General features: G+C 71.8%; 33 protein-coding genes (1 of these 33 only partly in view). 10 read left to right on the top strand and 23 right to left on the bottom strand.

Features of this window, described 5'->3' with window-relative positions:
• Positions 1-172: 172 nt before the first annotated feature.
• The 7 genes from ACFXKG_RS28130 to ACFXKG_RS28100 form a co-directional block, all read right to left on the bottom strand.
• A complete protein-coding gene (locus tag ACFXKG_RS28130) occupies positions 173-643 on the bottom strand; it encodes a cytidine deaminase (RefSeq protein ID WP_384844819.1) in 471 nt (156 codons plus the stop codon).
• Positions 640-1,911 (bottom strand): ABC transporter permease, encoded by a 1,272-nt coding sequence (locus ACFXKG_RS28125; RefSeq protein WP_384844816.1) that lies wholly within the window; start codon positions 1,909-1,911, stop codon positions 640-642. The genes ACFXKG_RS28130 and ACFXKG_RS28125 overlap by 4 nt, the downstream gene beginning before the upstream one ends.
• Positions 1,908-3,104, bottom strand: a complete 1,197-nt coding sequence (locus tag ACFXKG_RS28120; RefSeq protein WP_384844812.1) for an ABC transporter permease — start codon at positions 3,102-3,104, stop codon at positions 1,908-1,910. The genes ACFXKG_RS28125 and ACFXKG_RS28120 overlap by 4 nt, the downstream gene beginning before the upstream one ends.
• A complete protein-coding gene (locus ACFXKG_RS28115; RefSeq protein WP_384844809.1) occupies positions 3,101-4,672 on the bottom strand; it encodes an ABC transporter ATP-binding protein in 1,572 nt (523 codons plus the stop codon). The genes ACFXKG_RS28120 and ACFXKG_RS28115 overlap by 4 nt, the downstream gene beginning before the upstream one ends.
• A 315-nt stretch (positions 4,673-4,987) precedes the next feature.
• Positions 4,988-6,037, bottom strand: a complete 1,050-nt coding sequence (locus ACFXKG_RS28110) for a BMP family protein (RefSeq protein WP_384844806.1) — start codon at positions 6,035-6,037, stop codon at positions 4,988-4,990.
• 163 nt (positions 6,038-6,200) lie between these two features.
• Positions 6,201-7,433 carry an amidohydrolase gene (locus ACFXKG_RS28105; protein ID WP_384844920.1) on the bottom strand — a complete coding sequence of 411 codons (1,233 nt, stop codon included), beginning with the start codon at positions 7,431-7,433 and terminating at the stop codon, positions 6,201-6,203.
• 243 nt (positions 7,434-7,676) lie between these two features.
• Positions 7,677-11,033, bottom strand: coding sequence for an ALF repeat-containing protein (locus ACFXKG_RS28100; protein WP_384844803.1), 3,357 nt, complete (start codon positions 11,031-11,033; stop codon positions 7,677-7,679).
• A 587-nt stretch (positions 11,034-11,620) separates the two neighbouring features.
• Between ACFXKG_RS28100 and ACFXKG_RS28095 the strand changes: the two genes are divergently transcribed.
• From ACFXKG_RS28095 to ACFXKG_RS28080, 4 genes are all read left to right on the top strand, one after another.
• Positions 11,621-12,169, top strand: a complete 549-nt coding sequence (locus ACFXKG_RS28095) for a hypothetical protein (protein ID WP_384844800.1) — start codon at positions 11,621-11,623, stop codon at positions 12,167-12,169.
• A gap of 68 nt (positions 12,170-12,237) precedes the next feature.
• On the top strand, positions 12,238-14,451 hold the full coding sequence (locus tag ACFXKG_RS28090) for a trypsin-like serine protease (protein ID WP_384844797.1): 2,214 nt from the start codon (positions 12,238-12,240) through the stop codon (positions 14,449-14,451).
• A 198-nt stretch (positions 14,452-14,649) separates the two neighbouring features.
• Positions 14,650-16,599 carry a DNA/RNA non-specific endonuclease gene (locus ACFXKG_RS28085; protein WP_384844794.1) on the top strand — a complete coding sequence of 650 codons (1,950 nt, stop codon included), beginning with the start codon at positions 14,650-14,652 and terminating at the stop codon, positions 16,597-16,599.
• Positions 16,600-16,630: 31 nt separating this feature from the next.
• The gene (locus ACFXKG_RS28080) at positions 16,631-17,674 is read left to right on the top strand and encodes a hypothetical protein (protein WP_384844791.1); all 1,044 of its coding nucleotides are present in this window, start codon (positions 16,631-16,633) and stop codon (positions 17,672-17,674) included.
• Between the two features lie 120 nt (positions 17,675-17,794).
• On the opposite strand, the gene ACFXKG_RS28075 is transcribed toward ACFXKG_RS28080, so the two are convergent.
• Positions 17,795-18,679, bottom strand: a complete 885-nt coding sequence (locus ACFXKG_RS28075; protein WP_384844917.1) for a helix-turn-helix transcriptional regulator — start codon at positions 18,677-18,679, stop codon at positions 17,795-17,797.
• Between the two features lie 41 nt (positions 18,680-18,720).
• Positions 18,721-19,542, bottom strand: coding sequence for an SDR family oxidoreductase (locus tag ACFXKG_RS28070; protein WP_384844914.1), 822 nt, complete (start codon positions 19,540-19,542; stop codon positions 18,721-18,723).
• Positions 19,543-19,924: 382 nt separating this feature from the next.
• Here ACFXKG_RS28070 and ACFXKG_RS28065 point away from each other — a divergent pair, with 382 nt between their 5' ends.
• On the top strand, positions 19,925-20,527 hold the full coding sequence (locus ACFXKG_RS28065) for a YdcF family protein (RefSeq protein ID WP_384844788.1): 603 nt from the start codon (positions 19,925-19,927) through the stop codon (positions 20,525-20,527).
• Between the two features lie 355 nt (positions 20,528-20,882).
• On the top strand, positions 20,883-21,896 hold the full coding sequence (locus tag ACFXKG_RS28060) for an SGNH/GDSL hydrolase family protein (protein WP_384844785.1): 1,014 nt from the start codon (positions 20,883-20,885) through the stop codon (positions 21,894-21,896).
• A 132-nt stretch (positions 21,897-22,028) separates the two neighbouring features.
• Here ACFXKG_RS28060 and ACFXKG_RS28055 read toward each other — a convergent pair whose 3' ends face one another.
• From ACFXKG_RS28055 to ACFXKG_RS28040, 4 genes are all read right to left on the bottom strand, one after another.
• Positions 22,029-23,162: a hypothetical protein gene (locus ACFXKG_RS28055; protein ID WP_384844782.1), complete on the bottom strand. Its 1,134-nt coding sequence runs from the start codon at positions 23,160-23,162 to the stop codon at positions 22,029-22,031.
• A gap of 4 nt (positions 23,163-23,166) precedes the next feature.
• Positions 23,167-24,093: an N-acetylneuraminate synthase family protein gene (locus ACFXKG_RS28050; protein WP_384844779.1), complete on the bottom strand. Its 927-nt coding sequence runs from the start codon at positions 24,091-24,093 to the stop codon at positions 23,167-23,169.
• 12 nt (positions 24,094-24,105) lie between these two features.
• Entirely contained in the window at positions 24,106-25,416 is a 1,311-nt protein-coding gene (locus ACFXKG_RS28045; protein ID WP_384844776.1) for a cytidylyltransferase domain-containing protein, read from the bottom strand.
• Positions 25,417-25,504: 88 nt separating this feature from the next.
• A complete protein-coding gene (locus ACFXKG_RS28040) occupies positions 25,505-26,839 on the bottom strand; it encodes a DUF6716 putative glycosyltransferase (protein WP_384844773.1) in 1,335 nt (444 codons plus the stop codon).
• Between the two features lie 240 nt (positions 26,840-27,079).
• On the opposite strand from ACFXKG_RS28040, the gene ACFXKG_RS28035 reads away from it, so the two are divergent.
• The 3 genes from ACFXKG_RS28035 (at position 27,080) to ACFXKG_RS28025 (ending at position 29,844) form a co-directional block, all read left to right on the top strand.
• Positions 27,080-28,060 carry a glycosyltransferase family 2 protein gene (locus ACFXKG_RS28035; RefSeq protein WP_384844770.1) on the top strand — a complete coding sequence of 327 codons (981 nt, stop codon included), beginning with the start codon at positions 27,080-27,082 and terminating at the stop codon, positions 28,058-28,060.
• Complete coding sequence (locus ACFXKG_RS28030; RefSeq protein WP_384844767.1) at positions 28,060-29,448, top strand: polysialyltransferase family glycosyltransferase; 1,389 nt, start codon at positions 28,060-28,062, stop codon at positions 29,446-29,448. Before ACFXKG_RS28035 ends, ACFXKG_RS28030 begins: the two co-directional genes overlap by 1 nt.
• A gap of 201 nt (positions 29,449-29,649) precedes the next feature.
• Positions 29,650-29,844 carry a DUF1918 domain-containing protein gene (locus ACFXKG_RS28025; RefSeq protein ID WP_382888803.1) on the top strand — a complete coding sequence of 65 codons (195 nt, stop codon included), beginning with the start codon at positions 29,650-29,652 and terminating at the stop codon, positions 29,842-29,844.
• Positions 29,845-29,889: 45 nt separating this feature from the next.
• On the opposite strand, the gene hemC is transcribed toward ACFXKG_RS28025, so the two are convergent.
• From hemC to ACFXKG_RS28005, 4 genes are all read right to left on the bottom strand, one after another.
• A complete protein-coding gene (gene hemC, locus ACFXKG_RS28020) occupies positions 29,890-30,825 on the bottom strand; it encodes a hydroxymethylbilane synthase (protein WP_384844764.1) in 936 nt (311 codons plus the stop codon).
• A gap of 48 nt (positions 30,826-30,873) precedes the next feature.
• Entirely contained in the window at positions 30,874-31,536 is a 663-nt protein-coding gene (gene leuE, locus ACFXKG_RS28015; protein WP_384844761.1) for a leucine efflux protein LeuE, read from the bottom strand.
• Positions 31,537-31,666: 130 nt separating this feature from the next.
• Positions 31,667-32,362 (bottom strand): type 1 glutamine amidotransferase domain-containing protein, encoded by a 696-nt coding sequence (locus tag ACFXKG_RS28010; protein ID WP_384844758.1) that lies wholly within the window; start codon positions 32,360-32,362, stop codon positions 31,667-31,669.
• Between the two features lie 158 nt (positions 32,363-32,520).
• Positions 32,521-34,152 carry a methylmalonyl-CoA mutase gene (locus tag ACFXKG_RS28005; RefSeq protein WP_384844756.1) on the bottom strand — a complete coding sequence of 544 codons (1,632 nt, stop codon included), beginning with the start codon at positions 34,150-34,152 and terminating at the stop codon, positions 32,521-32,523.
• Between the two features lie 186 nt (positions 34,153-34,338).
• On the opposite strand from ACFXKG_RS28005, the gene ACFXKG_RS28000 reads away from it, so the two are divergent.
• On the top strand, positions 34,339-35,286 hold the full coding sequence (locus tag ACFXKG_RS28000; RefSeq protein ID WP_384844753.1) for a L,D-transpeptidase family protein: 948 nt from the start codon (positions 34,339-34,341) through the stop codon (positions 35,284-35,286).
• 202 nt (positions 35,287-35,488) lie between these two features.
• On the opposite strand, the gene ACFXKG_RS27995 is transcribed toward ACFXKG_RS28000, so the two are convergent.
• From ACFXKG_RS27995 to ACFXKG_RS27970, 6 genes are all read right to left on the bottom strand, one after another.
• A complete protein-coding gene (locus tag ACFXKG_RS27995; protein WP_384844751.1) occupies positions 35,489-36,685 on the bottom strand; it encodes a hypothetical protein in 1,197 nt (398 codons plus the stop codon).
• Positions 36,685-37,434 carry an RNA polymerase sigma factor gene (locus ACFXKG_RS27990; protein WP_384844911.1) on the bottom strand — a complete coding sequence of 250 codons (750 nt, stop codon included), beginning with the start codon at positions 37,432-37,434 and terminating at the stop codon, positions 36,685-36,687. The genes ACFXKG_RS27995 and ACFXKG_RS27990 overlap by 1 nt, the downstream gene beginning before the upstream one ends.
• 381 nt (positions 37,435-37,815) lie before the next feature.
• Positions 37,816-38,274 carry a DUF3093 domain-containing protein gene (locus ACFXKG_RS27985; RefSeq protein WP_384844748.1) on the bottom strand — a complete coding sequence of 153 codons (459 nt, stop codon included), beginning with the start codon at positions 38,272-38,274 and terminating at the stop codon, positions 37,816-37,818.
• A 41-nt stretch (positions 38,275-38,315) separates the two neighbouring features.
• A complete protein-coding gene (locus ACFXKG_RS27980; protein ID WP_384844745.1) occupies positions 38,316-38,888 on the bottom strand; it encodes a carbonic anhydrase in 573 nt (190 codons plus the stop codon).
• Between the two features lie 310 nt (positions 38,889-39,198).
• The gene (locus ACFXKG_RS27975) at positions 39,199-39,864 is read right to left on the bottom strand and encodes a hypothetical protein (RefSeq protein WP_384844742.1); all 666 of its coding nucleotides are present in this window, start codon (positions 39,862-39,864) and stop codon (positions 39,199-39,201) included.
• 618 nt (positions 39,865-40,482) lie between these two features.
• Positions 40,483-41,022: the 3' portion of a hypothetical protein gene (locus tag ACFXKG_RS27970; protein WP_384844739.1), read on the bottom strand. The gene runs 132 nt beyond the window's last position; only the last 540 of its 672 coding nucleotides appear in the window; its start codon lies off the right edge, out of view; the stop codon is at positions 40,483-40,485.

Genomic DNA, 41,022 nt, shown 5'->3' with positions numbered 1-41,022 from the left:
CACCGGCGGCCCCGGAGACCGGCCAGGCCGACCGGCCACCAGCACCTCCCGCCCCCCCCCGCCAAGGAGCACACGAGTTCACCAAGAAGCCCCACCCCCGCCCCGGCTTCACCCACCACCCCCCACCCCCCCCCCCCGCCGCCGCCGACGGGGGGGGCCCCCGGGGCCGGGTTCAGTGGGAACGGCCGTTCCCCGGCCGGCCGTTCTTCAGATGGCCGGGGCCGAAGGCCTGCGGGAGCATGTCGGCGAGCGTGCGGATCCCGTCCGGGGTCTCCATGACGAGCTCCGGGCCGCCGAACTCGTACAGCAGCTGCCGGCAGCGTCCGCACGGCACCAGCACCTCCCCCGCGCCGTCGACGCAGGTGAAGTGGGTGAGCCGGCCGCCGCCGCTGAGCTGGAGCGCGGAGATCAGCCCGCACTCGGCGCAGAGCCCGAGGCCGTACGAGGCGTTCTCGACGTTGCAGCCGGTGAGCGTGCGGACCGGGGCGCCGTCGCCGGCCACCGCGAGCGCCGCGACCCCGACCGGGAAGCCGGAGTACGGGGCGTACGCGCGGGACATCGCGTCCCGCGCCGCCGCCCGCAGCGCCTCCCAGTCCACGTCGACCGGGGCCGGGGCCCCGGCCGGTGCGTCCGGCGGCGTCATTTGCCTTGGCCCTTCCGGTACGGGAGTCCGTCGGCCTTGGGCATCCTGAGCCGTTGCGCGGAGAGGGCGAGGACCAGCAGCGTCGTGACGTACGGCGCGGCGTCCACGAACTGGCTGGGCACCTGGTCGGTGAGTCCGTACCAGACGAAGAGCAGCGCCGAGACGGCCGCCGAGATCACCGCGGGCAGGTACTTCTTCTTGTAGAGCTGCCAGCCGACGACCAGCACCAGCAGGATCGCGAGGAGCAGCAGCATCGCGTGGACGTTCTCGGCGCCGCCACGCAGCTTGAGGCTGTCGGTGAAGCCGAAGAGCCCGGCGCCCAGGGCCATGCCGCCCGGCATCCAGTTGCCGAAGATCATCGCGGCGAGGCCGATGTAGCCGCGCCCGCCGGTCTGGCCCTCCTGGTAGATGCCGGTGGACACGATGGCGAGGAAGGCGCCGCCGAGCCCGGCGAGGCCGCCGGAGACGACGACGGCGATGTACTTGTACTTGTAGACGTTGACGCCGAGGGATTCCGCGGCGACCGGGTTCTCGCCGCAGGAGCGCAGGCGCAGGCCGAACGCGGTACGCCACAGCAGCCACCAGGTGCCGGGGATCAGCAGCAGGGCGACGACGGTGAGCAGCGAGAGGCCGGTGACCAGGCCGCCCACCAGACCGGCGAGGTCGGAGACGAGGAACCAGTGTCTGGCCTGGAGGTCCTGCATCCAGTCGGAGAGTCCCGGGACGGTGATCTCGGTGATCGGGTCGACGCGGGGGGACTGCTTGGAGGAGCCGCCCTCGGCCGCGTCGAAGGTGAACTTGGAGAGGTAGCGGGTGGCGCCGACGGCGAGGATGTTGATGGCCACGCCGGAGACGATGTGGTTCACGCCGAAGGAGACGGTGACGACGGCGTGCAGCAGCCCGCCGAGCGCGCCGCCGATGATGCCGAAGAGGACGCCGGTCCAGGGGCCCCACTGGTAGCCGGCCCAGGCGCCGAACCAGGTGCCGAGGACCATCATCCCTTCGAGGCCGATGTTGACGACGCCCGCGCGCTCGGCCCACAGGCCGCCGAGTCCGGCGAGGCCGATGGGGATGGCGAGTTCGAGGGCGCCGGCGACCTGGCCGACGGAGGTGATGTCGTCGGCGCCGCTGATCAGCCGGACGAGCGAGACGAGCGCGAGCGCGCCGGCGATGATCAGCAGGATGACGGGGAGGGAGAGGGTGGGCCGGCCGCCGCTCTTCTTCGGGGCGGCGCTCGTGGCGGAGACGGTGCTCGTGGTCGTGGTCACAGCGCGGACCCCTCCTTCTCGGTCTGGTCGTCGCCCGCCGAGGCGCCCGGTGAGACGCTCTGCGTCGGGGCGCTGTCCGGCGGGGTCCCGGTGGTGGTGGCGAGGGCGCCGCCCGCGGCGAGTTCCTCGCCCACCTTCTGCTGCTGGCGGCGGAGCCCGTAGCGGCGGACGAGTTCGTAGCTGACCACGACCGAGATCACGATCAGGCCCTGCATGATCGTGGCGATCTCCTTCTCGTACCCGAACTGGTCGAGGGAGGCCGACGACTTGTCGAGGAAGGCGATCAGCAGCGCGCTGAACGCGATGCCCAGCGGGTTGTTCCTGCCCAGCAGCGCGATGGTGATGCCGGTGAAGCCGACGCCGGTGGGGAAGTCGAGGCTGTATGTGTGGGTGTCGCCCAGCAGGGTCGGCATCCCGGCGAGGCCGGCGATCCCGCCGGAGACCAGCATCGCGGTGAGGACCATCTTCTTGGCGTCGACGCCGGAGGCCTGGGCGGCGCTCTCGCTGGCGCCGGTGGCGCGCAGGTCGAAGCCGAAGCGGGTGCGGCCGAGGACGAACCAGTAGACGATGCCGCAGGCGGCGGCGACGAAGGTGAAGCCGTAGATCTCGCCGGCCTCGATGCCCATGTCCAGGCCGGGGAACCAGCCGGACTGCGGGATGTCGCCGGTGGTCAGGTTGTTGGAACCGGCGGGCTGGACACCGAAGTTCTTCGGCAGGATCAGCCAGGCGACCAGGCTGGTGGCGATCGAGTTGAGCATGATCGTGGAGACGACCTCGCTCACCCCGCGGGTCGTCTTGAGGATGCCCGCGATCCCGGACCAGAGGGCGCCGACGAGCATCGCGACGATCACGATCAGGGCGATCTGGAGCGGCCCCGGCAGATCGACGCTGGCGCCGACGAGCGCGGCCGTCATCGCGGCGAGCCGGTACTGGCCGTCGACCCCGATGTTGAACAGGTTCATCCGGAACCCGATGGCCACGGCGAGGGCGGCCAGGTAGTACGTGCCGGCCTGGTTGACGATCAGCACCTGTACGTCGACGTACGAGGCCGACTCGAACATGATGCGGTACGGCTCGACCGGGTTGGTACCCGAGACGAGCAGCACCACCGTGGTGAGGGCGACGGCGACGACCAGTGCGAGCACCGGTCCCGCGAAGCCCAGGATCAGCCGGTCCTTGTCGAATTTCTTCATCGGGCGTCGTCCTCCGGGCTCGCGCCGTCGGTGTGCGGGGCCGCGCTCTCCGCCGGTGCCTCCAGGTGGCCGCGGGCGGCGCCGGTCATGGCCGAGCCCAGCTCCTCCGGCGTGATGGTGGCGGGGTCCGCGTCGGCGACGAGGCGGCCGCGGTACATCACCCGCAGGGTGTCGGAGAGCCCGATCAGCTCGTCGAGGTCGGCGGAGACGAGGAGTACGGCCAGGCCCTCGCGGCGGGCCTCGCGGATCTGGTCCCAGATCTGCGCCTGCGCGCCGACGTCCACCCCGCGGGTGGGGTGCGCGGCGATCAGCAGCTTGGGGCGGTGGCTCATCTCGCGGCCGACGATCAGCTTCTGCTGGTTGCCGCCGGACAGCGAGGCCGCGGTGACCTCGATGCCGGGGGTGCGGACGTCGTACTCGCGCACGATCCGCTCGGTGTCGGTGCGGGCCGCCTTGAGGTCGAGGAGGCCGCCGCGGCTGTTGGGCGGCTCGGTGACATGGCCGAGGATGCGGTTCTCCCAGAGCGGGGACTCCAGGAGCAGGCCGTGCCGGTGCCGGTCCTCGGGGATGTAGCCGATGCCGTTCTCGCGGCGCCTGCGGGTGGGCGCGTGCGAGATGTCCTCGGTGCCGAGGGTGATCACGCCGCCGTCGGGGTCGCGCATCCCCATCAGCGCCTCGATGAGCTCGGTCTGGCCGTTGCCCTCGACGCCGGCGATGCCGAGGACCTCGCCGCGGTGGATGGTGACATCGATCCCGGCCAGGACCTCGCGGACGACGCCGTCGGGGTCGGTGGCGGTCAGCCGCAGTCCGTCGACGGTGAGCACCGGGACGTCCGTGACGGTGGACTCGCGGGTCTCCGGCGAGGGCAGCTCGCTGCCGACCATCAGCTCGGCGAGCTGCTTGGTGGTGGTGTTCGCCGGGTCGGCGGTGCCCACGGTGGTGCCGCGCCGTATGACGGTGATGTCGTCGGCGACGGACAGCACCTCGCCCAGCTTGTGCGAGATGAAGATGACGGTGAGGCCCTCGGCCTTCAGCTCCCGCAGGTTGTCGAAGAGCGCGTCGACCTCCTGGGGGACGAGGACGGCGGTGGGCTCGTCGAGGATCAGGATGCGGGCGCCGCGGTAGAGGACCTTGAGGATCTCCACGCGCTGGCGGTCGGCGACGCCGAGGTCCTCGACGAGGGCGTCGGGGCGCACGCCGAGACCGTACGCCTCGGAGATCTCCTTGATCTTCTTGCGCGCCTTGGTGCCGATGCCGTACAGCTTCTCGCCGCCGAGGACGACGTTCTCCAGGACGGTGAGGTTGTCGGCGAGCATGAAGTGTTGGTGGACCATGCCGATGCCGCGCGCGATGGCGTCGGCGGGGCCGGCGAAGGCGGCCTGCTCGCCGTCGATCGTGATGGTGCCCTCGTCCGGCTTCTGCATGCCGTAGAGGATCTTCATCAGGGTCGACTTGCCGGCCCCGTTCTCGCCGACGAGGGCGTGGACGGTGCCCTTGCGGATGGTGATGTCGATGTCGTGGTTGGCGACGACACCGGGGAACCGCTTGGTGATGCCGTGCAACTCCACGGCGGGAGGGCTGCTGGACGCGTTGATGACGCACTCTCCTTGGCGGGAAAGGAGTGGGGGCGGAGGGAGTGGCAGGGCGGGGTGAAGCTATCGCGCCGGAGGGTGGTCTACACGCATTGCGCTGCCGAATCGTAAGCGTAGGAGGGACCGACGGCCCGCGGGACGCGGGGGCCGCCGGGCCCGGGAGTGCCAGGTGCGCCGGGGGCCCGGGCGGCGGCTGGTGCCGTCGCTCCGGGCCCGCGGTCACGTACCGACGTACCGCATGTACCGCATGTACCGTGTGGACCGCTCGGTCGGCCGGGAGGCCGGGGGCCGTTACGGGGTGGTCTTGACGGTGATCTTGCCTTCGATGATCTCCTTCTTCGCCTTCTCGACGGCGGAGACGACATCGGTCATCTTGGTGTACGCCGGGTTGGAGTCGGCCAGGCCGACGCCGTCCTTGTCCAGGCCGTACCGGATCTCACCGGACTCGGGCTTGCCGTCCTTGACCGACTTGATCAGGTTGTAGACCGCGTCGGAGACGTCCTTGGTGACCGAGGTCAGGATCTTGTCCTTGTACTTGGCCAGGCCCTTCTGCGCGTACTGGTCGGAGTCGACGCCGATGGCCCACTGGCCGGCCGTGGCGGTCGCCTCGATGGCGCCGAAGCCGGCCAGACCGGCGGCGTGGTAGACCACGTCGGCCTTCTTGTCGAGCTGGCCCTGCGCGGCGGCCTTGCCGAGGTCGGGCTTGGAGAAGCCGTCGAAGTTCGGGGGCTGGGTCAGGTACTGCGACAGGACCTTCACCGACGGGTCGGTCTCCTTGACGCCCTGCTCGAAACCGGCCTGGAACTTCTTGATCAGCGGGGTCTCGACACCACCGATGAAGCCGACGGTCTTCGACTTGCTGACCTTGGCCGCGGCGACGCCCGCGAGGTAGGAGCCCTGCTCCTCGTTGAACACCATGTTGGCGATGTTCTTGTCGGTCACCGAGGAGTCGTCGATGATCCCGAAGGAGACCTTCGGGAACTTCGGGGCGACCTTCTTGATGGCGGGCGCGTAGGCGAAGCCGACGCCGATCACCGGGTTGTTGCCGGCGCGGGCCAGGTCGGTCAGGCGCTGCACCTTGTCGGCGTCGGCCTCCCCGTCCGCCGGCTCCGAGTCGGTGCCCTTGATGCCGAGGTCCTTCTCGGCCTTGGCCAGACCGGCGTAGGCGGCGTCGTTGAAGGACTGGTCACCCTTGCCACCGATGTCGTAGGCGATGGCGGCCTTGGCCTCGTTGGAGTCGGTTCCGGCGTCCGACGACGACTTGCCGCCACAGGCGGTGACGGAGAGCGCGAGTGCCGCTGACGCGACGCCCACAGTGGCTATCCTGGTGATCCGGCGCAAGGGAGGCTCCTTCTGGCCTAAGCGCCTCTTCCGGCGCTGGTTTCGCGGCGATCGTAACGCGCGTAGATGTCAGATAAAGACCTGTACGGAAGCCGTTATCGGATCGTCGCGAACGGGAAGCGAACAGCGGGGGATCAACAGGCGCGCCCGGGCCACCGGCCGGTTACGGACGGTCGCCGTCGAGCAGCGCGGCGGCGGTGAAAAGTTCCACGCCGACCTGGATGGCCCGTTCGTCGACGTCGAAATCGCCACGATGCAGGTCGTACCGGGCCTGGCTGCCGGGGGTCCGCACGCCGAGCCGCGCCATGGCTCCCGGGACCTGTTCGAGGTACCAGGAGAAGTCCTCGCCGCCGAGGCTCTGCTCGGTGTCCTCGATTGCATACGAACCGCGGCGCGCGGCCTGGGCGGCACGGAGCAGTTCGGCGACGGTGCCGTCGTTGACGACCGGCGGCACTCCCCGTACGTACGTGATCTGCGACTTGGCGCGGTGGAGCGTGGCGACCTCGTCGACCGCGGCGTGCACCAGGTCCGGCGCGTCGCGCCAGGCGGCCAGGTCCAGGCAGCGGACGGTGCCGGAGAGCTCGGCGTGCTGCGGGATGACGTTGGGGGCGTGGCCGGCCTCGATACGGCCCCAGGTGACGGCGAGCCCGGAGCGGGCGTCGACGCGGCGCGCGAGGAGCGCGGGGACGTCGGTGGCGACCCGGGAGACGGCGGTGACCAGGTCGGTGGTGAGGTGCGGGCGGGCGGTGTGGCCGCCGGGCCCGTCGAGGGCGATGTCGAGCCGGTCGCACGCGGAGGTGATCGGTCCGGTACGCAGTCCGATCGTTCCGGCGTCGACCTTGGGGTCGCAGTGCACGGCGATGATCGAACCGACCCCGTCCAGGGCGCCGGACTCGATGGCGTCGGCGGCGCCGCCGGGGAGGACCTCCTCGGCGGGCTGGAAGATCAGCCGCACCGCGGACGGCAGCAGCCCCTGGCGGTCCAGCCCGGCGAGGACGAGCCCGGCGCCGAGCACGGCCGCGGTGTGCACGTCGTGCCCGCAGGCGTGCGCGCGGTCGGGCACGGTGGAGCGGTACGGGACGCCGGTCTTGGTGTCCGGGATGGGCAGCCCGTCGATGTCGGCGCGCAGGGCGAGCATGGGGCGCGCGGGGTCCGGGGTGCCGATGTCGCAGACGAGCCCGGTGCCGGTGGTGAGGACACGCGGCGCGAGTCCGGCCTGCTCCAGCCTGCGCTTGATCGCGGCGGTGGTCCGGAACTCCTGGTTCCCCAGCTCGGGGTGCATGTGCATGTCCCGGCGGAAGGCGATCAGCTCGTCGCGCAGGGCGTCGGGCAGGGTGCCGGGGAGCGCGGGGTGCGTCGGTTCCCCGGGCTGATCGGTCTCGGACTCGCAGGACATCAACTGGCTCACCTGTCGAAGGGTAGGCCCCTTTAGTGATCAACCAACCCTGGATCAACAAAATTTCAGCCACTCAGGGGAAGAAAATTTATGCCCCTGTGCATGGCGATCACCCACAGTGGGTATACCGCGCCATTTCGGTGGAGTGCCCCCGCCCGGGAGGGCACTCCACCGCCCCCGGCCGGGGGCGCGGTCACCGGATCGTCTCAGAGGATCGGTTCAGCAGACGGCCGAGAAGACGGCTCAGAAGATCGACGACAATCCGCTGGTGATCGAGGAGACGAGTTCCTTGCCGTCCTCCACGACCTCGTTGACCACCGGGGCCACCCTCCTGGCGACCGGCATGACCCACTTGGACTGGCCGAAGGTGACCCGGTTGAGGGCCGAGATGGCGACGGACTCCAGGAACGCACCGCTGGTGAACCCGTTCTCGATGCCGTTGAACAGGGAGCTCAGCGCGCCGGCCCCCATCGACACGACGCCGAAGAATGCCGCGGCGGGCGCCAGTGGCGGGAAGACGAGGCTGGCGAGGCCGAGCCCGGCGCCGATGAATCCCGCGCCGATGCTGATGTAGCTGAAGGCGTCGGACCACCAGCCCGCGTCGGACCACCAGTCCTCCTTCGCGGGGCCGGTGCCGTTCTGGTTGACGTCGTCGTGGGTGCCGCTGTCGGCCGGGTTGTGCCCGTTGTTCCGGTCCTCCCGCGCCTTCTCCGCCGCCCGGCGGGCGGCCTCCGCGATCTCGGCCTGGCGCTTCTGGGCGGCGATCGCGCGGGCCTGGCTGGCCGCGGTCGCCGCGGTCCGCGCGTCCTGGCCGGCCTGCAGCGCGGACTGGCGGGCACTGGCCGCGGACGCCTGGGCGCTGTAGGAGGAGTTCAGGGCCGAACGGGCGGAGTCGATGGCCCTGTTCGCCGAGTAGTTCGCCGAGCGGGACGCGCTCCGGGCGGTCGCCGCCGCCGTCCTGGCCTGGTTCGCCGAGGCCTGTGCCGCCGACGCGGAAGCCTCCGCGGCGTCGGCGAGCTGCTTCGCCTCCGTCGCGTACCCGTCGGCCTTCCGCGACGATTCCAGCGCCTTGTCCGCCCACTGCTGCGCCTCCGCGGCGGCCTGCCGGGCGTCGGCGCCCGCCTTCGACGCCAGCGCCGCGTTCTCCTGCGCCGTCTGGGCGATCTTCGCCGCGGCGGCGATCGCCCCGCGGATCGCCGAGATGTGCGTGGCGGAGTCGTGGTCGAGCTGGGCCGTCACGTACTGCACGACCTGGACGAAGTTCCGCCGCATCCACGTCGGGCCCTCCAGGGCCACCTCCCCGTACGACTTGGTGTACTCGCCGCCGGTGTTCACCAGGGACGCGGTGGCGACGGCGTCGTCCTCCCGTACGGCCGCGGGGTAGGTGCGGTCGAAGAAGTCCTGCAACGCCTCCGGAGTGTTCGCGTTCAGCGCGTCGTTGGCCGCCTTGGTGACGGCCTTGCCGGGCTTCTGGCCGATGATGCGGGCGACCCCCACCCGGTTGTCGTCCTGCGAGGCCCGGATCACCCCCGAGGTGATGAAGTCGCCCACCGCCGTGGAGCTGGAGCTCTCCAGCGCCCGCTGGGCCGCCTCCGCGATCGCGGGGCTGGATATCTGGGCGAGGTAGAGGACGGTCTCCCGGTCGTCCTGCCCCTGTGCGAGCTGCCGGTCGAGGTCGACCCAGCTGAGTACGTCGTCGTCGCCGCCGGCCAGCGCGAACCCGGCGGCCTCCCGCGTCCACGCGCCCTTCGCCGCGAGCAGACCGGTGGCGGCCCGGCGGCCCAGCGTGGCGGCGCGGGCCAGGTCGCCCGTCCCGAGCGCGGCCTCGGCACCGGCGATCAGATCCTTGATCGCCTGTGAGGTCTGCGCCTCCTGCGCGCGCTTGTTCTCGTACTCGGCCTTGTCCTCCACCTCGATCCGGGCCAGCAGCGCGGCCTCGTCGAGGCCCTGGAGTTTCTCCTGCTCCAGCCGCGCCAGCTCCGCCTCCCGCGCCGCCTGTTCCACGGCGATGGCGGCTTCCACGGTCTTGGTGGCGGTGTTGGCCGCCTTGACGGCCTCGGCCGCGTGGGCGGTGGACCGGTTCGCGTAGTCGATGGCCTGGCCCGCGTACTTCACGGCCTCGTCGGCGGCGTCGGCCGCCTTCTCCGCGTGGTCGGCGGCGGAGTTGGCGGCGTCGCGCGCGGTACGCGCCGCGGCGGCGGCCGTGTTGGCCAGGGCCTGGGCGGTGGAGGCCGCGTTGGTGGCGCGGTTGGCGGCGGTGCTCGCGATGGCCGCCTGCCGCCTGGCCTCGGCGGCCTCCGACTGCGCGGCGCCCGCCGCGGCGGCGGCCTGCGCGGACGCGGCGGCGGCGGAGGCCGCGTTGCGGGCGGCGGAGGCGGCCGAGGAGCCGGCGCTGGCGGCCTGCGCGGAGGCGGCCGCCGCGTAGTCGGCGGCCTTGGCCGCGGTACGGGCCCGCGCGGCCGAGTTACGGGCGGCGACCGCGGCGTTCTTGGCCGCCGCGGTCTTGGAGGCGTCCTTGGAGGCGGCGATCGCGGCGTTGTAGGCGCGGGAGGCGGCCCCGCCCGCGGTGGCGGCGGCCTGGGAGGCCGCGGTGGCCGCCCAGGAGGCGCGACGGGCCGCGTTCACGGCGGAGTTGGAGGCGTTGATGGCGGTGCGGGCGGCGTTCGCCGCGCCCTTGGCCGCGCCGGCCGCCTTGCGCGCGGCGGCACCGGACCGCTGCACGTCGTCCTTGGCCGCCTCGGCCTCGGCCGCGGCCTTCTCCGCCGCCTCCTTGGCCTTCGCCGCCGCTGTCCGGGCCCGCTCGGACGCCTCGACGGCCAGGTCGGTCTCGGCCTGGGCGCGCTTGCCCTCCCGCTCGACGACCGCGACGAGTTCCTCGATGGTCGCCGCCTCCTGGTCACGGGCGCGGGCGATGTGCTGGCCGGTGTCGAGGAACCACTGGATCTCCGGCCCGCCGCCGCTCAGCGCGCGGTCCGCGTACTTCCGTACCTCGGGCCCGGCCTTGAGCAGCATGGCCGTGACCTGGACCCGCGCGTCCTCCAGGCGGGCGGTGAACTGCCCCTGGGAGAGATAGTTCTCCAGCGCCTTCCGGGTGCCCGCGTCCAGGGCCGTGGAGGCATCGCGCTGGACCGCCTTGTCGCCGGTGGCCGACACGGTGGCCGTCGCCACCCTCAGGTCCTCCAGCAGGGCGGGCTCGAAGCCGTCCTTGAGGAAGGCGGCGATGGCGCCGTCGCCGTTGTCGAGGGCGGCGACGGCGTCACGGCGCAGGCCCACGCCCGCCCGGGCGAGGCAGCTGACGATCGCGACGCGGTTGTCCTCCGCGGTCACCTTCGGCAGCGTCTCGGCGAGGAAGGCCGTGATCTCCGTGTCGGTGCCGAAGAGCACGTCGGCCGCGGCGGCCCTGGTGGCCTTGCCACCCGTCATCCACGCCGTGACCACCTCCGCCCGCTCGGTGTCCGGCAGCGTGAGCGGACCGGACTCCGGGTCGTCCGCGGTGGCGGCGCGGGCCACGGGTGTCCAGGCCGGCGGTGAGGCCGCGGCGGCCGTGACCGCGGCGAGCGAGCCGAGGAGCCGTCTCCGACTCCAGAACATGGTCTGCATAGCGGTGGTCTCCTCGTGTTTTCCGCCGGTGAGGCAGATAGGCGATCACTGACGCGGCAGGCTCCCCGTACGCCCGGGCTGTCATGTGCGGCACCAGCGAGGCGTGAGCGTGGCCTGTGCGATGAACGGGACCATACCAACCCACGTTCATGCAGAAATCAATTCGGCGTAGCCAAAAATAAAACATGAGGGGGTGGCGCCGGGCGACAGGAACGTGTTATTCCCGAGAAGCGGAATGCCAGCCTTCGTTATGCGTTCTTTATCAGCGCCGTACAACCCTCGATAAACGTGACGAGGGTCACACACCACCGTCAACTGCCGTCCGTTTTATGGCCGTTGGAGGAGTGGACAGCGCCGGTGCGGCGAGATGCCATGGGCGCGACGAAGCGGCTCCCCGGGTTCGGGGAGGGCCTGTTTCTTCACGGGGGCACCGAAGTGAAATTCCTTGTGGACCACTTGTGGGCCATTTGTGGACCACGTGCGCCCCGCCGAAGGGCCGGGGTTTCCATCCGCAATACGGATGCCTTCTCGCCAGTCTTGAACCACGTTACGGACATGGATTCGGAACCAACGGACCGAGGAATGCGATGAAGGCACGCACCACAATTGCGGTGAAGCCGCAGCGGAAGAGATTCCTTGCCCGGACGCTGGGCGCGGCGGTCGTCGGCGCCCTCGCCTGGGTCACCCTGGCGTCCGGCGCCGGCGGCGGCGCCACCGCCGCCGGGACGGGCGCCGCCGCGACCGTCGCCGACGACGCCCCCGGCTACGCGGTCGAGAACTTCGACTACCCGGGAGCCGACGAGATCCTGGAGGAGCAGGGCATCGTCCTCAAGCGCGGCGACGGACACATCACGCTGGCCGACTGCGGGAGCGGCACCGGCCTCCTGGAGATCATGGCCCGCAGGGAGGCGGCGAACATCTGCTTCCGGGTCGTCGGCGACTCGGGCCGGCTGACCATGGAGATCCCCGCCGTCTACGCCGTCAAGGGCAACGACTACGACACCGAGGTCGACATGACCGTCGGCTCCGAGGAGAAGTCCTTCGACATCCTCAAGAACACCTGGACCGCGGTGGGCGAGAGCGCCGAGGAGCAGAACCGCGAGCACATGCTCGTGGAGATCAGGACCTCCAAGTAGTGCCCGGGAGCTTGCGTTCCGGCCCCGGCCCCGACCCGTCGTCCGATCTGCCACCGAGGAACTCACTCATGCGACCCACCAGACCCCTGCTCTCCTGGGCCCTCGCCGCGGCCCTGGCCGCCGGCCCCGTCGCCCTGAGCGCCGCGCCCGCCGCCGCCGTGACCGGCCCCGCCGTCGCCTCCGGTGACACCACCTACGCCTACACCGCCCAGATCATCGTCGGCGACCACGACCGGGGCTGCTCCGGCGTCCTCGTCGACCGGGAATGGCTGCTCACCGCGGCCAGTTGCTTCGCCGCCGACCCGGTCGCGAGCCTCGCGGTCCCCGCGGGCAAGCCGCAGAAGAAGACCACCGCCACCATCGGCCGCACCAGCCTCACCGGCACCGCGGGCGCGGTCCGCGAGGTCGTGGAACTGGTGCCCCGTACCGACCGCGACGTGGTCCTGGCCCGGCTGAACCGCCCGGTCACCAACGTCACCCCGCTCGCGCTGGCCACCACCGCGCCCGCCGCGGGCGAGGAACTGAAGCTCGCCGGGTACGGCCGCACCAGGACCGAGTGGGCGCCGCTCAACCTGCACACCGGCGCGTTCACGGTGGACGCGTCCACCGCCACCACCGCCACGGTCACCGGCAAGGACAACGTTGCCGCGTGCATGGGCGACACCGGCGGCCCGCTGGTCCGTTCGACCGGTGGCACGCCTCAACTGGCCGCCCTGAGCAGCCGGTCGTACCAGGGCGGCTGCTTCGGCATCGACACCAAGGAGACCCGTACCGGCGGCATCGCGGCCCGCGTCGACGACCTGGCCGGCTGGGTGGACTCCGCGGTCGGCGCGGTCCGTATCACCGACTACAACTGCGACGGCGTCGAGGACATCGCGATAGCCGACCCCCGGGCCACCGTCGGCGGCGACGCCCAGGCGGGTCTCGTCCGGGTCGTGTACGGCGGCGGGAAGGGCATCGCCGAGATCACCCAGGACCTCGACTGGGTGCCGGGCGGCTCCGAGGCCGGCGACTGGTTCGGCGAGTCCCTCGCCACCGTCGACTACAACGAGGACGGCTGCACCGACCTGGTCGTCGGCACCCCCGCCGAGGACCTCGGCGGCGAGGCCGAGGCCGGCTTCGTCCAGATCCTGTACGGCGCCCCCGGCGGCCTGGGCACCGGGACGCTGAAGGCCACGCACCTGGAGCAGGGCACGGGCTCGGGCAGCATCGGGTCCTCCGCCTCCGAGGCCGGCGACCGCATGGGCGACTCCCTGGCCGCCGGCGTCACGGCCGCCGGTGAGCCGTTCGTGGTGATCGGGGTGCCCGGCGAGTCCATCGGCACGCTCGACAAGGCGGGCATGTTCTTCTACGTGCGCGGCGCCACCAACGTCTCCGTCCACCAGGACACCACCGGCGTGCCGGGCACCGCGGAGGCGGACGACCGCTTCGCCGGCAGCGTCGCGGCCGACGCCAACCACATCGCCATCGGCTCCCCGGGTGAAGCCATCGGCACCGAGGCGGAGGCCGGCGCCGTGGTCGTCTTCAGCCACACCCTCAACTCCGAGAACCGCCCCACCGCGCGGTTCGGCCTCGACCAGGACCTGGACACCGTCTCCGGCGGCGCCGAGGCCGGCGACCTGTTCGGCGATGCCGTGGCGCTCGCCCCGTACCGTCCCTCGGGCGCCGCGAGCGCCACCGAGTCGATCCTCGCGGTCGGCGCGCCCGGTGAGGACCTGACCATCGGCGGCGCCGACAAGGCCGACACGGGAGCGGCCTACACCTTCCGGGTCACCGCCGCGGGCACCTACAGCCAACTCGCCGGGTTCTCGCAGGGCACCGGCGACGACGACGTGACCGGCACCGCCGAGGCCGGCGACCGCTTCGGCTCGACCCTCTCCGCCGTGAACACCGCGCCCCGAGCGGTGTCCACCACGGCGACAATGAAGCTGGCCATCGGTATCCCGGACGAGGCCGTCGGCTCGGTGGCGAAGGCGGGCGCGATCCTCACCCTCTCGCTGCTCGGCGCCCCGGGCGCCAACGACCGCTGGCTGGAGGCGGGCAACAGCGCCGGCATCCCCGGCACCGCCGGGACCAACCAGTACCTGGGCCGGAGCATCCACTTCACCGGCACCCGCCTGTACGTCGGCATGCCGTACGGCCCGGGAGCCTACGGGGCCCTGCACGCCCTGCCCCTCGCCAACGTGACCGCAGGCGCCACCGCCGCGCCGATCACCACGTACCAGCCGGGACAGGGCGGCCTCCCGCCGGCCGGCTCCCGCTTCGGCCTCGCGGCGCGGTAGCCGGACCGTACGACGCCCGCTGCGGCCTCGCGGCGCGCAGCCGGAGCGTACGACCGCACGACGCCCCACGGCGAGTGGTCGGCCACGACCGAGATCCGCTGTCGTGGCCGGCCTCAGCCCCACTCACCAGCAGCACTTCACACCCGAAAGGCAAGTACGACAATGCGACCATCGTCCTTCCTTGCGCGGTACCGACGCATGGCCGTCCCGTTGCTGATCGTCCTCGCCGTGGGCGCGACCACCACCGGGACAGCACCGGCACCCCAGGAGCCGGGGGCATCCCCCCGCCAGGTGGGCAGACTCGACCCGGCCGATCCGGCCGGCGTTCCCACCCCCACCGAGACCACCGGGACCACCAGGACCCGGCCCGTCACCGTGGCCGCCGGGGAGCACTGCGAGCCCGTACGCCCCGGCTCCCGCGAGGGCAGGGCGGGTGCCGTGGAGGCCTGCGTCACCACGAGCGTCACGCCGGTGAAGCCGGGCGGGCGGGAGGCTCCCGCCGCCGCGCGGCAGGCCGCCCCGGCCGTCGCCGCCGACGACGACTCGGCCACCTGCGCGATCACGACCCCCGGGATGTGGAACTACGGCCGCTTCGGCTACTGCGTGAACGGCCTGACCGTCCTGTACCTGCTCAAGGACGGCAACGGCAAGGAGATAGGCACCGGCACACTGGACGTCGCGACCAGTGCCCTCCTGCCCGCCGATCGTAAGACGTGGAACGAGTACGTCACGGTGACGATGACCGGTGCGACCGGGGCCGTCACGGCCCTGACCGCGAAGTTCCGGTCCGCGTGCTCGACCGGCTGCAAGGCCACCAAGACCGCCCCGTGGTACGGGGGCGACCTGGTCAAGGGCCAGTCCGTCAACGGCTTCGTGTCCTACTCCTCCACCCCGGCCGCCGGCGCGAAGGTCGAGTTCACGACGTCGTACCAGCTGTACGTGACCTCCCCCGGCGCCCAGATCACGGACCCGAACGCCTCCTGGAGCAACCCGGAGCGGATCCGCTGCGACGACGACGTCCGCGACACGACCAGTTCCACCAGTACACCCGGCCCCGGCTGCGTCGTGCCCAGCGTCATGCCGGTCGTCAGGATGAGCGCGAACGCGTCGGGTTCGGCCGCGGCGGCCGGCTACCTGTGGGCCCAGGAGAACCTCGCGGACGGCTGGGGCCGCGACAAGCCCCTGACCCGGGCGAAGAGCGGCATCGCCGACCGTACGAATCGCACCTGCGGGGGGTCGAAGCCCTTCGAGGCCAAGCCGGACTACATCGCGAACGACAGCTGCGGCGAATTCCCCTTCGCGGCGACCCACGAAGGAGGAACCGACGGCGCTCGCTGCGCCGAGATCATCCCCAACTACAGCAGTGGAGGATGGGACTTCCTCGAACCGGACGGCGGCACGGACCGGGGCAGCCCCTGCGCACGCGTCCACGCCCCGCTCGCGGACAACCAGGCCGCCGAGGCGCAGCTCTTCGAGGGCTTCGTGAACCAGCGGGTGGTGGAGGCCGAGCAGTTCAAGGTCGAGATCACCGGCTCGACCGCCGAGCCTCAGGCAGCCTGCCTGCAGAACCCGCCGGCCGGGGCGCTTCCTTCCAGCAGCGGATGGGTGAAGAACACCACCGAACGGGTCCCGCTCGCCAATAAGACCATCCCGCTCGGCCCGGCGGGCGACCGGGCGGCCACGGCCGTGACCTGCATCGCCAAGGACGTGAAGGAGGGCAGCCCGGCCGAGGGTGACATCACCGGCTGGCAGGACGCACAGGCGTACGCCGCCGCCCACTCGCCCGGAACCGGGCTCGCCCGGTGCCACCTGATAGCCAACATCCTCGGCGGAAAGGGCGGGGAACGGGACGGCGGACCGCGCAATCTCGCCCCCTGCTGGCAGGTGGGTATGAACACCGGCACGCCCAGCATGCGGACCTACGAGTTCGCGGCCCAGAGGCTGGTGGCGGACAACGGCTTCGGGGCCAACGACGCGATCCTCTACCAGGTCACGCCCCATTACCGGGACGCCACCAGCACCATCCCCGAGGGGGTCACGATGAGCGCTACAGTCGAGCGGGCGGACGGCACCTCACAGCCGCTGTTCCCCACCGTCTACATCACCAACACCCAGCGCAACACGGGGCTGTTCAACCTCGGAAACTGATCCACACCGCTGCGCGCCACCGGGAGCCGGAATGAGTCGTACGACACCACCGCGGCCGTTCGACGTCGCCGCCGTCTTTCCTCAACTGGCCCCGATGGCACGCACGGCGACCCGGTTGCATCCCCGCCCCGGGTCCCCGTCACCGCACGACAGTTCCGTCGGCGGGCCGCTGCTGTGGCCCGCCGGCGAGCCGTGGCCGTACTGCGAAGGACCGCACGAGTGGGACGGGATGAACGCCCCCCTCTCACCGGAGGACGTGCGGGTGCAGCGGCACATCCGGGCGATGGTGGCGAGCCGGCCGGCCGGCATCCCCGAGATGTCCCGGTACACGCCCGAGGAGCGGGCGATCGACAACCGGATCAACGACGGCCGCCCGTGGCCCGAGGGCCCCATCGCCATGCTGCCCGTGGCCCAGTTGTACGTGCGCGACATCCCCCTGCTGCGCCCGCCCGGCCAGGCCGAAGCCGATCTGCTCCAGATCCTCTGGTGCCCCTTCGACCACCCGGCCCACCCCGCGACCGCCTTGTTCTGGCGGTCGGCCGCCGCGGTCACCGATGTCCTCGGCACACCTCCCGAGCCACCCGCCGTCCAGTTCCCCGGCTATCTGCCGCAGCCGTGCCTGCTCTCGCCGGAGCAGGTCACCGAGTACCCCCACTACATGGAGCTGAGCAAGGAGTTGCAGCAGCGGCTGGAGGACTGGAGCAGCTGGCAGGCGGCCGGCGCCGCGGTGGACAGCTCCTACGCCGACGCCCCGAAGGAGCTCTACAAGAAATGGCTGTCCATCTCGCCCGGCTGGAAGACCGGCGGCTGGACCCGCTGGGGCCTCACCGATCCCATGCCCCGGATCTGCCCCGCCTGCGGCACCGGGATGGACCCGCTGCTGACCATCGCCACCACCGAATGGAACGACACCACCGCGAACTGGGCCCCCGTCGGAGACCAGGCCCGCGCCCCGCTTCCCCCCGGCACCCGCCCGGCCAACTACACCTTGATCGACCTCGCCCGAGGCTATGACCTGCAACTCCACGTCTGCCCGGCGTCCCCGGACCACCCGCACATCGAACTGATCCAGTGAGCCCGACCCGCGACAGCCCGGCACGGCGCTTACCAGGGCCCGCGAAGAACCGTCACGTGTTCACCCGCGAGGACGAGCGAGGAAGGTCGCAAGCACGCGAGGGCGTGCGAAGGGGTTGGACTATCCGTCGTGTGCTTCGAGCTCGGTCGCCGGCGTCTGCTGGGTGGCCGCCCACGACGCCAGGAGCGCCACATTGTCAGCGGTCGGTGTGCCCGCGGGTGCGGTGTAGACGTTGAGGCGCAGGCCGGGTTCGGCGGGCAGTTCCAGGGACTCGACGTCCAGGTCGAGCCGGCCCACGATCGGATGGCGCATACGCTTGCGGCCGGACCGGTGCAGCCGCACGTCCTGAGATGCCCACCGCTGCCGAAACAGCTCACTGCGTGTCGACAGTTCGCCGACCAGGGCGATCAGCTCCTCGTCGTGCGGATCGCGGCCGGCTTCCATGCGTAGCTTCGCGGCCACGTCACCGGCGATTTGGTCGTAGTCGACAAAGAAATCTCTGGCCGCCTCGGGGTTCAGATAGACGAACCGCGCTGTGTTCACGGGCCGTCGCGGGTCGGCCAGCACCGGTGAATACAGCGCGCGAGCGAGTTGATTCATGGCGAGCACGTCATAACGGCCGTTACCGATCCAGGCCGGCGCATCGGAGATCGCGTCGAGCACCTGCTGCAGCGTCGAGCGCACCGTCACGGCAGGCCTGCGCCGGCGTGGGCCGCTCGGCGCCCTGGACCGGCGCGCGAGGCGGAACAGGTGGTCGCGCTCGGCCTCGTCGAGTTGCAAGGCAGAGGCCAACGCGTCGAGCACGCCGTCGGAGGCACCGGCGATGCTGCCGCGCTCCATGCGCACGTAGTAGTCGACCGATACCCCCGCCAGCAGCGCTACCTCTTCGCGGCGCAGACCTTTGACCCGACGGTTGCCGCCGTAAGCGGGCAGGCCCGCCTGCTCGGGTGCGATGCGGGCGCGACGCGAGCTGAGAAACTCCCGGATCTCGGTGCGTGGATCCATCGCGGCCATCCCCCTACCATAGGCCCGTTCAGCCGTACTGGTCAGTGGCCCATGACGGGGGGAGTACCCGTTGCAGTCGTCGCGGTGCCGCCATCTACCGGGATGATGGCGCCCGTGAGGTAGGACCCGGCCCGGCCGGCGAGAAACACGGCGGTACCCGCCATGTCGTCGTCGCGGCCGAGCCGGCGCAGTGGGGCCGCCGCCGCGATCTTGTCGCCGATGGCATCGAGCGTGGCCCCCATCATCTGCGACGGGAAGACTCCCGGTGCTACCGCGTTCACCGTGACGTGCTGTGGGCCCAGCTCCCGGGCAAGCACTCTGGTGAGTTGATGGAGTGCCGCTTTGCTGCTGGCGTACGAGTAGGTGGGTGCCTGGGCGACGTGGATGGCGGCGATACTGCCGATGTTGATGATCCTCGCCGGATCATCGGCGGTTCCCGCCCTGCGAAGTGCGGGAAGCAGCGCCTGCACCAGCCAGAACGGCGACTTGAGGTTGAGGTCGATCACCGCGTCCCAGGCCTCGTCCGGGAACGTCTCCAGCGGCTCGCTACGCATCGCTCCCGCGTTGTTGACGAGGATGTCCAGGCGTTCCGAGTCGGCCATGACAAGATCAGCGAGGCGCTGGCACTCGTCGTGCCTGGACAGGTCGGCGGGAATTGCTTGGACGTCGCCGAATTCGGACAGCAGCTGCTGTGCCTCCGCGCACGTGTCCGCATTGCGCGAGCTGATGACGACGCGGGCGCCCGCCTGGAGAAGGCCGCGCGCAATCATCATCCCAATTCCCTTGGTGCCGCCAGTGACAAGTGCGCATTTCCCACTCAGATCGAAAAGTTCTGCGTGAGTGGTGAATTGGTTGTCCGCCATTGGTCTCCGTCCCTTCTGTTGGAAGAATTCGCCGACACGGTCGCGCATTCGGGGCAGCTGAATGGAACTGATGGAGGTAAAGCTGCGGTGCGTGTCCATGGGGTGTTGTCGGCACTTTCGACTCAACCAGGCTGGCAGGCGTTGTGGACGTCCGGGAGACCCTGGTGATACAGGTACTGTGAGAGCCCCCCTTGCCTGGTGCGCCGACTCACCTCAGTGATCGGAGCCGGCTGCGGGTCGGGCAAGCCGCTTGCCGACCCGATGGTGCGTAGGTCGATCTGAGCGCCCCATAAGGAAATCGCGGAACTCCTCACCGAATGCGCCGTTCGTAGCGTGGCTGATACCTGCGCTGCCCGACAGCGAGCTGTCCTAGAGTCGCCGCATGCGACTGGTGATTACAGGAGTGGCGATAGCTGGGGCGGCAGCTCTGGCTTGGGGCGAGTGGTTGAACTGGCGCTGGTCTCGAGCTCTCGTGGGGAACAGCGGTGGAGCTGCCGAGGCTGTGGTCGTGCTGGGATACCGGAACCCCCAAGCGACGGCAAACTACATCAACCGCTGGCGAGTCCGTGCTGGAATACGCTCGATCACCGCCGGCAGTGCGCGTGGCACTCGCGTGATCTTCAGCGGTGGTGCGACCAGCAGCAGCGCTGCGGAGGCCCAGTTGATGGCTGACTACGCGAAGTCGGTGCTCAAGTTCGCCGGCACAGTGCTCCTCGAAGACCGGAGCAGAACGACATGGGAGAACATCACGAACGTGATCCCACTGCTTGAAGACGTCGACCGAATCAAGATCGCCTCCCAGTCGGCACACGCGCTCAAGGCCCGTGCGTACTTGCGGCGGCAGCGCCCTGATCTTGCCGAGAGACTCGTGCGCGCGGATGACTACCGCCCGGGCGAGTGGTTGATCGCCAAACCGCTGCTGGCTCTGTACGGACTTTGGATGCTCCGTGGCCTCAAAGCTGACGAACGGAAGACCTTTCCGTAGACGGCCGCTGTCGCGTCGGCTTCACGCCGAGATCCCGGACCAGGCGGCGGTACGTGTCGTGGTCGTAGCCGGGAACCGCTCCTGGTGCGGCTCGTCGGCAGCCTGCCGGCACTGCACGGCCCCTTCGACCTGATCCCACAGACGAACGGGACCCCGCTGGTACGACCGGTTCCGCCCACGGCGACGCCCCGGCCGGATACGGGCTCGGGGTTACATGAGCCCGGCCGGAGTGCCGCACACACTCATTTGACTAGTCACCCTTCGCGCATGAATGATCACTGATCGTTCCAGCTGACCGGCCCCTTCTCGTGGGCCTTGACGACAGGGCACATCCATGTCTTCGGCCATGCGCAAGATGACGAAATCTCCGGTGGCGCGGCGGCTGGCCGCCGCGGCCGTCGCGCTGGGCAGCTGCCTGGCGCTCGCCGGGCCGGCGGGAAGCGCGGGCGCGGCACCCGCCGACCCCGTACCGACCGTCTTCTTCGGCGACTCCTACACCGCCAACTTCGGCATCGCTCCCTTCAACCAGGACGGCGACAGGGCCTTCTGCTTCCAGGCGAAGGAGAACTACCCCACCGTCGCCACCCGGCGCCTCGCGGACAAGGGCATCACGCTCGACGTCCAGTCGGACGTCTCCTGCGGAGGCGCCCTAGTCCAGCACTTCTGGCAGGAACAGGAGCTGTTGGGCGGCATGAAGGTCCCGCCGCAGCAGGACGCGCTCAAGCAGGACACCCAGCTGGCCGTGGGAAGCATGGGCGGCAACACGCTGGGCTTCAACCGCATCCTGAAGCAGTGTTCCGACGAGCTCCGGGGCCACCCTCTGCTGCCGGGAGAGCCGGTGGACGGGGACGAGCCGGCCTCGAAGTGCGGTGAGTTCTTCGAGTCCGGGGACGGAAAGCAGTGGTTGGACGGTCAGTTCGAGCACGTCGGGTGGGACCTGGAGGAGCTGCTCGACCGCATCGGATACTTCGCCCCTGACGCGAAGCGCGTCCTGGTCGGCTACCCCCGGCTCGTGCCCGAGGACACCACCAAGTGCCTGACCGCGGCACCCGGCCAGACGAAGCTGCCGTTCGCCGACATCCCCAAGGATGCACTGCCGGTCCTGGACCAGATCCAGAGGCGGCTGAACGACACCATGAAGAAGGCCGCCACTGACGCCGAAGGCGGCGCCGACTTCGTCGACCTCTACGCCCGCACCGGCGGCAACACGGCGTGCGACGGTGCCGACCGGGGCGTGGGCGGCCTGCTGGAGGACTCCCAGCTCGATTTCGGCGCCAAGCTCCCCTGGTACGCGCACCCCAATGACAAGGGCCGCGACATCCAGGCCGCACAGGTGGCCGACAAGGTCGAGCAGATCCTCAACCGGTAGGAGGTCACGCGGCCCCACCGGCCGTCCAAGGGCGCAGAGGCGCGACGTTCGGTCCTGTCCGACCGCGTTCGGCCCGCCACCCGAAGGGGTGACGGGCCGAACGGAGCCGCGAGGGCAGGCAGTACGGGCGGGTCAGGCCGGTGACGGCAGTCTCGGCAGGCGGTGGACGTCGCGGGCCGTGCCCGTCACCCCGGAGAGGAAGCCCTGTGCGCGGGGCGACGCCGTCGCCTTGAGCCATTCCGGGGCTATGTCGAGGACCGCGACCCGCACGCCCGTACCCGCGAGGGCCAGCGGCAGCGTGTGGACCACCGTGGAGGGGAAGCTGAGGACCATGCGGCCGATGGGGCCGCGGCGGGCGATCAGTTCCAGGGGCAGGTCCGGGCGGACGATCTCCAGCCCCGTCTCCAGGTGCAGCCGGTGGAGTTTGTCGACGTGCTCGCGGCGGTGGGCGAAGTAGCGCGTCGCGCCGTGCGTACGGGCGAGCGCGCTGACCGCCTCGGTGTACTGGTCCGCGTCGACCACGCCCGTCTCGACCAGCGAGGTGCCGACCATGTCGGCACCGGTCGTGATCCGCGGCGGCCCGAAGGTCGCGCGCGTCCAGGCGAAGGTGTTGGGCGTCACGGTGATGCCGTCCGGCACCTCCTCGACCGGCATCGAGGTGAAGACCTCGACGGTGCGGGCGGCGGACGGCATGAGCCGCCGGCGCGCGGCCGCGGTGACCGGTGCCAGGACCAGTTCCCGCGGCCCGCGCGAGCCGCCGCGCCGGTGCCAGCGCACCAGCCGCTCGCCCCGGGCGAGCTGCCCGATGAACTCCATCGTCGCGGTGCCGTCGTCGACGACCGTCAGCTCCTTGGTCTGCACCAGGGCCAGCAGGAGCTGTACGTAACGGGAGAACGGGTCACCGATGACGACCCGGTCCGCCTTGCGCAGCAGTGGTGCCAGCTCCCGTACCGTCCGCAGCGGCGCCCCCGCCCCGCCGCGTGCCTCCTGCCAGCGCACCGTGAACCCCGCGTCGCGGGCCAGCTCGGCCACCCGGCGGAGCTGGCCGCGCGACATCGGGTCGGTGGGCGACAGGACGACGACGGTGAGCGCGTCGGCCGTGCTGCTGAGGTGCGCCCACTCCAGCACGTTGAGCAGCTGGACCGGGCTCTCCACGAAGGCGATCGTGGGGGTGGCGGGGGCATCGGAGAGGGGGACGTCCGCGGTCGCGGGCGTCGCAGCGGTCTCGCTCTGGTACGGGGAGCTGCCCCCGCCGGCACCGGTCATCGCGTCAGACCGCCACCGGCTCGGCGGCCTCGGCGACGACGCCCGCGACACGGCGGAGCTTCTTCATCGGGCCCAGCTCCGACTCGTACACCTTCTTGACGCCGTCACCGAGGGACGCCTCGATGGTGCGGATGTCGCGGACGAGGCGCGTCAGGCCCTGCGGCTCGACGGAGGCGGCCTGGTCCGAGCCCCACATGGCGCGGTCGAGGGTGATGTGACGCTCGACGAACGTGGCGCCGAGGGCGACGGCGGCGAGGGTGGTCTGCAGACCGGTCTCGTGGCCGCTGTAGCCGATCGGGACGTTCGGGAACTCGGCCTGGAGGGTGTTGATCACGCGCAGGTTGAGCTCCTCGGCCTTGGCCGGGTACGTCGACGTGGCGTGGCAGAGCAGGATGTTGTCGCTGCCCAGGACCTCGACCGCGTGGCGGATCTGCTTCGGCGTCGACATGCCGGTGGAGAGGATGACGGTGCGGCCGGTGGCGCGCAGGGCGCGCAGCAGCTCGTCGTCGGTGAGGGAGGCGGAGGCCACCTTGTGGGCGGGCACGTCGAACTTCTCCAGGAAGGCGACGGCCTCGGTGTCCCACGGGGAGGCGAACCAGTCGATGCCGCGCTTGGCGCAGTGCTCGGCGATGGTGCGGTACTCGTCCTCGCCGAACTCGACGCGGTGGCGGTAGTCGATGTACGTCATCCGGCCCCAGGGGGTGTCGCGCTCGATGTCCCACTGGTCGCGCGGGGTGCAGATCTCCGGGGTGCGCTTCTGGAACTTGACCGCGTCACAGCCCGCCTCGGCGGCCACGTCGATCAGGGCCAGGGCGTTGTCCAGCTCACCGTTGTGGTTGATGCCGATCTCGCCCGTGATGTAGACGGGGCGGCCGGGGCCCGCGGTCCGGGTGCCGAAGTTCCGCAGACGGGAAGGGGAGTTGGTGCTCATGGCGGTGCGTCCTTACTTGTTGACTGTGTGGAGGGTGTGGGGGGTACGGGGTGCGGGGGTGCCCGCAGGAACCGCAGGAATCGGGGGATCCGAGGGATCCGAGGGGGTGACCTTGAGGGCCGGGCCGAGCAGCCAGGTGGCGATCTCCCTGATGGCTCCCTCACCGCCGGGCTTGGTGGTGACGGCGCGCGCGGCGGCGCGGACCTCGTCATGGGCGCTCGCGACGGCCACCGGCCAGCCGGCGAGGCCGAAGCAGCCCAGGTCGTTGACGTCGTTGCCGACGTAGAGGACCCGCTCGGGCGCGATGCCCTGCTCGTCGCACCACTGCTTGAGCGCCAGGTCCTTGCGGTCGATGCCGTGCAGCACCGGCACCTGGAGCTTGCGGGCGCGGGCCGCGACGACCGGGTTCTGCTCGGTGGAGAGGATGAGCAGTTCGAGGCCGGAGCGGCGCAGCGCGGCGATGCCGAGACCGTCGCCGCGGTGCACGGCGACCGTTTCGCGGCCGTCGGAGTCGATGTGGACCTTGTCGTCGGTCTGGGTCCCGTCGAAGTCGAGGACGACCGCGTCGACGTCGTCGTACGAGGGGAGGACCTGCGGGTCGAGGAGCGGCGCGAGGAGCCGGGCGCGGGCCAGGTCGTGCGGGTCGTCGATCTCCAGCACCCGCGCGGGGTCGGTGGGGACGAGCGCGGTGCGGCCGAAGAAGCGGTGGCGCGCCTCGCGGAAGCCGTCGGCGCGCATCGCGTAGGCGGCGCCGGTCTCCAGGTACTCCTGGGGGCGGTCCTGGCGGCGCGGCCGGTTCGCCTTGTCGTGGTTGACGCCGTAGCCGTCGGGGCGGGCGCGGCCCGCGCCGTCCTGGCGCCAGACGAAGCCGTGGGTCGGGGCGACGGTCAGTGCGGTGTCGGCGCCGTCCTCGGTGACGGCGCCGGTGACGCCGTCGAGGTCCTCGGCGGTGAGGAACGGGCTGGTGCACTGGACGAGCAGCACGACATCGGTGCTGCCGGGGCTGCCGACGCCTGCGGCGCCTTCCGTGCCGTTGCCGCGCAGCGCGCCGTACGCGTCCATCGCGTGCAGGACGGCGGCCTCGCTGGTCGCGGTGTCCCCCGCGATCGCGGCGGGGCGCAGGACGACCTCGGCGCCGGCGGCGCGGGCCGCGTCGGCGATCAGGGCGTCGTCGGTCGAGACGACGACATCGGTGACGCGCCGGGCCGCCAGGCAGGCGCGGACCGCTCGGACGACGAGCGGGACGCCGCCGACGGGGGCGAGGTTCTTGGCGGGAACGCCCTTGGATCCACCGCGTGCGGGGATCACCGCGAGGACGGTCATCGGTACTCCGTAGGGGGGTTGGGGGTGTGCGGCTCGTGCGGGACAGGTCGCGTGCGGGACCGGGCCGGGGTGTGCGCCGTACGCGCGGTCACAGCTCGCCCATCCGGCGGATGACCGGCGCGACGCGCTGCACGCCGTGCCGGTACGCGCCGCGGGCCGCTCCCCGTACCGCCTCGCGCAGCACGCGCCGTACGCCGCCCGCGCTGTCCTCGGCGGTTCTGGCGGCGGCGGGCAGCGGAGTCCCGTCCGCCGCGAGGTGGTAGCGGGCGAGCAGGCCCGGCAGGTATCCGGGCGCGGTGGTCGCCGTGTAGTACGGGGTGATCTCGGGGAGTTCACCGGCGGCGGCCCGCTCGGTCAGCGCGGTGACGCGGCGGCGCGCCGTGTCGAAGGCGTTCGCGTACGAGCCGTCGGCGGCGACGCCCTGCCGGTCCGCCCAGCGCGCGTCGGGCACCGGGCGGCCGCCGCCGTCGAGCTGGTCCCAGGAGGCGAGGCACCCCGAACCGATGAAGTGGTGGTTGCCGAGCGGCTCGCGGACCCCGAAGTCGGTGAGGATCGCGGTGGGAACGGAGCGGTGCAGGGACTCCAGGGCGGCCGTCGAGGAGACGGTGACCAGCAGGTCCGTACGGTCCAGGACCTCGCCCATGTTCCCGTACACCAGGCGGAAGTTGTCCGGCAGGCCGCCGGGCATCTTCTCGGCGAGGCGCTGGTACGGGAACTCCTCGATGTGCGTGGTGTGTTCGCCGGGCTTGCTGCGCAGCTTGAGCAGTACCTCGCGGCGCGGGTGGAGCCTGGCGTGCTCGACGAGGCGGCGCAGCAGGTAAGTACGGTCGGCGCGGGTCGCCGGCACGGACGGCTGGGCGGCGAAGACGAGGGTGTCGCGGCCCTCCTCGGGCTGGTAGCGCGCGCCGCCGAGGAACGGCAGCGCCGCCTCGGTGACGGCGGAGGCGTCGGCGCCCACGCCCTCGTACACGGCGGTGAACCGGTCCGCGTCGTAACGGGAGTTGGCGAGGACGACATCCGCGCCGTGCCGCAGCAGCAGCCCGTCGGAGAGCTTCTCGTAGACGACGCCGACATAGCCGGTGACGACGACAGGCCGGCTGGCGAGCTTCAGCGCCGCGATGCCGTGCAGCATCGCCTGGACGGCGCCGCCGACGAGGGCCAGCACGACGATGTCGTACGACTCCTCGCGCAGCGTCCGCAGGAAGGCGGTGCCGGTCACCTCGCGCAGGGCGTCCGCCTCCGCGCCGACCTCCGCGAGCTGGCGGGCGGTGGGGGTGGCTCGGCCGCGCAGCAGGAAGCCGCTGAGCTCTGTGGGGCGGCCGTCCGGGGCGATGCGGCGCGCGGTGAGCGCGCCCCACTTCCACCGGGTGTCGGAGTCGGCGAGCACGGCGACCCGGACCGCTTGGCTGGTAGGTGATGGCACGCCGAGGACGTTAGGAAGCCATTTCGTTTCCCGGCCCAACTCAATGGCAATGGAGGGTTAACAACACATCTACGAATGGAGTCGCACCCCGGGAAGGCCCCGAAAACGCCCCCGGAAGGCCCGGAAAAGCCCCGGAAAGTACGGCGGCTCTGACCGGTTCACTGTTCCGCCATTCTTCGTTCACCTTCCGTGCCTCCGGATGTCAGAACGAATGACGTGGCGCGGCCTAGCGTCGGCGGGGTGGTCAAGCTCTCTGTCGTCGTGCCGTTCTACAACGTGCGGACATACGCTCTCGAAACCCTAAGAAGTCTCCGCGCGAACAGCCGTGAGGACTTCGAGTTCCTGTTGGTCGACGACTGTTCGACGGACGGGACCTTGGAGATACTCGAACAGGCGGAGCGCGACCTCCCGGGTGCCGTACTGCTCAGACACGAACGCAACGGAGGGCTGGCCACCGCGCGCAACACGGGGCTGGACGCCGCGCGCGGCACGTACGTGACGTTCCTGGACGGGGACGACTGGGTGGCGCCGGGCTACTACGAGCAGGCCGTCGCCGCGATCGAGGGGCTGGGCTGCGACTTCATCCGCACCGACCACGTCCAGTTCACGGCCAGGGCCCGTACGGTCCACCGGGTCCCGGTCGGCCGGCGCGACGAGGTGCTGAACCCGCGGGACGCGATCCTGCCCTCCGACCGGTCCACCAGCGTCGACTATCCGTACGCCTGGGCGGGGGTCTACCACCGGCGGCTCGTCGACCGGGGTCTGGTGCACTTCACGGACGGGCTGCGGACCGCCGAGGACCGGCCGTGGATCTGGCGGCTGCACCGCGAGGCGGAGTCCTTCGCCGCGGTCGGCCTGCTGGGGCTTTTCTACCGGCGCGGGGTGGCCTCGTCGCTCACCCAGATCGGGGACGTACGGCAGCTCGATTTCATCCGGGCGTTCGACCAGGTCATCAAGGAAACGTCCGAGGATCCGGAAGCCGACCGTTTTATGCCGAAAGCGGTGCGCACCTACTGCGCGATCATTTCCCACCATCTCGGATCGAAAGAACGGTTCGAGCCCGCGGTGGCACGCCAATTGCGCGCCATGAGCGCGGCCGCGCTGAAACGGCTGCCGCAGGACGTCCTGAAGGAAGCGCTGGATTCGATGGACCTGGACCGTTCGGCCCGGCTGCGCCGGCTTCGGCGGCGGACGCTGACCACCGGAAAGGCGGTGGCGTGATGGGATCGTCCGCCCTGTCCCCCGCCGGGCCGCCGCGCACCACCCAGGTGTTCTGCGCGTCGACGCTGTACGGCGCCGCGACCCTGGCCGCCGCGATCGACGCCGGGCTCTTCCCGCCCGCCGACCGGCGGCTGCTCGTGGTCTGCAACAACGCCGGCTCGCCCGAACTGACGCCGTCCGTCGACGAGATGCCCGGGTTCGAGCGGCTGCGCGGCCGCTTCGACGACCTGGTGTCGTGGAACGAGACCATCCGGCCGTTCCATCCGGGCGGCTGGGGGCCGCGCCCCGGCGACGTGCCGATCTGGGAACGCCATCTGCGGCTCACCTGGGGACTCGGCGACGACCGGGTGCAGCTGGCCGTCGAGTCGATCCAGGTCAACCCGGCGCTGGCGATCGCGCAGATCTTCACGGGCGCGCCGATCGACGTGTACGCGGACGGGCTGATGAGCTACGGACCGACGCGCTCCAAGATCGACCCGCTGGTCGGTGAACGGGTGCGCAGGCTGCTCCACCTCGACCTCGTCCCGGGGCTGAAGCCGCTGCTGCTCACGGAGTTCGGGGTCGGGGCCGAACTGGTGCCGACGGACGGCTTCCTGCGGGTGCTGGACGAGCTGACGGACGCGTACGACGCCGATGCCGACGACGCCGCCGGCCCCGCGGCCACCGGTGCCCCTTCCGCGCACTCCCCTGCGCTGCTCCTGGGCCAGTACCTCTCGGCGCTCTCCATCCTCACCGAGAGCGAGGAGGAGGAGCTGCACATCCGGATGGTGCGGGGCGCGGTCGCGCGGGGCCACACCCAGGTGGTGTTCAAGCCGCACCCGAACGCACCGGCCGTCTGGTCACGGCTGCTGCGCGAGGAGGCGGCGCGGCTCGGCGCCGAACTGACCATCCTGGACAGCCCGGTGCTCGCCGAGGTGCTCTACCGGCGGCTCAAGCCGGCCCTGGTCGTGGGCTGCTTCTCCACGGCGCTGTTCACGGCATCCGCGTTCTACGGCATCCCCGTCGCGCGGACCGGCACGGAACTGCTGCTGGAGCGGCTCACCCCGTACCAGAACAGCAACCGGGTGCCGGTGACGATCGTGGACGCGCTGCTGCCGCCGCTGGACGACGACGGGACGCACCGGCCCGATCCCCAGGTCGGCGAGCTGGTCGCGACCGTCGGCTACGCGATGCAGCACCAGATCTATCCGGAGCTGCGCCCGGCGGCGGAGGGCTATCTCTCACGCCATCTCGACCAGCACACCTGGCGCTACTTCAAGCGGCGCCGGCTGACGGCACTGGCCCTGCCGGGCGCGGTCCCGGCGCAGCTCGCCCGCATCCCGCGGAACGCGACGGCACGCCGGATGGTGCGCAGGGCGCGGAAGCTGCGCGGGACGCTCCGGTCGTAACGGCACCGCGCCGCCCCGTCGTCCCGTCCTGTCCCGTATCCGCCCGCCCGGGCACCCGTCGGCCGCCCGGCGGGGCCGGTTCCGCCGGTCCCCCGGGCGGGCGGGTGCGGACCCGATCGGCGTGACGGAGTGGCTGGTGACGGCGGGCCGCCCCTACACTCCACGTAACGTCACGTGACGGGTGAGCTACAGGGAGTGCACATGAAGGCGAGCAAGGGCGACCGGCTGATCGTGCACGGCAGGGTGGTCGGCAAGCAGGACCACGTCGTGGAGATCGTGGAGGTGCTGGGCCCGGAGGGCTCGCCGCCCTTCCGGGTGCGCGCCGAGAACGGCCACGAGACCATCATGTCGCCGGGGCCCGACACGATGGTCGAGCACCGCAAGGGCAAGGACTGACGTCCCGGGTCCCCGGCGCGGGGCGGGGCGGGGGCGCCCGGCCGGTCAGTGGGCGATGGAGTCGATCAGGTCCCGCGCGCCCTGGCGCAGCAGCGCGAGGGCGACGGACGCGCCGAGGTCGGCGGGGCTGAGCCGTCCGGCCCACTCGTGGGCGTTGAGCACGGTCTTGCCGTCCGGGGTGAAGACACAGGCGCGCAGCGAGAGATCGCCGTTGGGGCGGGCGGTGGCGTATCCGGCGATGGGGCTGTTGCAGTGCCCCTGGAGGACGTGCAGGAACATCCGTTCGGCCGTCGTCTCGCGGTAGGTGTCCGGGTCACCGAGGCCGCTGATCGCGTCGATGAGCGCCGTGTCGTCCTCACGGCACTGGAGGGCGAGGACCCCCGCGCCGATGGGCGGGCACATCGTCTCGGGCGACAGGATCTCCGTGATCACGTCGGTACGGCCGATCCGCTCCAGCCCGGCGGCGGCGAGCAGCAGGGCGTCCGCCTCGCCCGCGGCGAGCTTCTCCAGCCGGCGGTTGGCGTTGCCCCGGAACGGGACGCACTCCAGATGCGGGTGGGAGGCGGCGAGTTGGGCGATCCGGCGCACCGACGACGTACCGATCCGCGTCCCCTCGGGAAGCCGGTCGAGGGTCAGACCGCCGGGGTGGATCAGCGCGTCGCGGATGTCGTCGCGCTTGAGGAACGCCGCGAACGTGGTGCCCGCGGGCAGCGGCCGGTCCGCCGGTACGTCCTTGACGCAGTGCACCGCGAGATCCGCCTCGCCCGCCAGGAGCGCGGCGTCGACCTCCTTGGTGAAGGCGCCCTTGCCCTCGACCAGGGAGAGGTCGCCCAGCCACTTGTCGCCGGTGGTCTTGACGGGCACGACCTCGGTGACCGTACCGGGATGGAGCGCCGTCAGCTCGGCACGGACCCGCTCCACCTGGGCCAGGGCCATGGGCGAGTCACGGGAGACGATACGGATCAGCTCTGGAGCGGACATGCCATCAACGATAGACCTCCCCGGGAGCCCCACCGGCCCCGGGCACCGTCAGACGCTGCTCAGCGAGAGCTTCGCCGCGAACCCCAGGAAGAGCGCTCCCGCCGCCGTCGTCATCCCCGCCGAGAGGCGCTTGCGGCGGCGGAAGGCGGCCGCGAGCCGCGTACCGCCGAATATCAGCGCCGAGAGGTAGAGCGCGCTGGCCACATTGGCGAGCAGGCCCAGCAGGACGAAGGAGAGCGCGGGGTGCGCGTATCCGGGATCGACGAACTGCACGAAGAAGGAGACGAAGAACAGGATCGCCTTCGGGTTGAACAGGCTGATCATCAGCGCCTTGCGGTAGGGCCGCTCGGCCGCCGCCGGCGCCTGCTCCCGTCCGTCCGCGGCGCCCGCCCCGTCCCGTACGTGCCGGTCGCGCCAGAGCGACCACGCGGCGCGCAGCATCCCGACGGCCAGCCAGGTCAGATAGCCGGCGCCGGCGAACTTCACGATGTCGAACAGCAGGGCGTTGGCCTGGAGGAGCGAGGCGACACCCGCCGCCGAGAGCACCATCAGGACCGTGTCACCGCACCACACGCCCGCGGCGGCCGAATAGCCCGCGCGCACACCGCGACGGGCCGCGACCGAAAGCACGTAGAGCGAGTTCGGACCCGGCAGCAGAACGATCAGGACGAGGCCGACGAGGTAGGTCGGCAGATCAGTGACACCCAGCATGTTCCGGAGTGTGGCATACGGGTCCGACATCCGGCCGGTCCGTTCCGGCGGCCGGACACCCCGCCCGGGACACCCACCGGATCCCCCACCGGATCCCCTGCCGGATCCCCCGGCGGCCGTCGCCGGATCCCTATACGAGGATCTTCAGCAGCCGCTCCGCCAGCACCACGGCCGAATGGGGATTCTGCCCGGTGATGAGGTTGCGGTCCTCCACCATGTACGGCTCCCACACCGGGCCGCGGCTGAAGTCGACGCCGACCTTGTCCTTCAGCTCGTCCTCCAGCAGCCACGGCGCCCTGGAGGCCAGCCCGACGCCTTCCTCCTCCTCGTTGGTGAAGCACGTGGCCTTGTATCCCCTGAACGGCGACACACCGTGGATCCGGGTGGCCAGCATCGCGGAGGGGGCGTGGCACACGATCGCGAGCGGATCGCCCGAGGCCAGCTGCGCCGTCAGCAGCCGTCCCGCGTCGGCGTCGACCGCCAGGTCCGCCATCGGACCGTGGCCGCCGGGCAGGTAGACCGCGTCGTAGTCCTCCAGACGGACGTCCGAGAGCGCGAGCGGCCGCCGCATCACCTCCGCGGAACGGATGGTGTCCTCCAGCTCCAGGGCCCCCTGCTCGCCACCGGCCATCGAGGGCCGGAGGCTCATCATGTCGACGTTCGGGGTCACCGCGCCGGGGGTCGCGACCACGACCTCGTGGCCGGCTTCCGTGAGCGCCTTGTACGGGGCCGCGAACTCCTCGGCCCAGTAGCCGGTCGCATGCCTGGTGCCGTCCTTGAGTGTCCAGTACGTCGCACCGGTCATCACGAAAAGTATCTTCGCCATCACATGTTCACCCCCTCGCACCCTTCCATCGGGTGTGAGGCATTCGCCGGATATTCACTCTTTCCAGCCTAGGCACCCGTCCGACCCGTCGCATACCGGCGGGCGCCCAGGCCTGCGGCGGCCCCACCGCCGCAGGCTTCGGCCGTCGGTCAGCCAGGTCAGAACACCTCCGTCGGCGCATACGTCCCCCACACCTCCCGCAGCGCGTCGCAGACCTCCCCCACCGTCGCCCGCGCCCGCAGCGCCGTCCGCATGGGGTGGAGCACGTTGGCCGTGCCCGCGGCGGCCTCCCGCAGTTCCGCGAGCGCGCCCGCCACCGCCGCCCCGTCCCGCTCCGCCCGCAGCCGCGCCAGCCGCGCCGCCTGCCGGGCCTCGATCCCCGGGTCGACCCGCAGCGGGGTGTACGGCTCCTCCTCGTCCAGCGCGTACCGGTTCACGCCGACGACCACCCGCTCCCCGCTCTCCGTCTGCCGGGCCACGGCATACGCGGCCCGCTCGATCTCGCCCTTCTGGAAGCCCTGTTCGACGGCGCCGACCGCGCCGCCCAGCTCCTCGATCCGGGCCATCAGCGCGAGCGCCGCCGCCTCCACGCCGTCCGTCAGCCGCTCGACGGCGTACGACCCGGCGAACGGGTCGACGGTCGCGGTGACATCCGTCTCGTACGCCAGCACCTGCTGGGTACGGAGCGCGAGGCGGGCCGCCTTGTCGGAGGGGAGGGCGAGGGCCTCGTCGTAGGAGTTGGTGTGCAGCGACTGCGTCCCGCCGAGGACCGCCGCGAGCCCCTGCACCGCGACCCGCACCAGGTTGGTCTCCGGCTGCTGCGCCGTGAGCTGCACGCCGGCCGTCTGGGTGTGGAAACGCAGCATCAGCGACCTGGGGTTCCGCGCGCCGAACTCCTCCCGCATGACGCGGGCCCAGATGCGGCGCGCGGCGCGGAACTTGGCCACCTCTTCGAGGAGCGTCGTCCGCGCGACGAAGAAGAAGGAGAGCCGGGGCGCGAAGTCGTCCACCTCCATGCCCGCGGCCAGCGCCGTCCGTACGTACGCGATGCCGTCGGCCAGCGTGAACGCGATCTCCTGCGCGGGCGTGGCCCCGGCCTCGGCCATGTGGTAGCCGGAGATCGAGATGGTGTTCCACCGCGGGATCTCGGTACGGCAGTACCGGAAGAGGTCCGCGACCAGCCGCAGGGAGGGTTCCGGCGGGAAGATGTAGGTGCCGCGCGCGATGTACTCCTTCAGCACGTCGTTCTGGACGGTCCCCGTCAGCTCCCCCGCCGGAACGCCCTGTTCCGCCGCGACCAGTTGGTAGAGGAGCAGCAGCACGGCGGCGGGCGCGTTGATCGTCATCGAGGTGGAGACCTCGCCTAGCGGGATCCCGTCGAACAGTTCCCGCATGTCGTCGATGGAGTCGATCGCGACGCCGACCCGGCCGACCTCGCCGTGGGCCAGGGGCGCGTCGCTGTCGTACCCCATCTGCGTCGGCAGGTCGAAGGCGACGGAGAGGCCGGTCGTGCCGTGCGCGATGAGCTGCCGGTAGCGGGCGTTGGACTCGGCGGCGGTGCCGAATCCGGCGTACTGACGCATCGTCCACGGCCGGCCCGTGTACATCGTCGGGTGGACGCCCCGGGTGAAGGGGTACGCGCCGGGCTCGCCCAGCTTCTCGGCGGGGTCCCAGCCGGCCAGCGCGCCGGGCCCGTAGACCGGCTCGACGGGCACGCCGCTCTCGGTGACCCTGACGCCCCGTCCGCCGCCGTCACCGGTAGCGCCGGTTCGCCGTCCCGGGTCCGTCATCGCATGCCGCCTCCCGTCGCTGACCGCCGGTCACCACGGACTGTAGCGGCGGCCGGTCGTCCCCGCCCCCGGGAATTCGGGAGTTACGGGCACGCGGGCGGCGTCGGCGCGGGATCATGTCACTCCGGTCACTCCGGTCCGGCCGCGCGCCGGGAACCGTCTTCTTCTCTTCGGGGAGCCGCGAAGATGCTCACGACATCCGCCCTGTGCAGAGGGTTCGCCACGGCCGCCGTGCTGGCCGTGAGCGTGGGTTGTACGGTGCAGCCGGGCACGGGCCAGCCGGCGGGCGACGCCAAGGGCGGGGACCTGGGGGTGAGCATCGGCCCCCTGCCCGAGCGGACCACGGCCACGCCCACCCCGTCGTCCACGCCGCCGTCCACCCCGTCGGACGCCCCGCCGGCCGCGTCGGCCCGCGCCGCCGCCGACCGGTCGGCGGTCCCGGCGCCCACGCCCACCCCGCCCGGGAGCCCGGCGCCGAGCGCGAGCCCGGAGCGGCCGGCGCCGAGGACGCTGATGGCGGCCGGCAGCCGGAGCGACCAGGTACGGGAACTCCAGGCCCGGTTGGGCCAGATCGGTTACTTCGACCGCGCGCCCACCGGCTACTACGGCTCCGTCACCACCGGCGCGGTCTCGGCGTTCCAGGCCAAGCGGGGGCTGCCCAGGACCGGCGCGACGGACACCGTCACCTGGCAGCGGCTCCTCGCCATGACCCGCACGCCGACCGCCGGCGAACTGGACCCGCCCACCACCAGGCCGGTCGCCAAGCCCGACCCGCGCTGCATGAAGGGGCGGGTGATGTGCATCAGCAAGACGAGCAGCACGCTCTCCTGGATGATCGACGGGAAGATAAAATCCTCGATGGACGTGCGCTTCGGCTCGGAGTACACGCCCACGCGCGAGGGGACGTTCAAGGTCGGCTGGAAGTCCCGGCACCACGTCTCGACGCTGTACGACTCCCCGATGCCGTACGCGATGTTCTTCAGCGGCGGCCAGGCGGTGCACTACTCCGAGGACTTCGCGGCCCGCGGCTACTCGGGCGCCTCGCACGGCTGCGTCAACGTCCGCGACGAGAAGAAGATCGCCGCCCTGTACGCCGAGGTCAAGACCGGCGACAAAGTGGTCATCTACTGGTGAGGAGGGCGGCGCCGATCTGGGCGCGAAGAAGAGGCGCGGGCGGGACCGGGGGAACGTGTCCCGCCCGCGCCGGTGCGCTGAGCCGAAGGTACGGGGGGAACCCCGGCTCGATGCGCTGCCGATGACCAGTCGGCTCACTCTGTACTGCGTCAGAGCCCGGAAAAGTGTCACACCCGGCCCTGAGTTTTCGCATAACGCCAGGTCAGGAAAAGTCCTGGTCCGACGAGGGCTCCGCGGCCGATGCCTCCGGGGGCTCCGGAGGCTGCGGGGTCCCGGTCCCCGTCCCCGGGTCCGGCGCCGTGTACGTCGGGGACGAGTACGTCGGTGACGGGGACGGTGTCAGCGCCGGCGCCGCGGGCAGCTTCTGCGGCTCGCCGTTCTCGCCCCCGTCGCCCTCCTCGGCGTTGCCGCCTTCCTCGCCCTTGCCGCCCTTCCCGCCGTTGCCGCCCTTCCCGCCGTTGCCGTCCTTCTCGCCGTTGCCGTCCTTCCCGCCGTGCCCGTCGCGGTCCTGGCCGCCGCCGTTCCTGCCACCGCCGCCCCGCAGATCGCCGTCGAGCAGCCGGTCGCAGTAGCGCTCCGTGCCTCCGGGCCCGTCGGCCGCCGTGTCCAGGGCCTTTCGCCGCTCGGGGTCGATCGCGCCGCTGCGGTAGTCGCGGCAGGCGTCGACGGTCCTGCGGAACCAGTCACCGGACGCCGGGTCGGTGTTCGGTACGAACGGGTCGTGGTGGCCGTCGGCCGCCCCGGCGGGGGCGTCGTCGTCCGCGCCGGCCTCGCCCCGCGCGCCGCCCCCCGTGCCGTCGTCCCCGCCGGACGCGGCACCGGCCGCCGAGCTGTCCGTACCGGAGGACGGTACGGGCGAGCGCCCGGCCCCGCCGTCACCGCTCGGGTGGTCCGAGGGCGCCGCGGACCGGTCCTGGCCGCGTGCGGCGGAGTCGGACGACAGCGTCCTCGGGGAGGCGCCGGCCGAGACGGAGCTGGCGGGCCCCGGGTCGGGTCCGCCGAAGAGGGAGGGCACCACGGCGGCGCCCGCCGCGACCGTGAGCCCGCCCAGCGCGCAGCCGGCCACCGCGACGACCAGCCCCCGGCGCAGCGGACGGCCGCGCCGCCGGGTCCGTTCGGTCACGGGCGCCAGGGCGAGCCGTACCGTACCGGGCAGGTCCGCGGCGGCGGAGCCGTCGGTGCGGCCGGCCGCACCGGCCTGCCGGAAGGCCGCCAGGGCTGCCGCCTCACCGGGCAGTTCCGCACCGTTTGCGTACGTGACGGCGGACATGTCCCGAAGGGCGTCGGAGAGGAGTTCCCGCCGGGCTCTCGCCTGCTGGTCAGGGGCCTCCACCGGGTCACCGCGCAGCAGTCCCTCCGCCGCGTCCTTGTCGAGCCACGCGTCCCGTTCGTCGGCCATCACATGTCCTTCTGCGTCCGCAGGCGCGAATACGTCACACCTGCGGACGCCGTGGCCTCCGGTCGTGGGCCGCGCTGCGGGGGTACGGCGGACAGCCCCGCGCGGCGGTCCGCGCCGCCGGGGGCCCCGCCGGCCGTGCTGTCGGGAGCGCCACCGGGGCCGCCGTCCGCCGCACCGGCCGCGTCGGCCTCGGCGTCCGCGTCCGCGTCGAGGAGTTCGGCCAGCCGCTTGAGCCCGCGGTGCGCGGCCGTCCGTACCGCGCCCGGGCGCTTGCCCAGCGTCCTGGCGGCGCTCTTCGCGTCGAGCCCGACCACCACCCGGAGCACGACGGCCTCGGCCTGGTCCTGCGGTAGCTGGGCGATCAGTGCCATGGTCCGGCCGGTCGCGAGCGCCTCCATGGCCTCGTCGGCCGTGTCCGAGTCGGCCGCCTTGCCGGTCAGTTCCGTCTCGTCCGCGCCGATGGCGGGGCGTCTGCCGCGCATCCGGAGATGGTCGAGGGCGCGGTTACGGGCGATCCGCGCCGCCCAGCCGCGGAACCGGTCGGCGTCGCCGGTGAAGCGGCCGAGGTCGCGGGCGATCTGGAGCCATGCCTCCGAGGCCACGTCCTCGGCGTCCGGCTCGCCGACGAGTGTCCGTAGATAGCCCAACAACCGCGGGTGCACGGCGCGGTACACAGTACGGAAGGCGTTCTCGTCCCCGTCCTGTGCCGCGAGCACCGCGGTGGTCAGCTCCGCGTCGTCCCCCAGCACTCCCACAACCTGTCCTGAAATCGCGGCCGGTCCATGCCACGCCGCCCCACGCGCTTCTGCACGCTACGGCCTTACCCGGTCCGCGTCCACGCCTTGTGCCGCCTGCCACAACTTGCTGGTGTTATGAGGTGTGACACAAAGCGCCTCCGTAACGCTGATATGAGTACGGGGCCGTGCTGCGGCCCTGGCGACGACGACCGGGGCCTCTCCTGTGGGGGGTGGCGGCCCCGGTCGTCCTCTTTTTGCCCGCCCGGGTACCGGGCCGGAAAGCGCTCGATCGTGCGGTACAGCTCGCACCAGCGGCTCGGGGCCTCGGCCTGAACCAGGGCCTGTGGGGCGGTGTTCGTACCGCCCCACAGGCCAGGTCATGCCCGACAGCCGTCAGCCACGGGCCGTACCGATGGCCTTGGCCAACTGCTCAGGCGTGCGGGTGGACAGGTAGAGGTACGGCGTGGGGTCCTCGGGGTCGATGTTCTCGATGCGTACGGCCGTGGGGATGTAGCTGCGCATGACCATGAAGGCGCGCAGATCCGCCCGGTACGTACGCCAGGCCCGGGCGTCCTCACCGGTGAGGGCCCTTGCCTCGCCCAGGGCGGCGAGGGGGATGCGGGCGTCGTCGACGGCCAGCAGGTCGTGGGTGACCCTGATGCGTACCGATCCCTGCCTGCTGACGAAGAGCCCGGCCGGTCCGCCCCCGGCCATCAGGCCGATCAGCGCGGCGACGCCGCCGTACGGGAGGAAGACCAGTGCGACGGCCAGGCCGAAGAGAGCGGCGATGGCCCACCAGGTTTTCGGTGCCGTCAGACGTTCGTCGTAGGCGGGTGGCTTGCTGCTGGTCACGGTGCTCACCTTGTCGTATGCGTCGGAGGAGGGGCGGCTGCTCATAGCGGGAGGAACGCGTTGACTCGCGGGCGGTGTGCGAGGGTGGCGCCGGACTCGATCTCGTAGAACCAGCCGTGCAGCCGCAGCGAGCGGTCGACCAGGCGGGGGGCGATCGACGGGTAGTCGCTGAGCACGTCCAGCTGGGTCAGTACGTGGCAGTGGCCCGCGGCGGTGAGGTCACCGGTCATCGGGGCCGTCGCCCCGGCGGGTGAGGGAGGGCCGTCCGCGTCTTCCGCGGCGCCGGCTCTCAGCGCGGTTTCGACGAAGCCACAGTAGGAGTGACCGCACACGATGATGTCGGTCACCTTCAGTTGCTCCACGGCGTGGTCGATCGTCCGGGACTCCCCGCTCGGCGCATGGGGCGTGAAACGCGGGACGACGGCGCCGTAGGTGCGCAGTTCGCAGAGGTCACCCGGCCGGGCACCGGTGATCAGTGCGGGTACGAGCCGCGAGTCCGAGCAGGTGATGAACATCGCGCGGGGACTGTCGCCGTCCGCGAGGGAGCCGAGGTCCAGGCTGTGTGCCGCGGCGCGGGCGGGAAATACGCCGGCCTGATCGATGAGGTACTGCATGGGGGCACGTTCTCCTTGATATGCGGGTGCGGCCACGGTCACGGTCACGGTCGCGACAGCCGGTCGTCGGTGAGCGCTTCGCACTCCTCCCCGGAATCCGGGGCTCCCGGCTCCCGGCTCGGGGCTCGCGGCTCGGGGCTCGCGGCTCGGGGCTCGCGGCTCGCGGCTCGCGGCCGGCGCCATCGGCCCCGGGATGCGCCGGTACCGGTGGGCCCGGGCGGCGGTCGCGGGCCTGCGGGCTCGCCGGACAGGCGTCGCAGGCGGTCAGCGGGTCGTTCCCGTCACCACGGCCGATCCGGCGCCGTGCCCGTCAGGGCAGGCAGGGACCGCCGATCGGCGTCGGCCGGTGAAGGGCGAACGGAGCGAGCCCATGAGGCGGAGCCCTGCCCGGGTTCAGCCGCGCCAGTACGGCCGACTTCAGGGGCGAGCTGCTTTCCCGGGTTTCGAGCTCCGGGCCCTGCCGGTGGGCGGCACCCGACGGCGGCCGGATGAACAGCAGCAGGCGTCCTACCGCCATCAGCAACGGCCTGCTCTGCCACAGCAGCCGTTCCGTGACCCCCAGCAGCCGGGCGCCGATGACCAGCGTCACCAGATGCCCGGCCAGCAGCACACCGGCGGGGGGTCCGGCGACCGCGCCGTGCTCGACGGCAGCGGTCAGACCACCGGAGGCCGGGTCCCCTCCCGCTACCGCCCGGCAGGCGCCCGGCAGTGAGTACGCGGCGTGATAGGCCACTTGGGTCGCCGCGAGGACACCGAGCACCTGCGCGTCGGTCAACCGATGACGCGTCAGAGTCACCGCGCCGGGGACGGCCACGACGGCGACCCCCGCCACGATGACCACACGGGGCCCGTGCCCCTGCGAGAGAACGTGGCCGGCCAGCGGCAGCAGCACACACAGCACCGCGAGCACCGACGCACGCAGCCCGCGCAGCACCCCGGTCGCCGGGGTGGCGGATCGTGCCGGGCCGAGCTGCATGTGTCGCGGGCTTTCGCTACGTACGTCCTCGGACGCACGGACAGGAGATAACGGCGCGGAGTGCTTCCCCGCGCTCCCTGAGAGCGTATCCACCGACGCGCAGGAGGTTCAGCCACCCCAGCGTTGCGGGACGCACAAGGCCCGTGGACCGGACGGACGACCTCCGGCACCGCCGCCGAGCGAGCGCCCGGGACTGGTCACCTCCGGACCGTTCCACCTGGTGCGCAACCCCGTCCGCACCGCACCGCACCGCACCGCACCGCACCGCACCGCACCGCACCGCACCGCACCGCACCGCACCGCACCGGCCACGATGACCGCCGGGCCGGCCCTCGCCGTCCCGAGCGGGCTTTCCCCGGTGGGTCCGGCCGCCATGATCATCGGCATCGAGCTCCAGGTCCGCCGGATCGAAGGGCCCTGCCTGGAGCGCATCCACGGCATGGCCCGGCGCCAGTACGCCGCCCGTGCCGGCCGCTTCCTACCCGGCCTCGGCAAGCTCCGTCGATGGCCGCGACGACGGTACGTTCACGGCCGTACGACCCGCCGGCCGCGGGGCCGGGGCGCCGGTCGGGCGACGAACGTCCCGTCGGCCACCTCACGGCCGCCTCGCCGCCGCCGTCAGTTCCGTGCCCGCGCCCTGCGCGAGACCACCGCGCGCAGCACGCGCTGCCCCTCCGTCGACAGATCCATCGCCCGGCGCATCGCGCCCGCGCCCGCGGCGCCCGTCGGGTCGGAGAGGATCTCCAGGATCCGGATCTGGCGCCGCAGTTCCCCCGCGACCAGCGGGCCGACGCCGTCGCCGCCGTCCGTGCCGTCCGCCGCGTCGGCCACGGCCGCCGGGTCCTCGCGGCACCGTGCCAGCCACTCGGCCGCGGCGGCGCTGCCGCTCTCGCCGACCGCGTCGAGCTTCTGATGGATCTCCAGCGCCACCACGGAGCAGGTGTCCGCCCACGCCCGCAGTGGCTCCGCCTCCCACCGGGACGGCGCGGAGCCGAGCAGCGTCCGTACGAGCGCGAGCGTGACGCCCGTACCGGCCCCGGATCCGTCGCCCGCCGCTCCGCCCGGATCCGGCTCCGGTCCCGGCTCCGCCGCGATGACCGCGTCCAGGCCGTCCCGCGCCTCCGTCAGCCGGGCCGCCCACTCGTCCGCGCCCGCGGC

The sequence above is a fragment of the Streptomyces sp. NPDC059255 genome, assembly GCF_042752355.1.
Classification (GTDB): domain Bacteria; phylum Actinomycetota; class Actinomycetes; order Streptomycetales; family Streptomycetaceae; genus Streptomyces.
Note: the sequence above shows the minus strand (reverse complement) of the source record. Positions and strands in the feature narration are given on the sequence as shown.

Coding starts and splice junctions, on each gene's coding strand:
- ACFXKG_RS28130 (WP_384844819.1), bottom strand. CDS start 643: ATGACGCCGCCGGACGCACCGGCCGGGGCCCCGGCCCCGGTCGACGTG.
- ACFXKG_RS28120 (WP_384844812.1), bottom strand. CDS start 3,104: ATGAAGAAATTCGACAAGGACCGGCTGATCCTGGGCTTCGCGGGACCG.
- ACFXKG_RS28105 (WP_384844920.1), bottom strand. CDS start 7,433: ATGTCCTGCGAGTCCGAGACCGATCAGCCCGGGGAACCGACGCACCCC.
- ACFXKG_RS28100 (WP_384844803.1), bottom strand. CDS start 11,033: ATGCAGACCATGTTCTGGAGTCGGAGACGGCTCCTCGGCTCGCTCGCC.
- ACFXKG_RS28095 (WP_384844800.1), top strand. CDS start 11,621: ATGAAGGCACGCACCACAATTGCGGTGAAGCCGCAGCGGAAGAGATTC.
- ACFXKG_RS28090 (WP_384844797.1), top strand. CDS start 12,238: ATGCGACCCACCAGACCCCTGCTCTCCTGGGCCCTCGCCGCGGCCCTG.
- ACFXKG_RS28085 (WP_384844794.1), top strand. CDS start 14,650: ATGGCCGTCCCGTTGCTGATCGTCCTCGCCGTGGGCGCGACCACCACC.
- ACFXKG_RS28080 (WP_384844791.1), top strand. CDS start 16,631: ATGAGTCGTACGACACCACCGCGGCCGTTCGACGTCGCCGCCGTCTTT.
- ACFXKG_RS28075 (WP_384844917.1), bottom strand. CDS start 18,679: ATGGATCCACGCACCGAGATCCGGGAGTTTCTCAGCTCGCGTCGCGCC.
- ACFXKG_RS28070 (WP_384844914.1), bottom strand. CDS start 19,542: ATGGCGGACAACCAATTCACCACTCACGCAGAACTTTTCGATCTGAGT.
- ACFXKG_RS28065 (WP_384844788.1), top strand. CDS start 19,925: ATGCGACTGGTGATTACAGGAGTGGCGATAGCTGGGGCGGCAGCTCTG.
- ACFXKG_RS28060 (WP_384844785.1), top strand. CDS start 20,883: ATGACGAAATCTCCGGTGGCGCGGCGGCTGGCCGCCGCGGCCGTCGCG.
- ACFXKG_RS28055 (WP_384844782.1), bottom strand. CDS start 23,162: ATGACCGGTGCCGGCGGGGGCAGCTCCCCGTACCAGAGCGAGACCGCT.
- ACFXKG_RS28050 (WP_384844779.1), bottom strand. CDS start 24,093: ATGAGCACCAACTCCCCTTCCCGTCTGCGGAACTTCGGCACCCGGACC.
- ACFXKG_RS28045 (WP_384844776.1), bottom strand. CDS start 25,416: ATGACCGTCCTCGCGGTGATCCCCGCACGCGGTGGATCCAAGGGCGTT.
- ACFXKG_RS28030 (WP_384844767.1), top strand. CDS start 28,060: ATGGGATCGTCCGCCCTGTCCCCCGCCGGGCCGCCGCGCACCACCCAG.
- ACFXKG_RS28025 (WP_382888803.1), top strand. CDS start 29,650: ATGAAGGCGAGCAAGGGCGACCGGCTGATCGTGCACGGCAGGGTGGTC.
- hemC (WP_384844764.1), bottom strand. CDS start 30,825: ATGTCCGCTCCAGAGCTGATCCGTATCGTCTCCCGTGACTCGCCCATG.
- leuE (WP_384844761.1), bottom strand. CDS start 31,536: ATGCTGGGTGTCACTGATCTGCCGACCTACCTCGTCGGCCTCGTCCTG.
- ACFXKG_RS28010 (WP_384844758.1), bottom strand. CDS start 32,362: ATGGCGAAGATACTTTTCGTGATGACCGGTGCGACGTACTGGACACTC.
- ACFXKG_RS28005 (WP_384844756.1), bottom strand. CDS start 34,152: ATGACGGACCCGGGACGGCGAACCGGCGCTACCGGTGACGGCGGCGGA.
- ACFXKG_RS28000 (WP_384844753.1), top strand. CDS start 34,339: ATGCTCACGACATCCGCCCTGTGCAGAGGGTTCGCCACGGCCGCCGTG.
- ACFXKG_RS27995 (WP_384844751.1), bottom strand. CDS start 36,685: ATGGCCGACGAACGGGACGCGTGGCTCGACAAGGACGCGGCGGAGGGA.
- ACFXKG_RS27980 (WP_384844745.1), bottom strand. CDS start 38,888: ATGCAGTACCTCATCGATCAGGCCGGCGTATTTCCCGCCCGCGCCGCG.
- ACFXKG_RS27975 (WP_384844742.1), bottom strand. CDS start 39,864: ATGCAGCTCGGCCCGGCACGATCCGCCACCCCGGCGACCGGGGTGCTG.